Source organism: Acidovorax sp. FHTAMBA (genome assembly GCF_038958875.1).
Classification (GTDB): Bacteria; Pseudomonadota; Gammaproteobacteria; order Burkholderiales; family Burkholderiaceae_C; genus Acidovorax.
The window spans coordinates 4132570-4188352 of the sequence record NZ_CP152407.1; the positions used below are offsets into that span (position 1 = coordinate 4132570).

At 64.5% G+C, this 55783-nt stretch carries 56 protein-coding genes (2 of these 56 running past the window's edge); 32 read left to right on the forward strand and 24 right to left on the reverse strand.

What is annotated here, in order from left to right; translation table 11 throughout:
- Positions 1–98, reverse strand: the beginning of a protein-coding gene (locus AAFF19_RS19260; protein ID WP_342720804.1) for a Wzy polymerase domain-containing protein. The gene continues 1489 nt to the left of window position 1, outside the view; only the first 98 of its 1587 coding nucleotides appear in the window; its start codon is at positions 96–98; its stop codon lies off the left edge, out of view.
- Between the two features lie 61 nt (positions 99–159).
- Here AAFF19_RS19260 and AAFF19_RS19265 point away from each other — a divergent pair, with 61 nt between their 5' ends.
- The 9 genes from AAFF19_RS19265 to AAFF19_RS19305 all read left to right on the forward strand — a co-directional run bounded on the left by AAFF19_RS19265 (position 160) and on the right by AAFF19_RS19305 (position 8640).
- Positions 160–2232, forward strand: coding sequence for an RNB domain-containing ribonuclease (locus AAFF19_RS19265; protein WP_342720805.1), 2073 nt, complete (start codon positions 160–162; stop codon positions 2230–2232).
- 12 nt (positions 2233–2244) lie between these two features.
- Entirely contained in the window at positions 2245–3105 is an 861-nt protein-coding gene (locus tag AAFF19_RS19270) for a TonB family protein (RefSeq protein WP_008904741.1), read from the forward strand.
- A 114-nt stretch (positions 3106–3219) separates the two neighbouring features.
- On the forward strand, positions 3220–4068 hold the full coding sequence (aroE, locus tag AAFF19_RS19275; RefSeq protein WP_342720806.1) for a shikimate dehydrogenase: 849 nt from the start codon (positions 3220–3222) through the stop codon (positions 4066–4068).
- Positions 4069–4085: 17 nt separating this feature from the next.
- Positions 4086–4220 (forward strand): hypothetical protein, encoded by a 135-nt coding sequence (locus AAFF19_RS19280; protein ID WP_342720807.1) that lies wholly within the window; start codon positions 4086–4088, stop codon positions 4218–4220.
- Positions 4217–4951, forward strand: coding sequence for a monofunctional biosynthetic peptidoglycan transglycosylase (gene mtgA / locus AAFF19_RS19285; RefSeq protein ID WP_342720808.1), 735 nt, complete (start codon positions 4217–4219; stop codon positions 4949–4951). The genes AAFF19_RS19280 and mtgA overlap by 4 nt, the downstream gene beginning before the upstream one ends.
- A gap of 550 nt (positions 4952–5501) precedes the next feature.
- Positions 5502–6275, forward strand: coding sequence for a lysophospholipid acyltransferase family protein (locus AAFF19_RS19290; protein WP_342720809.1), 774 nt, complete (start codon positions 5502–5504; stop codon positions 6273–6275).
- A gap of 61 nt (positions 6276–6336) precedes the next feature.
- A complete protein-coding gene (locus AAFF19_RS19295; RefSeq protein WP_342720810.1) occupies positions 6337–7329 on the forward strand; it encodes a phosphatidate cytidylyltransferase in 993 nt (330 codons plus the stop codon).
- A gap of 81 nt (positions 7330–7410) precedes the next feature.
- Positions 7411–7959: a crossover junction endodeoxyribonuclease RuvC gene (gene ruvC, locus AAFF19_RS19300; RefSeq protein WP_342720811.1), complete on the forward strand. Its 549-nt coding sequence runs from the start codon at positions 7411–7413 to the stop codon at positions 7957–7959.
- A 42-nt stretch (positions 7960–8001) separates the two neighbouring features.
- On the forward strand, positions 8002–8640 hold the full coding sequence (locus AAFF19_RS19305) for a DJ-1/PfpI family protein (protein ID WP_182120392.1): 639 nt from the start codon (positions 8002–8004) through the stop codon (positions 8638–8640).
- Positions 8641–8778: 138 nt separating this feature from the next.
- Here the strand turns inward: AAFF19_RS19305 and AAFF19_RS19310 are convergent, their stop codons facing one another.
- From AAFF19_RS19310 to AAFF19_RS19325, 4 genes are all read right to left on the reverse strand, one after another.
- The gene (locus tag AAFF19_RS19310) at positions 8779–9306 is read right to left on the reverse strand and encodes a hypothetical protein (protein ID WP_160165344.1); all 528 of its coding nucleotides are present in this window, start codon (positions 9304–9306) and stop codon (positions 8779–8781) included.
- The gene (locus AAFF19_RS19315; protein WP_008904732.1) at positions 9303–10094 is read right to left on the reverse strand and encodes a TIGR02594 family protein; all 792 of its coding nucleotides are present in this window, start codon (positions 10092–10094) and stop codon (positions 9303–9305) included. The genes AAFF19_RS19310 and AAFF19_RS19315 overlap by 4 nt, the downstream gene beginning before the upstream one ends.
- Before the next feature lie 52 nt (positions 10095–10146).
- On the reverse strand, positions 10147–10899 hold the full coding sequence (locus AAFF19_RS19320) for a M48 family metallopeptidase (RefSeq protein WP_342720812.1): 753 nt from the start codon (positions 10897–10899) through the stop codon (positions 10147–10149).
- 387 nt (positions 10900–11286) lie between these two features.
- On the reverse strand, positions 11287–11772 hold the full coding sequence (locus AAFF19_RS19325) for a CZB domain-containing protein (RefSeq protein ID WP_342720813.1): 486 nt from the start codon (positions 11770–11772) through the stop codon (positions 11287–11289).
- A gap of 200 nt (positions 11773–11972) precedes the next feature.
- Between AAFF19_RS19325 and AAFF19_RS19330 the strand changes: the two genes are divergently transcribed.
- Positions 11973–13007: an LLM class flavin-dependent oxidoreductase gene (locus tag AAFF19_RS19330; protein ID WP_342720814.1), complete on the forward strand. Its 1035-nt coding sequence runs from the start codon at positions 11973–11975 to the stop codon at positions 13005–13007.
- Positions 13008–13032: 25 nt separating this feature from the next.
- Here AAFF19_RS19330 and AAFF19_RS19335 read toward each other — a convergent pair whose 3' ends face one another.
- Complete coding sequence (locus AAFF19_RS19335; RefSeq protein WP_342720815.1) at positions 13033–13782, reverse strand: SDR family oxidoreductase; 750 nt, start codon at positions 13780–13782, stop codon at positions 13033–13035.
- Positions 13783–13976: 194 nt separating this feature from the next.
- On the opposite strand from AAFF19_RS19335, the gene gspF reads away from it, so the two are divergent.
- From gspF to AAFF19_RS19350, 3 genes are all read left to right on the forward strand, one after another.
- Entirely contained in the window at positions 13977–15209 is a 1233-nt protein-coding gene (gene gspF / locus AAFF19_RS19340) for a type II secretion system inner membrane protein GspF (protein WP_342720816.1), read from the forward strand.
- A 7-nt stretch (positions 15210–15216) separates the two neighbouring features.
- Complete coding sequence (locus AAFF19_RS19345; protein WP_342720817.1) at positions 15217–16146, forward strand: 5'-nucleotidase; 930 nt, start codon at positions 15217–15219, stop codon at positions 16144–16146.
- 119 nt (positions 16147–16265) lie between these two features.
- Positions 16266–16565 (forward strand): EF-hand domain-containing protein, encoded by a 300-nt coding sequence (locus tag AAFF19_RS19350; RefSeq protein WP_246331020.1) that lies wholly within the window; start codon positions 16266–16268, stop codon positions 16563–16565.
- An 89-nt stretch (positions 16566–16654) separates the two neighbouring features.
- Here the strand turns inward: AAFF19_RS19350 and AAFF19_RS19355 are convergent, their stop codons facing one another.
- The 3 genes from AAFF19_RS19355 to AAFF19_RS19365 form a co-directional block, all read right to left on the reverse strand.
- On the reverse strand, positions 16655–17086 hold the full coding sequence (locus AAFF19_RS19355; RefSeq protein ID WP_182120400.1) for a hypothetical protein: 432 nt from the start codon (positions 17084–17086) through the stop codon (positions 16655–16657).
- A gap of 292 nt (positions 17087–17378) precedes the next feature.
- Positions 17379–17876 carry a DUF1854 domain-containing protein gene (locus AAFF19_RS19360; RefSeq protein WP_342720818.1) on the reverse strand — a complete coding sequence of 166 codons (498 nt, stop codon included), beginning with the start codon at positions 17874–17876 and terminating at the stop codon, positions 17379–17381.
- Between the two features lie 23 nt (positions 17877–17899).
- Positions 17900–20206, reverse strand: coding sequence for an ABC transporter ATP-binding protein (locus AAFF19_RS19365; protein WP_342720819.1), 2307 nt, complete (start codon positions 20204–20206; stop codon positions 17900–17902).
- 217 nt (positions 20207–20423) lie between these two features.
- Between AAFF19_RS19365 and cphA (AAFF19_RS19370) the strand changes: the two genes are divergently transcribed.
- The 5 genes from cphA (AAFF19_RS19370) (at position 20424) to AAFF19_RS19390 (ending at position 26862) form a co-directional block, all read left to right on the forward strand.
- A complete protein-coding gene (cphA, locus tag AAFF19_RS19370; RefSeq protein ID WP_342720820.1) occupies positions 20424–22628 on the forward strand; it encodes a cyanophycin synthetase in 2205 nt (734 codons plus the stop codon).
- A gap of 75 nt (positions 22629–22703) precedes the next feature.
- Entirely contained in the window at positions 22704–25283 is a 2580-nt protein-coding gene (gene cphA, locus AAFF19_RS19375; protein WP_342720821.1) for a cyanophycin synthetase, read from the forward strand.
- Positions 25280–25762 carry a CreA family protein gene (locus AAFF19_RS19380; RefSeq protein WP_342720822.1) on the forward strand — a complete coding sequence of 161 codons (483 nt, stop codon included), beginning with the start codon at positions 25280–25282 and terminating at the stop codon, positions 25760–25762. Before cphA (AAFF19_RS19375) ends, AAFF19_RS19380 begins: the two co-directional genes overlap by 4 nt.
- Before the next feature lie 491 nt (positions 25763–26253).
- On the forward strand, positions 26254–26532 hold the full coding sequence (locus tag AAFF19_RS19385) for a DUF4148 domain-containing protein (RefSeq protein WP_008906680.1): 279 nt from the start codon (positions 26254–26256) through the stop codon (positions 26530–26532).
- 51 nt (positions 26533–26583) lie between these two features.
- Complete coding sequence (locus AAFF19_RS19390) at positions 26584–26862, forward strand: DUF4148 domain-containing protein (protein WP_008906680.1); 279 nt, start codon at positions 26584–26586, stop codon at positions 26860–26862.
- A gap of 259 nt (positions 26863–27121) precedes the next feature.
- Here AAFF19_RS19390 and AAFF19_RS19395 read toward each other — a convergent pair whose 3' ends face one another.
- On the reverse strand, positions 27122–27514 hold the full coding sequence (locus tag AAFF19_RS19395) for a hypothetical protein (RefSeq protein WP_342720823.1): 393 nt from the start codon (positions 27512–27514) through the stop codon (positions 27122–27124).
- 27 nt (positions 27515–27541) lie between these two features.
- Complete coding sequence (locus AAFF19_RS19400) at positions 27542–28924, reverse strand: FAD-dependent oxidoreductase (RefSeq protein ID WP_342720824.1); 1383 nt, start codon at positions 28922–28924, stop codon at positions 27542–27544.
- A gap of 56 nt (positions 28925–28980) precedes the next feature.
- Between AAFF19_RS19400 and AAFF19_RS19405 the strand changes: the two genes are divergently transcribed.
- Positions 28981–29544 (forward strand): TetR/AcrR family transcriptional regulator, encoded by a 564-nt coding sequence (locus tag AAFF19_RS19405; protein WP_008906683.1) that lies wholly within the window; start codon positions 28981–28983, stop codon positions 29542–29544.
- A gap of 114 nt (positions 29545–29658) precedes the next feature.
- On the opposite strand, the gene AAFF19_RS19410 is transcribed toward AAFF19_RS19405, so the two are convergent.
- Positions 29659–30306 carry a DsbA family oxidoreductase gene (locus AAFF19_RS19410; protein ID WP_342720825.1) on the reverse strand — a complete coding sequence of 216 codons (648 nt, stop codon included), beginning with the start codon at positions 30304–30306 and terminating at the stop codon, positions 29659–29661.
- 292 nt (positions 30307–30598) lie between these two features.
- Between AAFF19_RS19410 and AAFF19_RS19415 the strand changes: the two genes are divergently transcribed.
- Entirely contained in the window at positions 30599–30874 is a 276-nt protein-coding gene (locus AAFF19_RS19415) for a DUF4148 domain-containing protein (protein ID WP_008906685.1), read from the forward strand.
- Between the two features lie 81 nt (positions 30875–30955).
- On the forward strand, positions 30956–31231 hold the full coding sequence (locus tag AAFF19_RS19420; protein WP_008906686.1) for a DUF4148 domain-containing protein: 276 nt from the start codon (positions 30956–30958) through the stop codon (positions 31229–31231).
- A gap of 80 nt (positions 31232–31311) precedes the next feature.
- On the opposite strand, the gene AAFF19_RS19425 is transcribed toward AAFF19_RS19420, so the two are convergent.
- Positions 31312–32817, reverse strand: coding sequence for an AMP-binding protein (locus AAFF19_RS19425; RefSeq protein WP_342720826.1), 1506 nt, complete (start codon positions 32815–32817; stop codon positions 31312–31314).
- Positions 32818–33052: 235 nt separating this feature from the next.
- On the opposite strand from AAFF19_RS19425, the gene AAFF19_RS19430 reads away from it, so the two are divergent.
- Positions 33053–34021, forward strand: coding sequence for a DUF533 domain-containing protein (locus AAFF19_RS19430; RefSeq protein ID WP_342720827.1), 969 nt, complete (start codon positions 33053–33055; stop codon positions 34019–34021).
- Positions 34022–34083: 62 nt separating this feature from the next.
- On the opposite strand, the gene AAFF19_RS19435 is transcribed toward AAFF19_RS19430, so the two are convergent.
- Complete coding sequence (locus AAFF19_RS19435; RefSeq protein ID WP_342720828.1) at positions 34084–35055, reverse strand: IS481 family transposase; 972 nt, start codon at positions 35053–35055, stop codon at positions 34084–34086.
- Positions 35056–35385: 330 nt separating this feature from the next.
- Between AAFF19_RS19435 and AAFF19_RS19440 the strand changes: the two genes are divergently transcribed.
- Complete coding sequence (locus AAFF19_RS19440; RefSeq protein ID WP_139019287.1) at positions 35386–35814, forward strand: hypothetical protein; 429 nt, start codon at positions 35386–35388, stop codon at positions 35812–35814.
- A gap of 292 nt (positions 35815–36106) precedes the next feature.
- Here the strand turns inward: AAFF19_RS19440 and AAFF19_RS19445 are convergent, their stop codons facing one another.
- From AAFF19_RS19445 to AAFF19_RS19460, 4 genes are all read right to left on the reverse strand, one after another.
- Entirely contained in the window at positions 36107–37069 is a 963-nt protein-coding gene (locus AAFF19_RS19445; protein WP_055393426.1) for an IS5 family transposase, read from the reverse strand.
- Between the two features lie 90 nt (positions 37070–37159).
- On the reverse strand, positions 37160–37585 hold the full coding sequence (locus AAFF19_RS19450) for a cytochrome c (protein ID WP_008903553.1): 426 nt from the start codon (positions 37583–37585) through the stop codon (positions 37160–37162).
- Positions 37586–37683: 98 nt separating this feature from the next.
- Positions 37684–37947: a heavy-metal-associated domain-containing protein gene (locus tag AAFF19_RS19455; protein ID WP_008903554.1), complete on the reverse strand. Its 264-nt coding sequence runs from the start codon at positions 37945–37947 to the stop codon at positions 37684–37686.
- On the reverse strand, positions 37944–39002 hold the full coding sequence (locus tag AAFF19_RS19460) for an IS481 family transposase (protein WP_342720829.1): 1059 nt from the start codon (positions 39000–39002) through the stop codon (positions 37944–37946). Before AAFF19_RS19460 ends, AAFF19_RS19455 begins: the two co-directional genes overlap by 4 nt.
- A 257-nt stretch (positions 39003–39259) precedes the next feature.
- Between AAFF19_RS19460 and AAFF19_RS19465 the strand changes: the two genes are divergently transcribed.
- Positions 39260–40483: an SPOR domain-containing protein gene (locus AAFF19_RS19465; RefSeq protein ID WP_342720831.1), complete on the forward strand. Its 1224-nt coding sequence runs from the start codon at positions 39260–39262 to the stop codon at positions 40481–40483.
- A 127-nt stretch (positions 40484–40610) separates the two neighbouring features.
- Positions 40611–41366, forward strand: coding sequence for an SGNH/GDSL hydrolase family protein (locus AAFF19_RS19470; protein ID WP_182120414.1), 756 nt, complete (start codon positions 40611–40613; stop codon positions 41364–41366).
- 25 nt (positions 41367–41391) lie between these two features.
- Here the strand turns inward: AAFF19_RS19470 and AAFF19_RS19475 are convergent, their stop codons facing one another.
- Both AAFF19_RS19475 and AAFF19_RS19480 read right to left on the reverse strand, forming a co-directional pair.
- Entirely contained in the window at positions 41392–42171 is a 780-nt protein-coding gene (locus tag AAFF19_RS19475; protein ID WP_246331016.1) for an alpha/beta hydrolase, read from the reverse strand.
- Positions 42172–42184: 13 nt separating this feature from the next.
- On the reverse strand, positions 42185–43189 hold the full coding sequence (locus tag AAFF19_RS19480; RefSeq protein ID WP_182120415.1) for a M14 family zinc carboxypeptidase: 1005 nt from the start codon (positions 43187–43189) through the stop codon (positions 42185–42187).
- A 178-nt stretch (positions 43190–43367) separates the two neighbouring features.
- On the opposite strand from AAFF19_RS19480, the gene AAFF19_RS19485 reads away from it, so the two are divergent.
- From AAFF19_RS19485 to AAFF19_RS19495, 3 genes are all read left to right on the forward strand, one after another.
- Entirely contained in the window at positions 43368–43499 is a 132-nt protein-coding gene (locus tag AAFF19_RS19485) for a hypothetical protein (protein ID WP_008904526.1), read from the forward strand.
- Between the two features lie 169 nt (positions 43500–43668).
- Complete coding sequence (locus AAFF19_RS19490; protein ID WP_342720832.1) at positions 43669–44316, forward strand: hemolysin III family protein; 648 nt, start codon at positions 43669–43671, stop codon at positions 44314–44316.
- 220 nt (positions 44317–44536) lie between these two features.
- Complete coding sequence (locus tag AAFF19_RS19495; RefSeq protein ID WP_342720833.1) at positions 44537–45010, forward strand: HU family DNA-binding protein; 474 nt, start codon at positions 44537–44539, stop codon at positions 45008–45010.
- Positions 45011–45123: 113 nt separating this feature from the next.
- Here AAFF19_RS19495 and AAFF19_RS19500 read toward each other — a convergent pair whose 3' ends face one another.
- Together AAFF19_RS19500 and AAFF19_RS19505 are read right to left on the reverse strand one after the other, a co-directional pair.
- Positions 45124–45939 carry an alpha/beta hydrolase gene (locus AAFF19_RS19500; RefSeq protein ID WP_342720834.1) on the reverse strand — a complete coding sequence of 272 codons (816 nt, stop codon included), beginning with the start codon at positions 45937–45939 and terminating at the stop codon, positions 45124–45126.
- Positions 45936–47486, reverse strand: coding sequence for a benzoate-CoA ligase family protein (locus tag AAFF19_RS19505; protein ID WP_342720835.1), 1551 nt, complete (start codon positions 47484–47486; stop codon positions 45936–45938). The genes AAFF19_RS19500 and AAFF19_RS19505 overlap by 4 nt, the downstream gene beginning before the upstream one ends.
- Positions 47487–47708: 222 nt before the next feature.
- Between AAFF19_RS19505 and AAFF19_RS19510 the strand changes: the two genes are divergently transcribed.
- The 4 genes from AAFF19_RS19510 (at position 47709) to boxA (ending at position 53351) form a co-directional block, all read left to right on the forward strand.
- Positions 47709–48647 (forward strand): helix-turn-helix transcriptional regulator, encoded by a 939-nt coding sequence (locus AAFF19_RS19510; protein WP_342720836.1) that lies wholly within the window; start codon positions 47709–47711, stop codon positions 48645–48647.
- Positions 48648–48794: 147 nt separating this feature from the next.
- The gene (gene boxC / locus AAFF19_RS19515) at positions 48795–50468 is read left to right on the forward strand and encodes a 2,3-epoxybenzoyl-CoA dihydrolase (RefSeq protein WP_342720837.1); all 1674 of its coding nucleotides are present in this window, start codon (positions 48795–48797) and stop codon (positions 50466–50468) included.
- 131 nt (positions 50469–50599) lie between these two features.
- On the forward strand, positions 50600–52027 hold the full coding sequence (gene boxB / locus AAFF19_RS19520; RefSeq protein WP_342720838.1) for a benzoyl-CoA 2,3-epoxidase subunit BoxB: 1428 nt from the start codon (positions 50600–50602) through the stop codon (positions 52025–52027).
- A 52-nt stretch (positions 52028–52079) separates the two neighbouring features.
- Positions 52080–53351: a benzoyl-CoA 2,3-epoxidase subunit BoxA gene (gene boxA / locus AAFF19_RS19525; protein ID WP_342720839.1), complete on the forward strand. Its 1272-nt coding sequence runs from the start codon at positions 52080–52082 to the stop codon at positions 53349–53351.
- Between the two features lie 332 nt (positions 53352–53683).
- Here boxA and AAFF19_RS19530 read toward each other — a convergent pair whose 3' ends face one another.
- Both AAFF19_RS19530 and AAFF19_RS19535 read right to left on the reverse strand, forming a co-directional pair.
- Positions 53684–54079: a hypothetical protein gene (locus tag AAFF19_RS19530; protein ID WP_342720840.1), complete on the reverse strand. Its 396-nt coding sequence runs from the start codon at positions 54077–54079 to the stop codon at positions 53684–53686.
- A gap of 101 nt (positions 54080–54180) precedes the next feature.
- A protein-coding gene (locus tag AAFF19_RS19535; RefSeq protein ID WP_342720841.1) for an efflux RND transporter permease subunit crosses the window boundary here: on the reverse strand, positions 54181–55783 show its 3' portion. Its footprint extends 1544 nt past the window's final position; 1603 of the gene's 3147 nt are visible here — the last part of the coding sequence; its start codon lies off the right edge, out of view; the stop codon is at positions 54181–54183.

Here is a 55783-nt window from a genome sequence, read left to right on the forward strand (position 1 = left end):
GAGTCGGTGACGGCGAAAAGAAACGGCGATGCCACTGCGAGCAAGGCCAGCGGGACCGCAATGGCATCAAGAAACATGTCGAAAGACCGGGCCGTCATGCAAAGTCCTGGATCATAGGGGCCGCCAAAGCCGCGCGGCACCCATGGGAGAATGCCGCCCATGCATGCACTGTTTGAAGAAGCCGGCAAATTCATGGCCGGCCGTATCCTGTCCGAAGCCGACACCTCTGCCCAGGTGGAGCTCGACTCGGGCAAGCGGGTCAAGGTCAAGGCCGCCAACATCCTCCTGAAATTTGACAAACCCGCGCCTTCCGAGCTGATCGCCCAGGCCCAGGCCGTGGCCGAAACCATCGAGCTCGACCTGGCCTGGGAATTCGCGCCCGAAGACGAGTTCGGCTTTGCCGACCTGGCGCGCGACTATTTCTCCGACAACGCCACGCTGGCGCAGCAGGCCGGCGCGCTGTTTCGCCTGTACGACGCGCCGCACTACTTCCGCCGCGCGGGCAAGGGCCGGTTCAAAAAGGCCCCGGCCGAGATCCTGCAGCAGGCGCTGGCCGCCATCGAGAAGAAAAAGGCCATCCTGGCGCAGATCGAGGAGTGGGCCGCGCAGCTGGGCCGTGGCGAGTGCCCGCAGCCCATCCGCGACCAGCTCTACAAGATCCTGTTCAAGCCCGACAAGAACGCGCCCGAATACAAGGCCGTGGTCGAGGCCAGCCGTGCCACGCACACCGCGCCGCTCGACCTGCTGCAAAAAGCGGGCGCCATCGACTCGGCCTACCAGTTCCACTGGAAGCGTTTTCTGTTCGAGAACTTCCCCAAGGGCACGGGCTTTCCGGCCATCACCGCGCCCCAGCCGCCCGAGGACCTGCCGCTGGCCCCGGTGCAGGCGTATTCCATCGACGACTCGCAAACCACCGAGATCGACGATGCCCTGTCCGTGCAGGGCCTGGGCACCGGCACCGTCACCGTGGGCATCCACATCGCGGCGCCGGGCCTGGCCATCGTGCCCGGCTCGCCGCTGGACCAGCTGGGCCGCAACCGACTGTCCACCGTGTACATGCCCGGCTACAAGATCACCATGCTGCCCGACGAGGTGGTGCAGATCTACACGCTGGACGAAGGCCGCGCCAACCCCGCCGTGTCGCTGTATGTGACGGTGAACGAAGCCACGCTGGAGATCACCGGCACCGAGACACGGCTCGAACGCGTGCCCGTGGAAGTGAACTTCCGCCACGACCAGCTCGACCACATCGTCACCGAAGAATGGCTGGCCGACCCGGCAATTCAGCATGAAAACACGCCCCATCGCTTGCTGGATAAGCGCGATCAGCTATCATTTTTATACCGCCTGGCCCAAAACCTCAAGGCGCAGCGCGAAGTGGTTCGCGGCAAGCCCGAAAACTTCAACCGTCCGGACTACAACTTCCGCCTGGTGGGTAATAACCGCGGCGAGCCCGATGGCTCCGAGCAGGTGCAGATCAGCACCCGCCAGCGCGGCGCACCGCTCGACCTGATCGTGGCCGAGGCCGCCATCGTGGCCAACAGCACCTGGGGCCTGATGCTGGCCGAGCATGGCGTGCCCGGCATCTACCGCAGCCAGGCCAGCATGGCGCCGGGCGTGAAAGTGCGCATGGGCACCAAGGCGCTGCCGCATGCAGGCATCGGCGTCAAAGCCTATTCGTGGGCCACGTCGCCCCTGCGCCGCTATACCGATCTGGTCAACCAGTGGCAGATCATCGCCGTGGTGCGCCATGGCAAGACGGCCGCGCTGGCCGCGCCGTTCAAGCCCAAGGATGCCGACCTGTTCTCCATCATCAGCAGCTTTGACGCTGCCTACAGCGCCTACAACGGCTACCAGGCGGGCATGGAGCGCTTCTGGACGCTGAAGTACGTGGAGCAGAACGGCATCACCGAGCTGAACGCCACCGTGTTCAAGGAAGGCCCGGGCGGCAGCTTTCTGGTGCGGGCGGACGACATTCCGCTGGTCTTCCCCGTGCTGGGCGCGCAGAACCTGCCGCGCGGCGCGCGCCTCAAGGTCAAGCTGGGCGAGGTGGACGAGATCACGCTGGACCTGCACGGCACCGTGATCGAACGCCTGGACGACCCCGCCGACCCAAGCGACGATGGCCCGGTGCCGGACGAAGACGATGCCGAGGACAACGACAACGTGGCCGGGCCGATCGCCATCGCGGTGGACGTGAACGAGCCCGAACCCACCCCCACGCCCCCCTGATAATCCGCTGCTGTGAAACTCCCTGCCTTCCTCCGCACCTTCAGCACGCTGCAGCTGGCGCTGGGCATCTCGGTGGCCGTGCATGCCGCACTCATCACCGTGCGTTTTGTTGACCCGGTGAGCTTCAACCGCGTGTTCCAGGACACGCCGCTCGAAGTCATCCTGGTCAACGCCAAGTCCAACGAACGCCCGGACAAGGCCCAGGCGATTGCCCAGGCCAACCTGGCCGGTGGTGGCGATGCAGAAAAAGGCCGCGCGACCAGCCCCCTGCCCTATTCGGCCCTGACAGCCATCGGCGACGACTTTGAAGAAGCGCAGCGCAAGATGGACGCCATGCAGGAGCAGCAGGCCCAGCTGCTGGCCCAGCTGCGCAAACAGCTGGCCACCATGCCCGAGCCCGACCCGCGCCAGGCCGCGCAGAGCGCCGACCAGGCCAGCGAGCAGGAAAAGCGCCGCCAGCTCGTCAAGCTGCTGGCCGAGATCGAAAAGCGCATCAACGAAGAAAACTCGCGCCCCAAGAAGCGCTACATCAGCCCCGCCACGCGCGAAGAGGCCTATGCCGTCTATTACGACGCGCTGCGCCGCAAGGTGGAAGACAAGGGCACCGAAAACTTCCCCGAACAGGGCGGGCGCAAGCTGTATGGCGAGCTGACCATGATCGTCACCGTCAACCACGACGGCCGCGTGCTGGAGACCGAGGTGGTGCAAGGCTCGGGCAACCCCACGCTGGACCGCCGCGCCGAAGCCATCGCCCGCGCGGCAGGCCCGTTTGGCACGTTCAACGCCGACATGCGCCAGAAAGCCGACCAGATTGCCATGGTGGCGCGCTTCAAGTTCACGCGCGACCAGACACTTGAAACAAGTGTGAGGTAACCCCCTGGGTCGCCTGCGGCGCCTTCCCCCAAGGGGAACGCCCCCCAGCGGCCTGGCAAAGCCAGTGCCGCGGGGGCACTGGTCAGCCCCCTTTATGCAGCCCTTGTTGTTCCCATGACCTCTTCGCCTCTTTCCACCGACCTGTACTGCGTGATGGGTAACCCCGTGGCCCACAGCCGCTCGCCCGCCATCCACACCCGCTTTGCCGAGCTGACGGGCGAGCCGGTGCGCTACGAACGCCGCCTGGTGCCGCTGGACGGCTTTGCGCAGGCCGTGCGCGACTTTGTGGCCCAGGGCGGGCGCGGCTGCAACATCACCGTGCCCTTCAAGACCGAGGTGCCCGGCCTGGCCACCGAATGCAGCGAGCGCGTGCAGCTCGCGGGCGCCGCCAACACCCTCACATTCCGCGCCGACGGCAGCATCCATGCCGACAACACCGACGGCCTGGGCCTGGTGGCCGACATCACGCGCAACGCCGGGGTGTCGCTGGCCGGGCGCGACGTGCTGCTGGTGGGCGCCGGTGGCGCCGCAGCGGGCGTGCTGGGCCCGCTGCTGCTGGCGGGGGCCCGCCACATCACCATCGCCAACCGCACGCTGGCCAAGGCTGAAGCCCTGGTGCAATCGCACAGCGCACTTGCATCGCTACAAAAATCAGAGCTACTCGCGCATACCCCACAAGCGCTGGATGCCAATTTTGATGTAATCATCAACGCCACGGCCAGCAGCCTGGCCGGTGCCTCGGTGCCCGTGCCCGCCAGCGTGCTGCGCCCCGGCTGCCTGGCCTACGACATGATGTACGGCCCCGCCGCCCAGGGTTTTCTGGACTGGGCCCGCCAGCACGGCGCCGTGCCGCGCGACGGCCTGGGCATGCTGGTGGAGCAGGCCGCCGAAGCCTTTTTGCTGTGGCGCGGCGTGCGGCCCCCTTCGGCCCAGGTGCTGGCCGAGATGCAGCGGGCCGCGTGAGCAAGGCGCGGGTTGCCATGATTGCCCTCGAACCGTTCACGCTGAGCTTGTCGAAGCGCCGCGCAACGCTTCGCCAAGCTCGGCCCGAACGGTTTTGCAACGGCATGCCCATTCATTCACAACACCCCACACAGGGAAAAACGCCGCAATGAAAGCCGTACTGCGCTGGCTGGGCCTGGTCGTGTTCGCCCTGGTGGCGCTGCAGCTGTTCTTTGTCGTCCGCATTGCGGCCATGGTGGTCATCGACCCGGAATCCACCAGCTTTCAGCGCTCTGAAGCCTGGGCGCAGATCGCCAGCACCGGCCAGGTGCGCTGGCGCCAGGAATGGATGCCCTATGCCAGCATCTCCGACCACCTCAAGCGCGCCGTCATTGCGTCGGAAGACGACAGCTTTGTGAACCACGATGGCGTGGACTGGAACGCGATTGAAAAAGCCTGGGAACGCAACGCCAAGGCCGAAGCCCAGGCCAGCAAGGCCCAGGCCCGTGCCCCCGACCGCCCCGTGCGCGCCCCCAGGATCCGCGGCGGCTCCACCATCACGCAGCAGCTGGCCAAGAACCTGCTGCTCTCGGGCGAACGCACGCTGCTGCGCAAGGGGCAGGAGTTTGTGCTGACGCTGCTGCTGGAGCAGCTGCTGTCCAAGCAGCGCATCCTGGAGATCTATCTGAACAGCGTGGAATGGGGCGACGGCGTGTTTGGCGCCGAGGCCGCTGCGCAGCACTACTTCCGCAAGAGCGCCTCGCGCCTCACGGCATCAGAGGCCGCACGGCTGGCGGTGATGCTGCCCGCGCCCAAGCGGTTTGAGAAGACGCCGGGGTCGGCGTATCTGGCGGGGAGGACGCGGACGATTCTGGGGCGGATGGGGAGTGCGGAGTTGCCGTAATTGGATGTGCTCCCGACCACGACTAATTCACTTTCGTCGGAAGTATTGAACCTAGGATTTAGCGAGGAGCGGACGTGGATCTTCCAAGAGGAAACGACATGAGCCGGAGCACAGAGGGGCTGCCACAACCTGAGAGGCCATCATCTGCATTTGAGCGGATAGGTGCGAAAGCGGTCTTACTTTTGCTCGCCGTTATGTCGGGTAGTGCAGGAGTCATGGCGTTGCAAACGGGAGAACTTGCAGAGGGCGGATTGCGTAGTGCCCCCTTGAAGGTTAGCGTTCTGCACGGTATAGCTGCATACACAGGAGGTGCTTTTCTCCTCTCAATCGGTACAACACTGCTCGTTTGCGCATTGTCAGGATTCAGGTTTCGGCGAACGCTCTACGCCTTGCTCGCCGTCAACTTGGTGGCATGCTCTGCGGCAATCGTCGGACGTATTTACGCTCCTTAACCAAGGCGGTTATTTTTCAGCTTTAGGCCCAAGCCTATGACGGAAGACGGTGGCAATCTCCCCAAGCTGCCCCTCCCCCGCCCCGTATCATCCCCGCCATGCTTGCCAAGTTGATGAGTCTTCTCCTGCTGGGGATCGTGCGGTTTCTCACCGGCTCCCAGGCCCGCTGGTACGGCTGCCCCCCCAAGGCCGAACAGCGCATTTATTTCGCCAACCACCAGAGCCATGCCGACATGGTGCTGATCTGGGCAGCGCTGCCCGAGGAGCTGCGCAGCATCACGCGCCCCATCGCCGCCAAGGATTACTGGACCAAGACGCCGTTTCGCCAGTGGATCACCACGGCCGTGTTCAACGCGGTGTATGTGGACCGCCAGGCCACGCCCGCGCGGCCCCCGGCACCGGTAGTGGCAGAGCCCGTGGGGGTGCTGGAGGCATTGGCCAGTGCTGCCGCCGATGCGGACACCGCCATGGCGGGAGGGCCGGACCCTTCGCCCGAAGCCCCGCCCCTTGCGCCCACGCCCGAAGCCCTGCGCGCCGCCCTGCCCGCATCCGACCCGCTGGCCCCGCTGGTGCGGGCGCTGGAGAGCGGCGACTCGATCGTGATCTTTCCGGAAGGCACGCGCGGCCATGGCGATGAGCCGCAGCCGTTCAAGTCGGGCCTGTACAAGCTGGCGCAGATGTTTCCGCAGGTGGTGCTGGTGCCGGCATGGATCAACAACGTGCAGCGCGTGATGCCCAAGGGCGAAGTGGTGCCGGTGCCCATCCTGTGCTCGGTGACGTTTGGAGCGCCCATCGCGCTGGAGCCGGGCGAGGAGCGCCGCCCTTTTCTCGACCGCGCGCGCCGGGCAGTGATCGCGCTGCGGGAGGTCTGACCATGATGGCACCCAGCACCTTGCTGCCCACTACTGCCGCCGCCCGGGGGGCGAGACGGACATGAACGACTTTCTTCGCAATCTCAGCGCCACGCAGCAGATCGGCGCCCTGTTCCTGGTGGTGTTTGGCATCCTGTCGGCCGTCACCATTTGGGCCTTTGTGCGCAACCTGCGCGAGCATGCCAGCGACGACCCCGAGTCCGAAGCCCGCGCGCTGGAGGCCCGGCGCTTCTGGGGCTTGCTCAAGACGTCGTGGGCCATGGCCACAGTGTTCTGGGTGGGCTGGGTGCTGGGCGACACGGTGGCCACCGTGCTGTTTGCCATCGTGGGCTTTTTTGCACTGCGCGAGTTCATCACGCTCTCGCCCACGCGGCGTGGCGATCACCGCAGCCTGGTGCTGGCGTTTTTTGTGGTGCTGCCGCTGCAGTTCTGGATCGTGGGGACCCGGCACTTCGACCTGTTCACGGTGTTCATCCCGGTTTACGTGTTCCTCGCGCTGCCGGTGGTGAGCGCGCTGGCCAACGACCCGCAGCGCTTTCTGGAGCGCAACGCCAAGCTGCAGTGGGGCATCATGGTCTGCGTGTACGGCATGAGCCATGTGCCCGCGCTGCTGCTGCTGGACTTTCCGGGCTACCGTGACAAGGGCGCTTTTCTGGTGTTCTTTCTGGTGTTTGTGGTGCAGACCTGCATGCTGGTGCAGCACCTGCTGGGGCGGCGTTTTCCGCACAAGCCCGTGGCGCCGCAAGTGAGCCAGAGCTTTCAGTGGACAAGCTGGCTGGCCGGCGTGGCCGCCGGGGGCCTGGCGGGCGGGTTGCTGTCGTTCATCACCCCGTTCAAGCCCGGCCAGGCGCTGGGCATGGCCTTGCTGGCCTGCATGGCGGGCAGCCTGGGCCACCTGGTGATGAAGGCCCTGAAACGCGACCGCGGCGTGACCAGCTGGGGCATGCAGGGCATGTCGGTCACCGGCGCGGGTGGCCTGCTCGACCGGGTGGACGCGCTGTGTTTTGCGGCGCCCGTGTTCTTCCACTCGGTGCGCTGGTACTTCGGCCTGTGAGTGATCGGATGAATATTTTCAAGACAAATTGGCCTCCAGCGCTTTACCATCAAGCGCCAGCAGCTACAAAAACATGAGCAAATGCGCATCTTAGGCATCGACCCCGGCCTGCAGACCACCGGTTTTGGTGTGGTGGACATGGACGGCCACAAGCTCAGCTACGTGGCCAGCGGCACCATCCGCACCACCACGCTGGCACTGGGCGATTTGCCGGGCCGGCTGAAAATTTTGTTCGACGGCATCACCGAGGTGGCGGCACGCTACGAGCCCGACGTGGCCTCGGTGGAAATCGTGTTCGTCAACGTCAACCCCCAGTCCACCCTGCTGCTGGGCCAGGCGCGCGGCGCCTGCATCACGGCCCTGGTGGCCAGCAACCTGCCCGTGGCCGAATACACCGCGCTGCAGATGAAAAAAGCCGTAGTCGGCCACGGCCGCGCCGCCAAGAGCCAGGTGCAGGAGATGGTGCGGCGGCTGTTGCAGCTACCCGGCCTGCCCGGCACCGACGCCGCCGACGGCCTGGGCCTGGCCATCACCCACGCCCACGCCGGTGCGGCCATGGGGCGGCTGGGCGAGGCTGCCACGCTGAGCCGGCGGCAGCATGCGATGTACAAGGGTGGGCGGAGTTATTGAAAAGTCGGCCTTTTGAGCCGCCACAACACGAGGAGCCCGGGCATGAATTTCGGCATCGTTCTGTTCCCAGACGTCGAGGAACTCGATTTCGTCGACCCCTGGGAAATGCTCACGATGTGGAGCCGCTACGCCGATGGGCCCCAGAACTGCCTGACAGTAGCGCAGACCACAGCGCCCGTCACCTGCGCCAAAGGGCTTTCGGTCAATCCCCACCACTCTTTCGACAACTGCCCACCGCTGGACTACCCGCTCATCCCCGGCGGCCAAGGCACACGCCGCGAGGTGGACAACCCTGCGATGCGCGATTTCGTGGCACGGCAGGCGCAAAACTGCCAGGCCGTGTTGTCCGTCTGCACGGGCGCTTTTGTGCTGCACGCGGCTGGGCTGCTTGGCGGCAAGCGCGCCACCACGCACTGGGGATCACTGGACCGCCTTCGGGCGCTGGGCGATGTGGAGGTCGTGGAGCAACGCTGGGTGCAGGACGGTGCGGTATGGACCTCTGCGGGCGTTTCCGCGGGCATCGACCTCATGCTCACGTTCATCGCCCATGTGGGCGGTGACGAGGCAGCCGGCAAGGTGCAGTTTGGGGCAGAGTACTACCCGGATGGCAAGGTTTACAGCGACTTCCGCGGGCATCCGCAGGCGCCTGGGTACATTCGGTGCGAGCAGCAAAGCCTCTGAAGTACCAGACTAGGCATAGCTGCCAGACGCTTGCTGGCCCACGGCTCAACTTGCTGCAGCAATTCGAAAAAACCACCCTCCTTGATCCCGATCTATCTTGGATGCAAGCAACTCCATGCTCTTCACTACATTGGGAAGTCAGTTGCACTGAGCAAAGCTTCGAGGTGCGCCTTGGGCCATCTCACGCCCCACTTGCCGCGCCAACACCAACAGCTTTTGATCAGCCGGAAAACTTGCTCCTGTACCAGGCCAGTAAAACCCGCGTGGCCCAGAACACAGCGTCAGTATCTGAGGCTTGGAATCAATAACCGCAGCCTCTCCGCGCTCTCCCACCATCTCGTATCGAATTTGGCGGACCGACTTACCACGAAACGTTTCCAATACCCGCGCGTGATAAATCGTACGTTCCTCAACGTATTCGGCCGACTCCGCTGAGGAACGCCCCCCTGCCTGCAGCGGAACGATGTCTACACGTGTATGAACTACGAGCGCCGAATAGGGAGTCTGCCCGATGGCGTTAACCAAAGCCACTGTGACGTAAGAGTCAGTTTCTTCTTTTGTAGCCGCTGGCCCCTGCGAAGATGCTGCGATGCTCGTGCCAGAAATGCAAACGGACAACCCAAAGAAAATTGCGACACAGGCGTCCAACCTCTTGCTGTGCTTCACGACTCCCTCCCCGCATTTTCCGCTGTCCCTTTGTACACAGGTAGCGAAGTGCCCGCCACTGCACCAGGAGGAAAAACAAAAGCGTCCCAAACGGTTGCCGCGTATTTTTTTATATTGACCTCATCATTCTGGTTGCCGCCAAGAACGAAGTAGTCCTTTCCATCCCGGCTTTGTCCCACCGCAAAAGCGACATGCCCGCCTCCCGAGCGGCTTTTGACGCAAATGGCACCATAAACAGGGGCCTTGAGTTTGCTTCCATACTGCGCCCACTCCAAAGCCCGATAGGACTCTTTGGGCGTCGGCAAACCGTGTTGCAACATAACCCATGCGACAAACGACCCGCACCAAGCGTCCAGTTTTCCAGAGTCATCTTTGGCCCAATGTTTGGATGCCTTGTGGTATTCCATGATGCGCGGGTTGGCTTTCGCGCCCACCACCTCCTTCTGACCAATCTCACGCTCTGCCGTGGCAATCCAAGGCGCACCAAGATCAGCGCTAGTCGGAGCAGGATTTGTCAGCGCCAATTGCGTATGCACGGAGTTCTCCGCATCCGCCCGGCACATCAATTCCGTCATGGTCTTGCTGCGCGGCGCGATGATCCCGTCAGGACGGGCGATCCCGATGCTTCGCTGAAACGCCTGGATTTTGAAGATGGTCCGAACCCCTGGCGAGCCGTCGGCGACCAGCTGCTGGGCTCCCGGAATGTCGATCTGATTGAGAAGCCGCTGAACGATCATGGTGTCGTTCAGGGCGTTTCGGCCCCCTTGGCCAACGGTGTCGGTTATCACTTCCTGCTCCCTACTACGTTTTTGGTTTCCTGCTCTGGCCGCCGTGGTGTGATCACGCCAGCTGCGTCTTCATCCGCTCCGCCCGCTCCTTAGGCGATGGATGCGTGGACAAAAAGCTGGTCGATTCGCTGCCCGACATCGCCGCCAGCTTCTCCAGCGCGCTGACGCAGGCGCCCTGTTGGTAGCGCTTGGCCTTCATGAAGCCCATCGCGTAGTCATCCGCTTCGCGTTCGTTGCTTTGCGAGTGCTGGGCCCGCACCACTTTTTCGAACAGCTCACCCAGTTGCGAGTTGGCAATGGCGCCAGCGCGGCTGTTGCTGGCCGACACGGCGTTGCGCAGGGCGCTGGTGCGCAGGGCGGCCTGGATGCGGGCCTTGCTGTGGCCCTTTTTGACGTGGCCGATCTCGTGGCCGATGACGTAGCGCACTTCGTCGTCGGTGAACTGGTCCATCAGTCCCGAATACACGCGGATGGTGCCGTTGGCCATGGCGAAGGCGTTGATGTCGGGCGTGAGGTAGACCTTGAAGTTCATCTTCAGGCCGTCGTAGCTGCCCAGGCCGGCGGTGAGCTTGGACAGGCGCGCTGCGTAGGGGCTGCCCGCCGGGGCGATGCGGTTTTGGCGGTCGCTTTCGGCGGCCATCTGGTCGAAGGCTGACTTCACCTCTTCGTCGGTCAGCGACTCGGACTTGGCCAAGTCCTTGCCGGCATCCAGCATCTTGCCCAGATCAAACTGGGCCCATACCGGGGATACGGCGCTCACGCCGGAAGCCAGGGTGACAAGCGTGAGCAATTTGCGGCGGTCCATGGGGTTCCCTCCCTCTTTCTTTCTGTCAGTGGTTGATTTCTGCGGTTTTTGTTTTTTTGAGCAACCATCTGCAAGCATTGGTGCCCAAGTGCGCCGAAATATAGCTACGCAGCCCCCAGTTTCTGGGGGTCAGGCGTGTCTGCAGATGTAAGAGCTGTGTACCGATGCTGGGCCGGTGCCGTTGCACCCTGTCCGCCCGCCGGGCAACGCGGCGGCTGAGGCTGCCATGAAAGGCAACGATCAGGAATTCAGGATAAAAAGTGGCTTCAGCGCTTATCCATTAAGCGCTAATAGCTATCGATACAGGAGCAAATGAAGTGCAACGATCCCCTGCCAGGCGCCGTGAAATCGCCCTGGGCCTGCCGGGCCCACAGACCGGCCTCGTCGTCAGCGCCCCAGCCCGCGCTTGAGCTCCTTGAGCAGCAGCAGCACCTGGTTGGAGGCGTGGCGGCAGCTGCTGTTGAGCAGCTGCACGGCCTTTTGCTGCTCGCCCGCCTGGAACAGTGTGACCACTTCGGCCGCCTGCTGGTGAAAGTACTTGTGCCGCGCCACCAGCATGCCAAAGGCGGGGTAGTGGCCCAGTCGCACGCGGCCGGTGCCATACAGCCAGCGGCCGAGATCGCAGCGGTCGTCCCTGCAGACACGCTCGGGCCGCATGACTTCCTGGGAGCGGTGGTTGACCATGTCCTGCAGCTGCAGCCGCCAGCCTTCGTGGCTGGCAATGGCCGCATCAATATCGATCTCGGTCATGAGCGTGGCGGCGTATTCGGCGTCCAGCACCAGCTCGCTGCCGTTGTCCTCCATGGCCCAGGTGGTGTCCTGGCTGTCGGGGTCCTGCTCCTTGATCCTGAACAAACGACTGAAAAAACCCATGCGAGATCCCTTTTGCAGCGCACTGCTCACGGTGCCGCACAGGCACCCACGGAAAAGTTCTGAAACATTTTGTGGGGCACTGCGGGTTTTGGCTATCAAAAAATCGCCATCGGTCGAAAACCGCGGCGGGCGACCCTGCTGGCGCTGCCAGCTCTTGGGCAACCGCTGCACAAACCCGTGGCTGGCCGGACAATGCGCGAATGACTTCTACCGCCCACCGCCCCGCCCTCTCCATGCTTGACCTGGTTGCCGTCCGGGAGGGCGGCACCGTGGCCGATGCGCTGCAGATTGCCCTGCGCACTGCGCAACACGCTGAAAAGTTGGGTTTTGCCCGCTACTGGCTGGCCGAGCACCACAACATGGCGGGCATTGCCAGCTCGGCCACTGCCGTGCTGGTGGGCCACATTGCGGGCGGCACCGAGCGCATCCGGGTCGGCTCGGGTGGCGTGATGCTACCCAACCATGCGCCGCTGGTGGTGGCCGAAGCCTTTGGCACGCTGGCCGAGCTGTACCCCGGCCGCATCGACCTGGGCCTGGGCCGCGCGCCCGGCACCGACCAGGCCACCATGCGCGCGCTGCGGCGCAGCCGGGTGGAGACCGCCGATGACTTTCCGCAGGATGTGGCCGAGTTGCAGCGCCTGCTGGCACCGGCAGAGCCTGGCCAACGCCTGATCGCTATGCCCGGCGCGGGCACCAATGTGCCCATCTGGCTGCTGGGCTCCAGCCTGTTTTCGGCCCAGCTGGCGGCCGAGCGCGGTCTGCCGTATGCCTTTGCATCGCACTTTGCGCCCCGGCTGCTGCACCAGGCGCTGGACCTGTACCGCAACCTGTACCGCCCATCGGCCGCCTGGCCCAAGCCCTATGTCGCGATTGGTGTGCCGCTGATCGCCGCGCCCACCGACGAGGAAGCCGACTACCTGGCCAGCAGCACCTACCAGCGGGTGCTGGACATCCTGACTGGTGACCGCCGCCGTCTGCTGCCGCCTGTCGAGAACTACACCGCGCGCTTGCAACCGCAAGAGCGCGCGGCCATTTGCGACTTTCTGGCCGCTGCCTTGATCGGCGGGCCCGAGACGGTGCGCGCCGGCCTGGCGCAGCTCACCGAGGCCACCGGTGCCGACGAGCTGATGCTGGTCTGCGACGTCTACGACCCGGCCTTGCGCCTGCGCTCGCTGGACATTGCCGCCCAGGCACACGCTGCGCTGGCGACCAGCGCCGAGGCCGCCACCGCCTGAGCGGCGCCGGGCGGCCCGCCAGCGTTCAGCGCGCCAGGTAGCCGCCGTCCACCGGGTAATAGGCCCCGGTTACAAATGATGCCTTGTCGGATGCCAGCCAGCTCACCAGCTCGGCCACCTCGTCGGGCTGGCCCAGGCGGCCGATGGGGTGTGCACCCACCAGCATCGCGTTGATGCCGGCGTCCTGCTCCAGCCCGCTGATCATGGGCGTGTGGATGAAAGCCGGCCCCACGGAATTGATGCGCACGCCCTGCGCGCTGTATTCCAGTGCCGCCGCCTTGGTGAGCCCCACCACCCCGTGTTTGGCAGCGGTGTAGGCGGGCGACATGGCAAACCCCACCGAACCCAGGATGGACGCCATGTTGATGATGGAGCCGCCGCCGCTCTTGAGCATGGCGGCGATCTGGTACTTCATGCCGTAGAACACGCCCGACAGGTTGATGTTGATCACCTGCGCCCAGCCATCGAGCGGGTAGTCGGCCGTGGGCGCCTGCGGGCCGCCGATGCCGGCGTTGTTGCAGGCCACGTCCAGGCGGCCGTAATGTGCCTCGGTGCGGTTGACCAGCGCCTCGCAGTCCTCGGGCTTGCCCACATCGGCCGCCACAAAGATCGCGTCGCCCCCGGCAGCGCGCACCAGGGCCGCCGTCTCCTCGCCCTCCGCCACGTTCACATCCGACACCACCACCTTGGCGCCCTCGCGTGCCCACACCAGCGCAATGGCGCGTCCAATCCCCGACGACGCACCCGTTACCAATGCCACCTTGTTCTTCAGCATGAAAGACTCCTTGTTCCGACCGCCTGCAACCCGATGCCACAGATCAGTTTTGATTCTGCGCATTCGGCGCCCGGGCATCTTGACCTGTGTCATGTCTGGGGCTTGGCAATGTCGCGGCCGGGGGCTGCGCGCAGCGGCTACCATCGCAGGCTGGCTGGCCGGTGTCGGCCATGGCCCCTTACTCCCTCGCCTGCATGCCCGCTTTTTCCTTTGAAGCCCTGGACGCCCAGGGCCAGACCCGCAAGGGCCTCATGGAGGCCGATACCGCCAAGGCGGCGCGCAGCCTGCTGCGGGCCCAGGCGCTGGTGCCGCTGGCCGTGGAGCTGGTGCAGACCGGCCAGTCCCTGGATGGCAGCCCGGCCGGCCTGGGCCAGCGCCTGTTCACGCGACCGGTGTTCAGCGCCACGGCGTTGGCGATCTGGACGCGCCAGATCGCCGGGCTGGTGGCGTCGGGCCTGCCGCTGGAGCGCGCGCTGACGGCCTTGTCTGAAGAAGCCGACGACGAGCGCCAGCGCCACCTGGTGGCCGCGCTGCGCGCCGAGGTCAACGCCGGCGCCACCTTTGCGCGTGCCCTGTCACAGCACCCGCGCGAGTTTTCCGACATTTACTGCGCCGTGATTGGCGCGGGCGAGCACAGCGGCAACCTGGGCCTGGTCCTTGAGCGACTGGCCGATGACCTGGAAGAGCGCCAGGCGCTCAAGGCCAAGCTGGTGGGCGCCGCGCTGTACCCCGCCATCGTCAGCCTGATTGCCGTGGTCATCGTGCTGTTTCTTGTGGGCTATGTGGTGCCGCAGGTGGCCAGCGTGTTTGCGGGCACCAAGCGGGCGCTACCCTTCCTCACGGTGGCCATGCTGGCCATCAGCGCTTTTGTGCGCAGCTACGGCTGGGTGATGCTGATAGCTACTGTTTTGATAGCTTTTGGCGCCCGCTGGGCCTTGTCTTTTGAGCATTTACGTGAAAGGTTTGATGCGGCGTGGCTGCGCCTGCCCGTGGTCGGCAAGCTGGCCCGGGGCTATAACGCGGCGCGGTTTGCGGGCACCTTGGCCATGCTGGCAGGCGCGGGCGTTCCCATCCTGAAGGCCTTGCAGGCCGCCGCCGAAACCCTGAACAACCGCGCACTGCGCGCCGATGCACTCGAAGCCCTGGTGCTGGTGCGCGAGGGCGCCCCGCTGGCCTCGGCGCTGGCGCAGAAAAAGCGGTTTCCCGGCCTGCTGTCGATGTTTGCGCGGCTGGGCGAGCAAACCGGGCAATTGCCGGTGATGCTGCAGCGGGCGGCCCGCCAGCTGTCGGCCGAGGTGCAGCGCCGCGCCATGCAGCTGGCCACCATCCTGGAGCCCCTGCTCATCGTCGCAATGGGTTTGATCGTGATGCTCATCGTGCTGGCGGTGCTGCTGCCCATCATCCAGCTCAACCAGTTTGTGAAGTGACGCCGCCATGCCTGTAACCCTGAACGACAAGCTGGTGGTGGCGATCTCCTCACGCGCCCTGTTCAATTTCGAGGAGGAAAACCGCGTCTTCGAGCACGACAACGACCGCGCCTATGTTGAGCTGCAGCGCCAGCGGCTGGATGTGCCTGCCGCGCCAGGCGTGGCGTTCTCGCTGGTGCGCAAACTGCTCGCGTTCAACACCTCGGAGCACCAGCGAGTGGAGGTGGTGCTGCTCTCGCGCAACGACCCGGTGAGCGGCATGCGGGTGTTCCGCTCGTGCAACGCGCACGGCCTGCCCAACATCCAGCGCGGCGTTTTCACGCAGGGGCGCGATCCGTTTCGCTACCTGCGGCCCCTGGGCGCACACCTGTTCCTGTCGGCCAACGAGGCCGACGTGCGCGAGGCGCTGCACCTGGGATACCCGGCTGCACGGGTGGTTACCGAATCGGTGCGCGCGGGCGACGCCAACCCCCATGAAGTGCGCATAGCGTTTGACGGAGACGCCGTGCTGTTCTCCGACGAGGCAGAGCGGGTGTACCAGGCCGAGGGCCTGGCCGCCTTCCAGCAGCACGAGACCGACAAGGCCGCATTGCCGCTGCCCGACGGCCCCTTCAAACCCCTGCTGGCCGCACTGCACCGGCTGCAATCGGCCGGGGAAGCCGGCAGCACCACGGGGATGCGCATCCGCACCGCCCTGGTCACGGCACGCAGCGCCCCCGCGCACGAGCGCGCCATCCGTACGCTGATGGACTGGAACATTGCGGTGGATGAGGCCATGTTCCTGGGCGGGTTGCCCAAGGGCGAGTTCCTGCGCGAATTCGAACCCGACTTCTTCTTTGACGACCAGACAGGCCATGTCACCTCTGCCGCACGCCATGTGCCTGCCGGGCATGTGAACAGCGGCATCTCCAACGCCATCGCCCCGGCCGGGAACTGACTGCCCGGGCGAGGAGTCCCTCAGGGGTCTGGGAGCACCCATCCCCATCCAAGGAACCCGCTTTGCGCCACACCCTTTCCCTGCTTTGCGCCGCCACACTCTGGGCCTGCACCACGTCGCTGGCCCTGTCGGCCGAACCTGCGGCGGCGCCCACCAAAGGCGAAGCCAAGGCCCTGCGCGAGTTCAAGATGCTGGATTTCAATGGCGACGGAAAACTCAGCCGCAGGGAGGTGCAACTGTTCCCGCGGCTGGCCGAGGCCTTTGACGACGCGGACACAGACGCAGACGGCGGTGTCAGCTATGAGGAAGTGCGGGCGTTTGCCGCCAGATACCGGGCGGAACGGGCGCAAAAGCGGGCAGCGCAAGCCCAGGCGCCAGCAACGCCCCCGGCAGCTGGGGCCCCGGCATCCCGGCCTTGAAGCGGGAAGGGCTCAAAATGGAAGCCATTTTGGCCTCTAGCGCTTTACCAGAAAGCGCCAATAGCTATAAATTTAGTAGCAAAAAACCGTTACAGCCCGCCGGTGCGCTTGATCTTCGGGTCTGAGTAGGTCAAGGGCTCGTTCTTGACCTGTTGCGCCATGCGCTCCTGCAGGGTCGTCTTGTTGATCTCCTGCGCCACATCGATCGCACTGGCGCTGGCACGCCACATCGACTGGATGTACTCGATCAGCTGCTTGTAGATCGGCTCCTTCGGCGGCTCGGGCGGCTCTTCGACTGTGTCTTTTTTCTTCACCTCGGTCCAGTCCCGGTTTTCGACGTCGGGGGCGGAGGGCTTGTCGGGCTGGCGCACGATGGCGCCCTCGCCCAGTCGGTCCATGGACTCGACCGGGTTGGAAGCATTGATGGGCCGCACCGGCGGCGCGCCAGAGGCGCCCGTGGAATACAAATCAGCGCCCTGAGGACGCCAGACAGGCGATCGGTCGACAGGTGGCATTTGCATGGCAATGGCCCCAATGGTTAATGAATGAATTTCTGAGATTTCGGGGGCTTTTACGCCCTCTTCGTAATTCATTACGGCAAAAAGAAGGGGAAATTTAGGTCTTTTTCACCGATTGGCCCAAATTTAGGGTTTTCCCTGATTTTTACCCCCCCTTTGCGGGCCGGGTACGGCCGCACGCGCGCAGCCGCCGCAGGGGGCTTTCGCGTCGGAGAAGGGCAGGCTCAGCGGGCAACGGGCGCAAAACGGCCGGCACCACGCTGTGCCTTGCCGGTGCGACGCGCGGCGCCCAGGTTCAGAGAAAACGTTCGAGCAGCCTGCGCGAATGGCGGTCCAGCGCGGTCGTGTCCCTCACACGGAACTGCACGCCGTCGCCGCCAGCAATCAGCAAGTGGGTGCGCCCGCCCAGTCGGCGGATATCTTCCTCGGCCTTGAGGACCAGGCTTGCGGGGCCCCGGTCCGTCTCGATCTGCCAGGTGCTGGGGGTCGAGAAGCTCGACACCGCGACGATTTTCTCGATAGTGGGCACAAACTCTCGCATTTCCAGCTCTTCTTCGATGAGCTGGCGGGCAGGGGCTGGCAGCTCGGCGAGCCGGTCGATCCACAGCAGTTCGTGGCCGTCAGAGCCGATCAGCGAGAGCCCTTCGGCAGGCGCCGCGATGGGGAAGGCCCGCACGGGCGTGACGCCTTCGTGGGCCGTGCCGTCGGCCAGGGTCAGAACCAGCCGACCGTGTGGATTGCGCGCCAAGGTGAACGCGGACGACAGCGATTGCGGGAAGGCAGCGGTGTTCATGGCGGGTTCCTGCAGTGCAGTCATCACGGGTTGCCCGCAGGGTGGGCGGGGTGCAGCAGGCTGCTGTCGATGATGACGCCCGCCGCCTGCGCATCTTCTTCGGCGCGGCGCGCCTGGGCTTCGTACAGCCGCCAGTAGGCGCCCTGCTTTTCCATGAGTTCGTCGTGCGGGCCCACTTCCACCACCTCGCCCCGGTCCATCACCACCAGGCGGTCGGCCTTGCGCAGGGTGGACAGGCGGTGGGCAATGGCAATCGTCGTGCGGCCTTGCACCAGGTTGTCCAGGGCTTTCTGGATTTCCTTCTCGGTCTCGGTGTCCACGGCCGAGGTGGCCTCGTCCAGGATCAGGATGCGCGGATCGATCAGCAGTGCGCGCGCAATGGAGATGCGCTGGCGCTCGCCGCCCGAGAGGCCCTGACCGCGCTCGCCCACCAGCGAGTCGTAGCCATGCGGCAGGCGCAGGATGAATTCGTGCGCGTGCGCGGCGCGCGCGGCGGCCACGATCTCCTCGCGCGTCGCCTCGGGCTTGCCGTAGGCGATGTTCTCGGCAATGGTGCCGAAGAAGAGGAAGGGCTCTTGCAGCACCAGGCCGATATGGCGGCGGTAGTCGGCCACCGCAAAGCGGCGGATGTCGATGCCATCGACCTGGATGGATCCATCGCTCACGTCATAAAACCGGCTGATCAGGTTGACCAGCGTGCTCTTGCCCGAGCCGCTGTGGCCCACCAGACCGATCATCTCGCCGGGGCGAATCTCCAGATCCAGCCCCTTGATGACTGCGCGGCTACCGTAGCGAAAACCCACGCCCTGCATGGTGATCGCGCCCTGCACCTTGTCCACCTTCACGGGTTGGGCCGGGTCGGGCACGTTGCTCACATGGTCCAGGATGTCGAAGATGCGCTTGGCACCGGCTGCAGCTTTCTGCGTGACCGAGACGATGCGGCTCATCGAGTCCAGCCGGCCGTAGAAGCGCCCGATGTAGGCGATGAAGGCCGTGAGCACACCCACGGTGATCTGGTTGCGCGAGACCAGCCAGATGCCAAAGCCCCACACCACCAGCAGCCCGATCTCGGTGAGCAGCGACACCGTGGGCGTGAACAGGCTCCAGGTCTTGTTGAGCTTGTCGTTGACTTCCAGGTTGTGCTGGTTGGCGTCGCGAAAGCGCTGCGCCTCGCGCTTTTCCTGGGCAAAGGCCTTGACCACGCGGATACCGGGGATGGTGTCGGCCAGCACATTGGTCACCTCCGACCAGACGCGGTCGATCTTCTCGAACCCGGTGCGCAGACGGTCGCGCACGGTGTGGATCATCCAGCCGATGAAAGGCAGCGGCACCAGCGTGACGAGCGCGAGCCATGGGTTGATGGAAAACAGGATGGCCGCCGTCATCATGATCATGAGCACGTCGGTCACAAAATCCAGGGCGTGGAGCGACAGGAAGACGTTGATACGGTCCGTCTCGGAGCCGATGCGCGCCATCAGGTCCCCCGTGCGCTTGCCGCCGAAGTAGTCGAGCGACAGACGCAGCAGGTGCTCGTAGGTGGTGGTGCGCAGGTCAGCGCCGATGCGCTCGGACACCAGCGCCAGGATATAAGTGCGCGCCCAGGAGAGCCCCCAGGCGGCCAGGGCAGATGCGAGCAGACCGCTCAGGTACAGCAGCACCAGGCCGGGCTCGATCTGCTGGCCGTTCTGGAACGGGATCAGGATGTCATCCATCAGCGGGATGGTGAGGTACGGCGGCACCAGCGTGGCGGCCGTGGAGGCCAGCGTCAGCGCAAAACCGGCGGCCAGCTGCTTGCGGTAGGGCCGGGCAAACCGCCACAGGCGCAGCAGCACCCAAGTGGAGGTCTGCGGGGGCTGGGCGCGCGCGCAGGCGGGGCATTCGTCGGTGTCCGGCGGCAGCGGGGTGTGGCAGACGGGGCAGGCCGGTTCATCGGCCGCGTCTTGGTCATCGGCATCACCGCGTGCGCTTTGTTGCTCAAACCGCTGCACCAGGCGCAGCGCCTGCGCGTGGTGTGCCAGGGTAAAGCGCCACAAGGCCAGTCGTGCCGCAGGGCTGTGCAGTTCCAGCGACCCCACGCCCCCATGGTCATGCAGCCGCAGCGCCAGGCCGTCACCCAGAGGCCAGCCCTGCCATGCCGTGGTTCCAGCGTCGCGGGCCAGCAAGCGATCGGACGTCACCACCACCCAGCCGGCGGCAAACCGCAGCCCGGTGCTCAGGTCAACCTGCAGCACAGCCAGCACGTTCTCTTGGGGTGCGAGCATGGCCCGCAGATCAGCCCCCACGGGGCCAGAAAAGACACCCGAGGCGTCCACAGAATGGTGATGTTGCATTTTTGGTTGGTTTTTCCGCCCCCGGCAGCCTGCGGTGACCGCCGGTGCGAAAGCAGGAATTCTCCCTGAAACGGGGCGCCCCGTTGCAAAGGCGCCCATCTGTAACGCCCTCACCCGCCATTTCGCTGACACTGCAGGGGCGCCGCGACAGGCGCAAAATCAGTGTCCACAAAAACAACCCCTCCCCGCACTGCCGGATACCTACCCGCTGCAACCCATGGCGAAACTCAACCACATTCAACTGCTTCGCATCAACTACCTGCGCGGTCCCAATATCTGGACCTACCGGCCCGTCCTGGAGGTCTGGCTGGACTTGGGCGAGCTGGAGGAATATCCGTCCCATACGCTTCCCGGTTTTAACGAACGCCTCACCGCGTGGCTGCCCGCGCTGGTGGAGCACCACTGCGGCGTGGGCGAGCGCGGCGGGTTCCTGCAGCGCCTGCAGGAGGGCACCTGGTGCGGCCACGTGCTGGAGCACATCGTGATCGAGCTGCTCAACCTGGCGGGCATGCCTACGGGTTTTGGCCAGACGCGCTCTACATCCCAGCGCGGCGTGTACCGCATGGTGTTCCGCGCCCGCGACGAAAGCGTGGCGCGGGTGGCGCTGGCGCAGGGCCATGCGCTGATCATGGCGGCCATCAACGACGAGCCTTTCGATGTGCAGGCCGCCGTGGCCCGCGTGCGCACCGAGGTGGACGACCAGTACCTCGGCCCCAGCACGGCCTGCATCGTCACCGCCGCCACCGACCGGGGCATCCCGCACATCCGCCTGAACGACGGCAACCTGGTGCAGCTGGGCTACGGAGCCCGCCAGCGCCGCATCTGGACGGCCGAGACCGAGTACACCAGCGCCATCGCCGAAGGCATTGCCAGCGACAAGGACCTGACCAAGAGCCTGCTCAAGTCCTGCGGCGTGCCCATTCCCGAAGGCCAGGTGGTCCACAGCCCGGAGGAAGCCTGGGAAGCCGCGCAGGACATCGGTCTGCCCGTGGTCGTCAAGCCCTCTGACGGCAACCACGGCCGGGGCGTGACGCTGGACCTGCGCAAGCGCGACGACATCGAAGCGGCCTACCACGTGGCCTATCCGGAAGGCAGCGACGTGATGGTCGAGCGCTTCATCCCGGGCGACGAGCACCGCCTGCTGGTGGTGGACGGCAAGGTCGTGGCCGCCGCGCGCGGCGAACTCGTCACCATCACCGGCAACGGCCGCGCCACCGTCCGGGAGCTCATCGACACCCAGCTCAACTCCGACCCGCGCCGGGGCTACGAAGAAGAGTACCCGCTGGAAATCATCGACCTGGCGACCGACACCAAGGTGCAGCTCGAACTCAAGCGCCAGGAGCTGGACGCCGACTCGGTACCCGCTGCGGGCCGCCAGGTGGTGGTGCAGCGCAACGGCAACGTGGCCGTGGATTGCACCGACGACGTGCATCCCGAGGTGGCGTACATCGCCCAGCTCGCCGCCAGGGTGGTGGGGCTGGACATTGCGGGCATCGACATGGTGGCGCGCGATATCTCCAAGCCGCTGCACACGCAGGGCGGCGCCATTGTCGAGGTCAACGCAGGCCCCGGCCTGCTCATGCACCTGAAACCCGCCGTGGGCGCGCCCCGCCCCGTGGGCCAGGCGATTGCAGAGCACCTGTTCCCCTCGGAAGACGGTGACGGACAGGCCGGCCGCATCCCGCTGGTGGGCGTGGCTGGAACGCGCGGCACCTCGACCGTGGCGCGCGTGGTGGCCTGGCTGCTGCACCTGAGCGGGCACCACACCGGCCTGGCCTGCAGCGAAGGGCTGTTCCTGGACCGCCGCTGCGTAGAGGCCAGCGACTGCGCCCACTGGGAAGCCGCACACCGCCTGCTGATGAACAAGATGGTGCAGGCCGCCGTGATCGAGAGCAGTGCGCGCACCATCCTGCGTGATGGCCTGGCCTACGACCGCTGCCAGGTGGGTGTGGTGACCGACATGGACGGTGTGGAATCACTGGCCGAGTTCGATGTGCACGAACAGGACCAGATGACCAAGGTGATGCGCACCCAGGTGGACGTGGTGCTGGCCGAGGGCGCCGCTGTGCTCCATGCCGCCATCCCGCAGGTGGCCGACCTGGCCCCGCTGTCCGATGGCGACGTGGTGCTGTATGCGCAGGACGGCACGCTGCCCGTCATTGCAGACCACCGCGCCAAGGACAACGGCCGCGCCGTCTTCGTGAAGAACGGCCGCGTGGTGCTGGCCACAGGCAGCGCCGAGCATGTGCTGGGATCGCTGGCGGACCTGACCTTTGGCCGCAACGCCATGGTGCCCGACACCGATGCCCTGCTGGCGGCCATTGGCGCCTGCTGGGCGCTGGACATTGCGCCCGACCTGATCGGCGCGGGCATCAAGACCTTTGAGCCCGACCTGCCCGCACCGGCAGGCCTGCCCCTGTGATCCACCGCGCACCACCCCATACGCCTTCGACTGGAACGCGGCCCGCGAGCCCCGACGATTACTGAAAGAAATCCCATGGATGTAACCCGCACCCGGGCCCTGCGCGGCCCCAACCTCTGGAGCCGCCACATGGCCATCGAAGCCGTGGTGGCCTGCCAGGAATCCGAGCGCGCCATGGCGCAGATCGACGGCTTCGAAGCCCGCCTGCGCGCGCTGTTCCCTGCCATTGGCACCCTGCACCCCGAAAGCGGCGCTGCCGATATCTCGCTGGCGCATGTGCTCCAGTCCGCAGCCCTGGCCCTGCAGGCGCAGGCCGGGTGCCCCGTGACCTTTGCACGCACCACCGCCACCCCCGACGCGGGCGTGTACCAGGTGGTGGTGGAGTACAGCGAAGAAGCCGTGGGGCGCAAGGCGTTTGACTATGCGCAGCAGCTCATCGAGGCCGCGCTGGGCCACGGCAGCTTTGACGCCGATGCCGTGATCGCCGAACTGCGCGAGCTGGACGAAGACGAGCGCCTGGGGCCCAGCACGGGTGCCATTGTCGAGGCCGCTGTGGCACGCGGCATTCCCTACCGCCGTCTCACGCGCGGCAGTCTGGTGCAGTTTGGCTGGGGATCCCGCCAGCGCCGGATCCAGGCGGCCGAGGTCGATTCGACCAGCGCCGTGGCCGAATCCATCGGCCAGGACAAGGACCTGACCAAGCGCCTGCTGCATGCGGCGGGCGTGCCCGTGCCGCTGGGCAAACCGGTGGACACCGTGGACGAAGCCTGGGAAGTGGCCTTGAAGGTTGGCCTGCCCGTGGTGGTCAAGCCGCAGGATGGCAACCAGGGCAAGGGCGTAACGGTCAACATCACCGACCGCGCACAGCTGGAAGAAGCCTTCCGCACCGCGGCCGAATACGGCACCGTGATGGTCGAACGCTTTCTGCCGGGCCACGACTTCCGCCTGCTGGTGGTGGGCGACCAACTGGTGGCCGCCGCGCGCCGCGAACCGCCCCAGGTACTGGGCGACGGCCAACACACGGTGCGCGAGCTGGTCGATCTGGTCAACCTCGACCCGCGCCGTGGCGAAGGCCATGCCACGTCGCTCACCAAGATCCGCCTCGACGACATCGCCGTGGCACGGCTGGCCCTGCAGGGCCTCACGCCCGATGCTGTGCCCGCCAAGGGCCAGCGCGTCATTCTGCGCAACAACGCCAACCTCTCCACCGGCGGCACCGCCACCGACGTGACCGACGACGTGCACCCCGAGGTGGCGGCACGCGCCGTGGCCGCGGCCCAGATGGTGGGCCTGCACATCTGCGGCGTGGACATGGTGGCCGAGACCGTGCTGCGCCCGCTCGAAGAACAGGGCGGCGGCTTTGTCGAAGTGAATGCCGCCCCTGGCCTGCGCATGCACCTGGCACCCAGCTACGGCAAGCCCCGCAACGTGGGCCAGGCCATGGTGGACAAGCTGTTTGCCCATGGCGATGATGGCCGCATCCCCACCGTGGCCGTGACCGGCACTAACGGCAAGACCACCACCGCGCGCCTCATCGCCCATCTGTTCACTGCGCACGGCCTGCGCGTGGGCATGACCAACACCGACGGCGTGTACGTCAACGGGCGCCAGATCGACAGCGGCGACTGCAGCGGTCCCAAGAGCGCCCGCAACGTGCTGCTGCACCCCGAGGTCGACGCCGCCGTGTTCGAGACCGCGCGCGGCGGCATCCTGCGGGAGGGCCTGGGCTTTGACCGCTGCTCGGTGGCCGTGGTCACCAACATCGGTGCGGGCGACCACCTGGGCCTGAACTACATCACCACGGTGGAAGACCTGGCCGTGCTCAAGCGCGTGATCGTGCAGAACGTGGCGCCTACCGGCTACGCTGTTCTCAACGCGGCCGACCCCATCGTGGCCGCCATGGCGCCCGCCTGCCCCGGCAAGATCATCTACTTCGCCGCCGACCGCCACCACCCCGTGATGGCCACGCACCGCGCGCAGGGCCACCGCACCGTGTATGTGGATGGCGATGCCATCGTGGCCTCTGAAGGCTCCTGGCGCGAGACCATCCACCTGCGCGACGTGCCCATCACACGCAACGGCAAGATTGGCTTCCAGGTCGAGAACGTCATGGCCGCCGTGGCCGCCGCCTGGGGCGTGGACATGCCCTGGCAGACCATCCGCCGCGGCCTGTCGGGGTTTGTGAACGACAGCGACAACGCTCCCGGCCGCTTCAACATCATGGACTACCGCGGCGCCACCGTGATCGCCGACTACGGCCACAACCCCGACGCAATGCGCGCCCTGGTGCAGGCCGTGGACGCCCTTCCGGCCAAGCGCCGCAGCGTGGTCATCAGCGGTGCGGGCGACCGGCGCGATGAAGACATCCGCGAGCAGACCGTCATCCTGGGCGCCGCGTTTGACGACGTGATCCTGTACCAGGACGCGGCCCAGCGCGGCCGCGCCGATGGCGAAGTGATGGGCCTGCTGCGCGAAGGCCTGGCCGATGCGCCGCGCACCACGCATGTGGAAGAGATCCGTGGCGAATTCATCGCCATCGACACCGCGCTCTCGCGCCTTGCGCCTGGCGACCTGTGCCTGGTGCTGGTGGACCAGGTGGAAGAAGCCCTGGCACACCTGGCCCAGCGCTGCACCGAAGCCGGAGCCACCGCATGAAGGCGGCGCTGGGTTTCGCCGCCACGGTGCTACTGGTATTGGCCGGCACCGCGCAGGCTGCGGGCGAGAAGATCGGCACCGTGGACACCGCGTTCCAGTGGATCGGCCGCGACCACGACATCATCGTGGAAGCGTACGACGACCCCGCCGTGCAGGGCGTGACCTGCTACGTGTCCCGCGCGCGCGTGGGGGGCATCAAGGGCACGCTGGGCCTGGCCGAAGACCGCGCCGAAGCCTCCATCGCCTGCCGCCAGGTGGGAGCCATCAGCATCCCCGCTCCCCTCAAGCAACAGGAAGAAGTGTTCAGCGAACGCATGTCCATCCTGTTCAAGCGCCTGCGCATCGTGCGCATGGTGGACGTGCCGCGCAACACGCTGGTGTACCTCACCTACTCCGAAAAGCTTATCGATGGCTCCCCCCAGAACAGCGTGACCGCCGTGCCGGTGGACCGCGCCACACCCATCCCGTTGCGCAAGTGATGCGGTGACGCAGTACCCGCCGGGTACGGACACAGCAACAAAGGGGCATCAGCCCCTTTTTTGCGTCTTATGGGCCTCCAGCACTTATGCAGAAAGCGCTGACAGCTATCGAATTAGGAGCACCCATGAACACTGACACGACGTCGGCTGACAGGGTTACCACACTGCACGCGCCCAGGCGGCCGCGCCCCAAGCACCCGATACCGCGCGAACTGGGGCGAAACGGTCGGAATACCCCTTTGGGTAAAAACCCTATAAATCCTGGAACATTTCGACACAAAACCATACTCCCCGGGCGGTATTTGGGGCATTGGTGGAGCGATTGTTTCTATAGACGGAACAGTCAGTTTGAGATTAGGTAGTTTTTCTTTGAACGCACGCGGCGTAAAGTTCAGGTCATCGATGAAGCGCAGGTCACTGCACTTGGCATCGAACCCCGGGTCAGCACTGTGCGATCCCGGTTTTTGAAACAGTGTTTAAAGGAACTCACCATGACCGCAACCCGCATCCTCTCCATCGCCGCTGTCGCCGCTTTCGCTTCTTTCGGCGCCCAAGCCAATGACCTGTACGGCACCGACTTCCAGTCGCAAGCCAAGTCCACCCGCGACCGCGCTGAAGTCCGCGCCGAAGCCGTGCAAGCCCTGCCCAACTTCAAGAACTACCTGCCCGAGCAGCAAGTGGCTGCACCGTCGGCCAGCCGCGACACCGTGCGCGCCGAAGCCATCACCGCAGCACGCGCTGGCGCCATCGCCACCGGCAACCGCAGCTGATTCCCGGCATCCCGGCCGAACCCCGTCACTTACATCATGAAGGAATTCACCATGACCGCAACCCGCATCCTCTCCATCGCCGCTGTCGCCGCTTTCGCTTCTTTCGGCGCCCAAGCCAACGACCTGTACGGCACTGACTTCCAGTCGCAAGCCAAGTCCACCCGCGACCGCGCTGAAGTCCGCGCCGAAGCCGTGCAAGCCCTGCCCAACTTCAAGAACTACCTGCCCGAGCAACAAGTGGCTGCACCGTCGGCCAGCCGCGACACCGTGCGCGCCGAAGCCATCACCGCTGCCCGCGCTGGCGCCATCGCCACCGGCAACCGCAGCTGATTCCCGGCCAGGGATCTGCCCAAAAGCCCGCGAGGTGCAAGCCTCGCGGGCTTTTTTGTTGGCCAGAAAAATTTGGATAGAAAAGGCCTTCAGCGCTTACCCATAAAGCGCGAAATGCTATAAAAATAGCAGCGAACCAAGCAAGTGCTCTGTCGGACTACCAACCCCGCCAGTCAAACTGCAGTGGATTCAACATCCGACCGTGAATCCACGCCCGTACAAAAATGGTTGCTGCGCTGATCCGGCGTGCTCATGTGAATCATGCATATGCGCCGGCCCCCACCAGCAACGCAACAACCAACAAACCTGCCCAACCTGGATGGCGCCCCCGTGTACCGACCAGAACCAGTAGGGAGCTTGCAAGCATTGCACCGATGAGGCTGACCACCAGCAATCTGCTTTCAACGCTGCCTGCCGGCATCCGGATGAGATGCACGATCACGACGGCAACCAGGAATCCGAGCACGGTGACGAGATGCCATGTAGCCCAAAGAATGCGCACGTTGTGCTCCCTGAGGACTTCCCCGCCTTTTGTCGGAACCACTCCCTTCACGCGCATGCGCTGAAAAATGAGAACCTCTCCCAATACGGTGTGAATCACACCGATCAAGGCCATCAAAATGGCTCCTGCAAGGTAGAAATGATCGTTCATGGGAATCGATAGAAGGTGAATGAAAAACTAAAGGGTGGAGAAGTTCTGCCCAGTCGGGGGGAATTTGCGCACCACCCGCTTGATCCGGTCTGCGGCCCACAAACCGGTTTCCACCGCTCCGTCAGTCCAAGGCAAACCCATATAGTCACCACAGAGAACCACACGTCGTGTCTCAGGCAGACCTTGCCGGTACTGCGCAATGGCCTGCGCTCTGCCCACGGGTGAAAGCGGCTCCGCAAACTCCCAGCGTTGCACGCGGTGCGAAATGACATGATCGGTGGTGCCTGGCCAGCGGCTCTCAAGCCAGCCCAAGACCAGCCGAACCAGCGCATGATCGTCACTCCCCACTTGGGCACGTGCAGCCGCATCGGTCAACATCAGTGTCAAAACTTCGGGCGCAGCGGGAACCGGCAGTCGGGCAGACTCGACCACCATGGAGGCCACCACACCCTGCCCCATACCCGAGGGGTCCGGCGACAAAAGCAATCCATGCACCCCATGGAGATCGGTGGGCGTGGTCCAGGTAGCGTCCATTCCCAATGCGACGTGCACCGTGGCGGCATAGCCGGTGTCCAGCACCTGTTGCTCCATCGGGATCACCGATCGCAGCAGCTGCCTGGCCGTTGGCGCCGGCACCGCCAGCACCATCCACTCGGCTTCTACCACCTCGTCATCACAGCGGACTCGCCACCCGTGAGGCACCTGTTGCAGAGACTCAACGTCCACCCCCGTTTGAACGTCCAGTCCGGCCGCTATCGCATGGGGCAAAGCCCCCCATCCGCCCCTTACCGCCAGCGCTTTCGAACCCTGAAAAGACATGACAGCAGTGACCAACGCACGCGAACAGCCCTGAAGCGGGTGAAAATAAAACCCGTGAATCAAGGGTGCCAACAGGTGATCTGTGGCACGGGGGCCGAACATGCGAGGGCACCAATGCTGAGCGTCTTCGACATCCACATCAGCGAATGCCGCATAACTCGATGTGTCGCGAAAGGCTGCGCCACCAGCCAAGGAGAGCGAGCCCCGAAGCAACGCAGGACACTCGCGCCAACGCAGCAATCCGCCGGTAAAAACGGTGCTCAACCGGCTTTGATGAAACCTGCACAGACGCCCTTCGCGCTCCAGGGCCGCCCACGGCGAAGTTTTTTCGATGTGACTGGACAGGCCCGACGCAGCAATCAGCGCAGGTATGTGCCTGTAGCCTGAGGACGGGAACTGGGCTCCGGTTTCAATCGTCCGGCCATGAAAGGGCGCGCTGAAAACTCTTCCACCAACCCTGCTTGCGCTCTCCAATACCTGCACCGGGAACCCGTCGTCGGTCAGCGCACGGGCTGCGGCCAAGCCAGCCAGGCCGGCGCCTATTACCACCACGCGCGGGCGTGCCGGTGTGTGTTCGGTTGCTTGAAACATGGCCGCAATTTAGAGTGCAGCCACGCACCATACACAGCCCGTATGTTGGAAAACTTATGAAAAAACTCAGTCAGGAAACGTGGATCGAAGCAGGGTTCCAGGCGCTCGACAGAAATGGCTATCAGCAACTGTCCATAGAGAAAACCGCAAGGCGTCTCAATGTGACAAGGGGCTCTTTCTATCACCACTTCGACAGCAGATCGAGCTTCGTCGATGCGCTGCTCAACCGGTGGAAGGCGGAGTACACAGACAGCGTGATCAATTTCGCAGAAGCGGGCGCAAACGCTCATGTGCGCCTGGAAAGATATCTCGAAATTGCTTCAGGAATGCAGCCGGGGCGCGAGGTTGCGATCCGGGCCTGGGCGGCAAGAGAAAGCAGGGTGCGCGAAGTTCTCCAAGAGGTGGATGCAATCCGGTCACGATTTGCCTACGAGCTCGGGCGGGATCTGCTACTGCAGCGAGACGAAGGCGAAATACAACGATTCGCACGCCTTGCCTGCCTGGCGTTCATAGGTTTTCAACAGACAGGTCCCCACGGAAGCCAGCATTTCATCCAGCTCGTGCGTGACATTCTTGACCTCGCCGGAGCAAGCGCCTGCAAAGACGGACGCGACAATTAAGAGAATAGACGTCACGCGTTCGCGTCGACACTCGGACAGCAACACATCAGCTCCCGTCACCACGTCTGTGTGCGCTGCGGTAGGCAGCAAACCGAACGATCGCCCATAGGGCCTTTAGCCTGTGGCAACTATTTGACGCAGCGCCTGCTCGAACACTTCCACCGGCTGACCGCCCTGGATGAGGTGGCGTTCGTTGATGATGATGGCCGGCACCGAGTGAATGCCGTTTTGCAGATAGAACTGCTCGCGCTCACGCACCTCGCTGGCATAGCGGTCTGACGCCAGCAGCGCACGCGCCTCGTCGGCATCCAGCCCCACGCCCTCCGCCACGCGCACCAGCACCGCGTGGTCGCTCGGGTCCTGCCCGTCGGTGAAATATGCCTTGAACAGCGCGTGCTTGAGCTGCGCCTGCACGCCCTTCTCTTCGGCCCAGTGCAGCAGCCGGTGCGCATCAAAGGTGTTGTAGATGCGGCTGCGTTTGTCCATGCTGAAGGTAAACCCCAGCGCCGCGCCACGCGCCGCGATGGCCTCGCGGTTCTGCTGGCTCTGCTCGGGCGTGGCGCCGTATTTTTCCTGCAGGTGCTCGCCAATGTCCTGACCTTCTGGCGCCATCTGCGGGTTGAGCTCAAACGGCTGGAAGTGCAGGTCCAACGCCACCTCGTCCTTGAGCCTGTCTGCCGCCTGCTCCAGCGCCTTGAGGCCAATGATGCACCAGGGGCACGAGACATCGGAGACGAAATCAATCTTCAGGATTTTGGGCATGGGACAGGACCAGGAGGTGATGGGATTGCTTCATCCTAGGCGATGGGTAGTAACCCTTGCTGGATTGATATTTTTAAATCAAAAAATAGCCACTATTTGTTTGAAAAATTGTCGTCAAAGAGAGATTGTTTCAAATTACGGAACAGTCAGTTTGATACCAGGTAGTTTTTCTTTGTACCCGCGAAGCGTAAAGTTCACCCATCGATGCAACGCAGAGCACTGCTCCCTACATCGACACCCGGATCAGCACCGTGCCGGCCGGGCCCTGAAACAGTTACTTGAAGGATTCCCCATGACCATCGCCCGCATTCTCTCCGTTGCCTCCATCGCCGCTCTGGCTTCCTTTGCCGCCCAGGCAGACACCTACGGCGCCAACTTTCAGTCGGAGTTCGAGTCCAGCCGCACGCGTGCTGAAGTCCACGCGGAAGCCGTGAAGGCTGTGCCCCACTTCAAGAACTTTGTCGCCGCGCAGGACAGCGCCCCTTCCGCCACCAGCCGCGCCGCGGTACGCGCTGAGGCAGTGACTGCCGCACGCGCTCGCACCATCGCCGTTGGCAACCGCGGCTGATCACCCCGCAGGGTGCCTGCGGTGCCCTGCGCAGACTTTACTTATTCGATTCATCGATCCCACGATTTCAAGGAATACACCATGACCGCCGCCCGCATTCTCTCCATCGCCGCCATTACCGCTTTGACTTCCTTTGCAGCGCAGGCCGACACCTACGGCGCCAATTTCCAGTCGGAGTTCGAGTCCAGCCGCACCCGTGCTGAAGTTCACGCCGAAGCCGTGAAGGCCGTGCCGCACTTCAAGAATTTCTCCACACGCCAGGAAAGTGTCTCGGCGGACGTCAGCCGCGAAAGTGTGCGCGCCGAAGCCGTGACGGCAGCCCGTGCAGGCAAGATTGCCACCGGCAACCGCAGCTGATACCGAGCCTCGCGTTTTCCCCGCCCGCATGGCGCAAGCCCTGCGGGCATTTTTTCGGGCGGGGCGTACGCCAGGGCAGCTCAGCCGAGCATCGCCCGCAATGCTGTCTTGGGGACCTTGCCGTAGCTGTTCTTGGGCAGCGACGATACAAAGCGGTACTGGCGCGGCCGCTTGAAGCGCGCAATGTGGGCAAGGCACAGCACGTCCAGTTCTTGGGCATCAACGCCTTCGGCCACCACAAAGGCCACCGGCACCTCACCCCATTGGGCGTCCTGCTGGCCCACCACGGCCACTTCGCGCACCTGGGGATGCAGCAGCAGTACTTCTTCCACCTCGCGTGGGTAGATGTTGGAGCCGCCGGAGATGATCACATCTTTGGACCGGTCCTTGAGCGTGAGAAAACCATCCGCATCCAGCGCGCCCATGTCGCCGGTGCAGAGCCAGCCGTCGCGCAGTGTCTGCGCCGTGGCCGTGGGGTTGTTCCAGTAGCCTGGCATCACGGTGTCGCCGCGCACCACCACCTCGCCGGTCTCGCCGATGGGCACGGGCCGACCCGTGGCATCGACCACGCACACCTCCACCAGCGACTGCGCCACGCCCACCGACACCATGCGTTCGACCCACCGCGGGTGATGACGGTCGGCCAGTTGCGCGCGCTGCAGGGCCGTGATGGTCATGGGGCTTTCGCCCTGGCCGTAGATCTGCACAAAGCGGTTGCCCATCACGGCCAGGGCGTTGCGCAGGTCGTCGGCGTACATGGGGCCGCCGCCATAGACGATGGTCTTGAAGCCCGAGACATCGGCGCCCGTGGCACGCACATGGTCCACCAGGCGGTGCACCATGGTGGGCGCGGCAAACAGCGTGAGCTGGCCCACCGCTGCCGCCAGCTGTACCAGCTCGGCCGGCTCGAACCCACCTGACAGCGGCACCACATGCCGCCCACCGCGCAGTACCTGGGCGTAGTTGTACAGGCCCGCGCCGTGCGACATGGGCGCGGCGTAGACCATGGCGTCGCCGGGCAGGATGTCGTCCACATCGGTGAAGTAGCAGGCCGTCATGGCCAGCAGGTTGCGGTGGGTCTGCATCACCCCCTTGGGGCGGCCGGTGGTGCCCGAGGTGTAGAACAGCGAGGCCACGTCGTGCGGCGCGCGGTCGCACACTTCGATGGGCGCATGGGCGACTGCAGTGCGGTAGGCGTCGGAGCCAAAAACCAGCACCGCGTCCTGCAGCGCACCGGCCTCGCGCACGGCGGGTGCCAGCGCTTCCGAGGTCAGCACCACACGCACACCGGAGTCGGCCAGCACGTAGGCCAGCTCCTTGGCGTGCAGCTTGTAGTTGACGGGCACCGATACGGCCCCCGCCCACAGGATGGCGTGCAACGCCTCCAGGTACTCGGGCGCATTGGCGGCGTAGATGGCCACACGGTCGCCGGGAGCCACCGCGCAGCAGCTGCGCAGATGGGCCGCCAGGCTGGCGGTGCGTGCAGCCAGTGTGCGGTAGGTCCACACCACCGTGTCACCGTGCAGTACGGCGGGCTGACCCGCGTGCAGCAGTGCACTGCGGCGCAAGAGGTGGGCAATGTTCATGGCGCCCACTGTAGGCCAGATGCGCTCCTTCCGGCCCGTGGCCCAAATCAGCGGCGAAAAATTGCCGCCCGCACGCAGCGCCCGGGCCCCTGCAGGCACAAGCCCCTACAAGCTGTGGCATTGAAACCGGCTTGCCTAGACTGCATCTGTATCCAAACACCGTCCAGGGCTGGCGCTCCCAGCGCCTGGGCTCCTTGCTTTCATTCACTCCATTGACCCTTTTCAGGCACACCCCATGACGCTGGACCAGCAAAAATCCATTCTCACCATCGCCCTCCTGGCCGCGTTTGCAGACGGCGCCAAAGATGACGCCGAACGCGAGGAAATCCGCCGCATTGCCCAGTCGCTCGCGGGCGACGCCGGCATGGCGGACCTCCCGCGCATCTATCAGGATGTGCTGCTCAAGCGCACCAGCGTGCAGGCGGCTGCACAGGCACTGAGCGAGCCCATGCACCGCCAGCTGGCCTACGAAATGGCGGTGTGCGTGTGCGACGTGGATGGCCGCCAGACCGCTGCCGAGCGCGAGTTTCTGGCCAGCCTCAAGGCCGCCCTGCAGCTGGGTGCACCGCAAACCGCAGCGTTTGATCAGGAGGCCGATGCGCTGGTGGAGGTGGCGGAAACGGCCGTGCCCATGACCCTGCCGGCAGCGGCCACAGCCCCCGCAGCAGCAACGTCGGCAGCCACCCCTTCGCAGGCGGAACTGGACAAATCCATCCTCAACTACGCCCTGCTCAACGGAGCACTGGAGCTCCTGCCGCAGTCCTGGGCGTCCATGGCCGTCATCCCCATGCAGGTGAAGATGGTGTACGGCATCGGCAAAGCCCACGGCGTGGAGCTGGACCAGGGCCACATCAAGGAGTTCATCGCCGCTGCGGGCGTGGGCATGACGTCGCAGTACCTGGAGCAGTTTGGCCGCAAGCTGCTGGGGGGCCTGCTGGGCAAGGCGGCCGGACGCGCCATCGGCGGCCTGGGCAGCGCGGCGACGGGCATGGCGTTTTCGTTTGCCACCACCTACGCGCTGGGGCAGGTGGCCAAGCGCTACTATGCCGGCGGCCGCGTGATGAGCACAGCGATGCTGCGCGACACCTTCCAGAACCTGCTGGGCCCTGCCAAACAGATGCAGTCACAGTACCTGCCGCAGATCCAGCAAAAGGCCGCCACGCTGGATGCGGCCAAGATCATGGCGATGGTGCGCGGCGGCTGATGCGTCGGAGCTTATCTATCACGCTATATTGATAATAGCTATCAGCGCTTATCCATCAAGCGCTAGATGTCGCATCCCGGACGATCATATGGTCGCTTATTAAACAGATGCGGGTGCGACTGATACCACTGTTTCATGGCCTGCATGGGCGTACTGCTCTTGAGCGCTGATTGCGGCAACTGGTGGTTGTACAGGGCCACATAGCGCAACAAGGTCTGCTCCATGTCCTCGCGGCTGTTGAACCTGTGGGTCTTCAGGACGTCTGCAATACGCCCATTGAACCGCTCCACCATACCGTTGGTTCTCGGTGTTCTGGGCTTGGTCAGCCGGTGCTCTATGCCCAGCTCCTGGCACAGTTGATCGAACTCATGGTTGCCGCTGGGTTCGCGTTCCCGGCTGGCAAACAGGCGGTCTGTGAACTCCTTGCCGTTGTCGGTCAGCAGCTTGGTGATCCTGAGTGGACAGGCCTTGTGCAATGCCTTCAGGAAGGCTTGCGCACTGGCGGCCGTCTTGTTGGTCTTGAGCTGCACAAACACCCAGCGCGTAGCCCGATCAATGGCCACGAACAGATAGCGCCTGCTGCTCTCGTCCTGCATCTGGGGCAGGTACTTCACATCCATGTGCACATAGCCAGGCTCGTAGCTCTTGAAGGCCTTGTGTGCTACCGCAGGCTCCTGGGGTTTGAGGGCGTTGAGGTTGCCCGCGCCATGGCGGCGCAGACAGCGGTCCAAGCCAGAGCGTGAGACATGGGGGCAAATGAACTCGCGCGTGACCGCCAGCAGGTCATCCAGGGGCAGCAGCAGGGTACGCCTGAGGTGGAGCACCACGGTCTCTTGCGCAGGCGTGAGCACGGTCTGCAGGTGATGGGCCGTATGCGAGCGGTCTGCAAAAACATCGCGCTTCTTCCATTTGTAAACCGTCTGCTCAGTGATCCCGAAGCGCAGGGCCAGGACGTTGGCTGGCTCGTTGCTGGCTGCGATCTCGGCACGCACGGCGGGCGTGGTGCGGGCGTTCTTGTGCAGGGCAATCAACATGGCTTTACTCCCTGGGTAGATTGCAAGGACTCTATCAACTCTTGCAGGACCGCTCTGGCCATGAAGAGAGGATAGCGTTTAGAGTCTATGCAATCGTCCGGGATGCGACAGATAGCGTTTAGAGTCTATGCAATCGTCCGGGATGCGACATCTAGTGGTGCTCACGCGTTATCTCCTGATCTGTCTGTATTCATGATACGAAGCTTCAAAGCTGACAAGAATGTAATGAGTGGGTCAGTAATTTGTCGGTATCCAAGGAGTAGATTCCACCCCGTGTTCAAAGCACTACCAGGGATGAAGTTCCTACTTTTCAGCTTACCGGAGTCGAATATGAAACTCAAATCCATTGCACTGTCTGCCATTGCCTCGGTTGTAATGGCCGCGCCGGCGCTTTCGCAGGCAGCCACTCCTGCACCTTTCGGCCACGATGATTCGAGCCAGGTCGGCTCAATCAAGCTGGCTCAACAATCCCAAAGGACAACGACTGGCAGCCAAATGCACAACAATATGCTCCATGGGGACGAGCAGAAAACGCAAGCTGAGCGCGGTGCGTCAGGCCCAACGCAAAACAGCCCACGGGCCCCAGCCGATCCCCAAGTTCACGACAAGATGCTTCACGGAGATGAGCAGCGTCCACGGTTAGCGCCGGCCGGAGAGCCGACTTATCATCAAAGCAAGACACGCCAACAAGTCATCAATGAGATGCTGAATCAAACACCTTACGAACGAGCGCGCATGAAGGAACTCTTCCAGAATTAAAATCAGGCGGATCAAAAATCCCGGAGGCATTCAACTCCGGGATTTTTTCAATGAATCTTTCGTGTTTGTCAAAATACCCGTTCAATAAAACGGCATGCGATTTTCATTTGATGATTCGAGTCTATCAATTGTTTAAGGATGTCCTGAACAACTCGGACTCGTAAGTGCTACAGGGTCGATGTTTTTCAGATGATGCAATTGCGGCCGTTTTCTCGCATCTTTGCGCCATTTTTCACGCCCTTTCGGGTCATTCGCGCTGCTTTTGCGGCCCCTTGCCTGTTTGCAGGCGCACTCATCCCTGCGCCGCCAGCAATTGGTGGCGCACCATCCACAGGTTCGATAGCGCAAACAGTGTCTTGAGCTGCAGCGTGTTCTTCTTGAGCCCACGGTAGCGCACCTTGGTATAGCCAAACTGCCGTTTGATCACCCTGAAGGGGTGCTCCACCTTGGCACGGATGCTGGCCTTGATCTTCTCCACCTGGTCGATCAGTGCGTCAATGGGGTTGTTTTCCTTGTCCAGCTCTTTGCGCTTGCCCGGGCGCATCGCCACATGCCAAGTGACATCTTTCCTGGCATCCGGGCGCTTGTGCGCGCCTTGGTAGCCAGCATCACCAAAGACGTCTTTCTCCTCACCATGGATCAAGCTGTTGCCTTCCACCACATCAGACACGTTGCCCGAGGTACCGATGACGGTGTGCACCAGACCCGAGTCTGCGTCCACGCCAATGTGGGCCTTCATGCCAAAGTGCCACTCGTTGCCCTTTTGGCTTGAGTGCATCTCTGGATCGCGCTTTTTGTCCTTGTTCTTGGTCGAGCTCGGTGCCGCGATCAAGGTGGCGTCCACGGCAGTGCCCGCCTTGAGCAGCAGGCCCTGGGCTGCCAGAAGTTCATTGACGGTGGCCAGAATCTGATCGGCCAGTTTGTGCCTTTCCAGCCGGTGGCGAAAGCGCAAGATGGTGCTCTCGTCAGGCATTCGCCCATGGGCATCAAGCCCTGCAAACTCCCGGTAGATCGGGGTGTCAAAGAAGGCTTCTTCCATCGCCAGATCCGACAAGGTGAACCACTGCTGCATGCAGTGGATGCGCAGCATGGTCTCCAGTGCAAAGGGGGGGCGACCGTTCTTGCCTTCGGGGTAATACGGGGCGATGAGATCGACCAATGCAGCCCAGGGAACCACCCGCTCCATCTGGGCCAGCAGTTCCTGCTTGCGGGTTCTTTTGATGCTCAAGTCCAGACCCAGGCTGCTTTGTTTCATGGCCGATAAGCATGCCACGGCCGGCTGACAACTACCAAACATCGGGGGAGGTTTTGCAGGATTTCCTTAAAAAAGACGGTCGACTGTCGTTCACATGCCAGACTTACGAGCTGCTTCGTTGATTTCATCGTGACGCGTTCTGACGTCTGGCGGCCACTGGGCCTTGATCCAAGAGAGCACCGCAACAATTTCGTGGTCACTAAGCACCCTGTCATAAATAGGCATCGCAGTCTTGTAGTCAGGCTGCTCGATGAGCTTGGCAAGGCCGAATTTGGTGATCGCAAACAACTGAGAATCCGGGTGATGCCACGTATGGCCGCTCGGATCGTGGGGAGGAGCTGGCAACAGGCCATCCGTACCCCGTTCACGCCAATCTGACTGCCCTTCGCCCCGCACCCCATGGCATGCCGCGCACTGCTGGGCGTAGATGCGTGCACCAAAGCTCACAACCTGCGGATCATCGGGACGCAATGTGTAGGGTTGCAGCTTGGCCGAGGGCCTGTTCACAAGCACCATGAATGTGCCTGCAGCCAGCAGTCCCGCGGACAACAGCACGCCTAAACCGACACCCAGCCTACTTGGTTTTACGGTTTCCTCTGGGCTGCCACTTCCGCTCACTGCTTGCAACAGCAACCACCGCCGCGCCCAGGCTCGAGCCGCGAGCTACCCGAGGACGTTCGAGTGGCAGGATAGCCAGCTTGGGCCAGGGTTTGGATCAGGTGATCGGCACTTGGCGCGCTTGTCTGCACGCGGGCAGTGCCGTCCTTCAGGCTCACTTCGACTGCGCTGACGCCAGCTACGCCATTCAGCGCTTCAGTGACATGTGCCACGCACATCGAACAAGTCATTCCGGAAACAGCTAAGTCAATCGTGGTCATCGTCTTCCTTCAATAGCATCGGTGGATTGAGAACCGGAAGCGCTGTGGCGCAGCCGGGGAACAAATCTAGGTACGCGGCGTGCATAGTTGTCGCATCCCGGACGATCATATGGTCGCTTGTTAAACAGATGCGGGTGCGACTGATACCACTGTTTCATGGCCTGCATGGGCGTACTGCTCTTGAGCGCTGATTGCGGCAATTGGTGGTTGTACAGGGCCACATAGCGCAACAAGGTCTGCTCCATGTCCTCGCGGCTGTTGAACCTGTGGGTCTTCAGGACGTCTGCAATACGCCCATTGAACCGCTCCACCATACCGTTGGTTCTCGGTGTTCTGGGCTTGGTCAGCCGGTGCTCTATGCCCAGCTCCTGGCACAGTTGATCGAACTCATGGTTGCCGCTGGGTTCGCGTTCCCGGCTGGCAAACAGGCGGTCTGTGAACTCCTTGCCGTTGTCGGTCAGCAGCTTGGTGATCCTGAGTGGACAGGCCTTGTGCAATGCCTTCAGGAAGGCTTGCGCACTGGCGGCCGTCTTGTTGGTCTTGAGCTGCACAAACACCCAGCGCGTAGCCCGATCAATGGCCACGAACAGATAGCGCCTGCTGCTCTCGTCCTGCATCTGGGGCAGGTACTTCACATCCATGTGCACATAGCCAGGCTCGTAGCTCTTGAAGGCCTTGTGTGCTACCGCAGGCTCCTGGGGTTTGAGGGCGTTGAGGTTGCCCGCGCCATGGCGGCGCAGACAGCGGTCCAAGCCAGAGCGTGAGACATGGGGGCAAATGAACTCGCGCGTGACCGCCAGCAGGTCATCCAGGGGCAGCAGCAGGGTACGCCTGAGGTGGAGCACCACGGTCTCTTGCGCAGGCGTGAGCACGGTCTGCAGGTGATGGGCCGTGTGCGAGCGGTCTGCAAAAACATCGCGCTTCTTCCATTTGTAGACCGTCTGCTCAGTGATCCCGAAGCGCAGGGCCAGGACGTTGGCTGGCTCGTTGCTGGCTGCGATCTCGGCACGCACGGCGGGCGTGGTGCGGGCGTTCTTGTGCAGGGCAATCAACATGGCTTTACTCCCTGGGTAGATTGCAAGGACTCTATCAACTCTTGCAGGACCGCTCTGGCCATGAAGAGGGGATAGCGTTTAGAGTCTATGCAATCGTCCGGGATGCGACAGCTAGAGGCTGTTTTTATTCAAATTTCCAACCGGTAGGCGCTGAGGTCATGGGGCCCGCGTAAAGGGTCAGAACGCACGCAGCCCCCCCTGCGTTGCACCCGCGCAAACCATGTGGCGCCGCCCCCTGCGCGTGACAGAATCCGGTCATGCTCGCCCACTCGGATCCTGTCGCCTCCATCATTCCGGCCGCGTCGCTGGATTCCCCGTCCGACAGCGCCATGACGGCGCTGACACGGCTGGCACTGGGGCCGGTGAATACCGACTACTACCTGGCTGTCTTCGAGCGCTTTGACAGCACCGGGCGCACCACCACCACCTGGAACTGGGCTGCATGCCTGGCCACCATCAACTGGATGCTGTTTCGGCAGCTCTGGAACGCAGCGCTGGTCTACGTGGCGGCGGCCGAGGGCCTGGCCCTGGTCATGTTCGGCATTGGCCGCTCGTACCTGCAGTGGCCGCCCGGCGTGGAACTCGGAGTGCTCGGCGCTTTTGCAGTACTGGCCTTTGCAGTGCCGGGTCTGTATGGCAATGCCATCCTGTATGCCGACATCCGCAAGCGGGTTGCCCGGGCACTGGCTGCTGCGCGCACCCTGCCCGAGGCCTGCGTGCTGCTGGAGCAGCAGGCAAGCTCGCGCAAGCGGCTGCGGGCGCTGGTGCTGGGTAACGTGGTGGTGCTGACCGCTGCCGCGCTGGCGTACCTGGTCTGGGCCCCATCCGGCACCCCGCCGCTGGCGCTGGAGCCCGATGTCACTGTGGCGCAGGCCACGGCGGCAGCGGCTTCGGCACCTCCACCCGCCAACGAAGTGCCTTCGCTGGCCGAGCCCGCCACACCGGACCCCGGTTCAGCGACCCCGCCCACACCACCAGCGCTGCCCGATACGCAGGTCCAGCCGGCTGATGCCGCCCCTGCCGCAGTGCCTTCCCCGGCTGCAGCGTCTGTGGATTCCACCCCTGCGCCGTCCGCGCCGGTGGCTGCGGCCACACCCCAGCCCGCGCCCAAGGCATCGTCCCCCGCAGGCCCGGCGCGCCGCGTGGCCCCGGCCGCAAACCCGAAGGCCGCCGGGGCACCCGCGTCTGCGGCGGCCTCGGCCACTCCTGCCGAGTCACCCACCGCCACGCCGCTGGCGGCTGTGGGCACGGCGGCGGGCTACTACATCAATGTCGGGCTTTTTGCCGACGAGGCCAATGCCCGCAAGGCCCAGGCCAGGCTGCTCAACGAGGGGCTGCCCGCCTTTCGCCAGGAGCTCAACAGCGCCAAAGGCCGGCGCATCCGCGTGCGGGTGGGGCCTTACGACACCCGGGCGGCTGCTGATGATGCCGCCAGCGCGATCCGGGCCATGGCCCTGGAAGCCGTGGTGTTCAAGCAGTAGCACGGCTATCGACGGGCCCGCCATGGCGGTGCCCCCGTCCTACGCGGTGCTTTGCAGGCCACCGACGCCACGTGCCGTGCCCTGCAGGTAGGCTGGACGAGGTTCAGATCTTGCGCAGCCCACCAGCATGAAAAATCGCCCCCACAGCACCCGCCCCGCACCCTCCCGACGCCTGGTCGCCGTGGCAGCACTTGCCACCGGCGCCCTGCTGCTCACCGCCTGCGCACCCTGGCGCATCTGGACGGCCGCCGACCTGGCCCGCGAGGCCGAACCCTACACGGCGCAGCCGGCGCAACCCGTGCGGCGGATTCTGGTGGTGGGCGACAGCACCGCCGTAGGCACGGGGGCCGACGCCCCGCTGGACAGCCTGCCCGGGCGCATCGGCCAGGACCACCCGCAGTGGCACATCGACAACCTGGCCGCCAACGGCGCCCGCTACGCCGATGTGGCCGCCCAGCTGGAGCGGGCACCTGCGGGATATGACCTGGTGCTGGTGCTGGCGGGTGGCAACGACGTGATCCGCCTGACAGCGCTCGACTCCCTGCGATCACAGATCGACCAGGTGGTGGGCCTTGCACAGCAAAAGGGCCGGCAGGTGGTGCTGATGCCGTGCGGCAACGTGGGAAATGCGCCGTTTTTCGTGCCACCGGTTTCTTGGCTGATGTCGCACCGCTCCGAGGAACTGCACGCCCTTGTCAGCGACATTGCCGCCAGGCGCGAGGTGCGTTATGTGCGCCTGCTCAAGCCGCGCAGCGAAGACCCGTTTGTGGTGAACCACAAGGCCCTGAACGCGGCTGACGGGCTGCACCCCAGCAGCGCTGGCTACCAGGAGTGGTACCGCGAACTCGTGACACAGGGTGGGCTTGCAGGCCTGGGTGAATGAGCCGGAGCAGCCTGGTTGCGCCCCTTCACGCTGCCACGCCCTCTGCCCATGAACGCACCTGCCGGATGACCCACGGCGCATCATCCAGTGGCAGATCATGGCCGGCAAACGGGTGCAGGCGAAGCGGCACGCCCCAGGCCTGCGCTATGGCCTGCGAGCATTGGCTGGACACCAGCCTGTCGTTCTGGCTGGCCAGCAGCAAGATGTGCGATACCCCCGACACCGCGGGCAGCGGCGCCGCCACAGGCGCCCTGTACCGCGCCGCAGCCAGCAGCTGGCGCAAGGCATTGGGCGCGGATACGGGGCGCTGCCTGCGCACGGCCACCCAGTCCCGCACCACGGATGCATGCGCCGCCGCGCAGTTGCTGGTCATCCGCAGCACGGTCTGTTCGATGGCCTCGGGGCTGGCCCCCGGCAGCACGCAGCGCAACACCGGCAGATAGCTGGCGGGCCGCAGCCTTTGGTAGAACGGGCTGAAGGGCCGCAGGCTGGTGTTGATCAATACGCACCCGGCCAGCTCCCCGGGTGCCACCCGCGCCCACTCGGTCGCCACCATGGCGCCCAGCGACATGGCCAGCACCCGAAACGGCGGCCGCAAACCGTGCGCAGCGAGCTGCGCCCGGCAAGCCTCGACCATGCCCCGCACTGTTGCGGGCGACACCGCACGGTGCAGCAGACCATTGCCAGGAAGGTCGGGCGCCACCACGCGGGCGCCCGGCAGGGCGTTTTCAAATGCGCTGACAAAATCCCCCCAGTGCGCCGCCTCGCGAGTAAGGCCCCTGAGCAGGATCCATGGTGGGTGCATGGTGAACACCTCTTCAGTACCACGCCGCCAGGGCATCGGCACGGCGCTGCGCCCGCTGCTCCGGGGGCGGCACCCAAAGTTCGTGGCTGCAGGCTGCGCGGGCCAGAAAATCCAGCAGTGACAGATGGCGCCGAAGCACCCGCTGCTGGCGGTGGTTGATGAGCGGATTGAAAATGCCGTTGCGCGAGAACAGCTGGCGCGGGTTTTTCTTGACCCACAGCCATGAGCCCATCTCCAGGGTGAGTGGCAGGAACGTGTGCGCCGGCACCGTCTGGCAGGCCTGCAGATAGAGGTGGTCCCACAGGTCGCCGTGCGCAAGGTACTGCGCGCTCTGCGGTTCAAAGACATACTGGTGGTGGCTGTGGGCTTGCAGATAGATCTCTTGCAGCGCGTGCAGCTCCGCCAGGTGCGGTATGGGTTTGCGGGTGTGCGCATACGGGAACCACAGGCGGTCCTTCACCCCAAAGCCGGAGTGGCAGTCCAGCGCAATGCTGAACGGCCGTGGCAGCAGCTGCTCTTGCACCACCTCACACAGCGCCTGGCTTTCCTCCTCCATCGGCTCGCCCTGGCGCCCGCGGTACCAGGGCAGCCTGTCGCTCAGCCGCTGCCCGCCGATGCCCGGCGGCACCGGGTCCACGGCGTCTACCGGCGCGTTGCGCATCAGGTCCACCCCGCGCGGGTTGGCGCGCGTGGCGGCCCACATTCCGCCCGGGTTCACGATGGGCATGAACACCAGCCGCACCTGTTCGAGCTGCTGGTGCAGGGTGGTGTCCCACTGCAACCGCATCACCACGTTCTGCAGGTAGGCGATGACCACCTCGGCCCCGATGCGCTCCAGGCCATGGACTCCGCCAAAAAAGCCCACGGCAGGCGCATCGGGCGCGGGGTTTCCGACCCCGATCGCGTACACGGGAAAGCGCTGCCCCGATGCCAGCGACACGGTACGAACCACCTGCACATCCAGACGGGCGCCGCCCTGCTCGATGATTTTCTCCAGGGCCAGGAGCTCGGCAAGCATGGTGGGGTGTCGGGTGAAGGCGAGTGAGGGGCCAGGGCGTAGCGCCTCGCGAGGATAGTCCGCGAACAGATGTCCCGCCAGCCTCTTGGCGCAAGTGTGTGGATTCCGCGAACGACGCGAAACCGTCACACAACGGCGCTACCTTGCGGGCAGTCACACCCTTTGAAAGAGGCGCACCATGCTCTGGAAATTGCTCGGGTTGCAGCGGCTGCTGGATGAGCTGTTCGATGAACGGAGCTGGTTGAGCTTTGACCTGCCCCACCCCCATGACTGGACCTGCGACGATGCCCCGCCCGCCGCGCAGGATTGAGCTCGTCCGCCGGCTCATCGCGCTCTACACGCTGGCGTGCGCCGCAGCCGCGGGCCTGGTGGAGCTGGTGGCGCTGCAGCGCTCGCGCCACCAGCTGCGGCGTGGACGGCAACAGCACACTGCTCACCACTGAGCTTGCCCCCCTCGCACCCATTCGGGATGGCTGGACATGCACGACCACGCACCCGACACGCGCGAAGAAATCGCCAACAGCTGCAGCCACGGCATCGCACTATTGGCGGCCTGCCTGGCCACACCCAAGTTGCTGGAATCCGCTCTGCGCGCGGGGGAGCGGGCCTACGCCGGTGCATTGGCCTTTACCGTGACGATGCTGCTGCTCTATGGCGCATCCACCGCCTACCATGCGATGCCGCCGGGCGAGACCAAGCAACGGCTGCTGAAGCTGGACCAGTCAGCCATCTACCTTTTCATTGCAGGCAGCTACACGCCCTTTGCACTCAGCCAGCCGCCATCGGCACGAACCATGTGGATCCTGGCGCTCGTGTGGGCCGCAGCCGCTGTCGGATTTGTGACAAAGGCCTTGGCGCGCACCACATCCGCACTGTGGTCCACAGGTCTGTACGTCGCCATGGGCTGGCTGGTGCTGATCGCCGCTCTGCCATTGATCGCGCCCATGCCCGCTCTGGGCACCGCGTGGCTGCTGATTGGCGGTGCCGCGTATACGGTCGGCGTGGTTTTCTATGCACTGGACTCTGCGGTCCCCTACGCGCATGCGGTGTGGCATGGGTGTGTGGCCGCAGGCACTGCATGCCATGTGTTCGCCGTGTTGAGCGTGATGGCTGCAACGGCAGCGTGATGCTTCGCAGCCGCCTTGCGGTTCGGCGAGCCGGGCTGCCCTTTATGTCCACGCCCCACCTTCTCCTTCCACGCTGCAGAGCATGCATTGGCCTGCGGGTCAGCTGCGCGTAGGACTCGGGCTATAGGCTGTTCGCGGCATCGCCCCTAAAATCGGGCGCCCCTCCCGAAAACCCGGGCGGGCACCCAGCAACTCTGAACATCGAAGAATCAAACACATCATGGCAACTGCAAAGAAAACCCCTGCACCCGCAAACAAGGTCGTCAAGGCCGCCGCACCCGCTGCCAAGAAGGCTGCACCTGCCGCAAAGAAAGTCGCCGCTCCAGCCAAAAAGGCCGCTGCCACCGCAGCCAAGCCCGTGGCGGCTGCAACCGCTCTGAAGCCGATCAAGACTGCCTTCAACAAGACCACCCTGGTGGCCCACCTGGCCGAGCAATCGGGCGTGGAACCCAAAGCCGCCAAGGCCGTGCTCGCTGCTCTGGAAGCCGCCATCCTGGGTTCGGTGCACAAGAAGGGTTCCGGCGAATTCACGCTGCCGGGCGTGCTGAAGATTGGCCTGCAGCAAGTGGCGGCCAAGAAGAAGCGCTTTGGCAAGGACCCCTTTACTGGTGAAGAGCGCTGGTTCCCCGCCAAGCCCGCCTCGGTGAAGATCAAGACGCGCGCGCTGAAGAAGCTGAAAGACGCCACGACCTGATAGCGCCGTACCGCGCAGCTGCGCAGACCGTGATCCACGGCATGCCGCGCAGCCCGACCGAGCCGGAGCCCCTGGGCGTCCGGCTCTTTTTTTGCCTTCTCAACGGGTGGGGTTCAACGCCCGCTTTGCCCGCCGTGAGCGTGCCGATGCATGAAGGCAACCGACTGAGCAATGACGACGTCCGCGCAATCCCGGTGGGGAGAGTGCCCGCAATGCGGCAGCTGCAGCACACGCGCTCCAGAGACCACTGCAGCAATGCCATGCACCTGGGCGAGCGTTCCGTACTCGTCATCCAGCCCCTGCACCGCCAGCACAGGCGCACGCACGTGGGCAAGCTCTGCCTCGATGCTCCAGGTCCTGAATGCCGGATCGAGCCAGATCCGGCTCCAGCCGCCAAAGGCAGAATCCGGGTCGTCGTGGTAGCGGCTCAGCTTCTTGCGCAGATCGGTGTGCTCATAGGCGTCCCGCGCTATCACGATGCTCCGAATGGTCATGTCTTCCACGAAGATGTGAGGGGCCAGCACCACCAGGCCGCCCACCTTGTGGGGGAACATGGATGCATACAGCAGGGCGATGGACGCGCCGTCGCTGTGGCCGAAGAGCCAGGGCGATTCTTCAATGTCCAGCGCATCAAGGAATGCCGGCAGCACCTCCCGCGCCTGCCTGTGCATGAAGTCCACGCCCCAGGTTTCGTCAGGTGCCCGGGGGGTGGATCGCCCGTACCCGGGCCGCGAGAACACCAGCCCCCGCAGGCCGCCGGCATCGCAAAGCCGTTGCGGAAAATCTCTCCACATCGCTACCGACCCCAAGCCCTCGTGCAGGAACACCACCAGCGGCGCGGTGTCGCGCTCCGGGGCGATCCACTGGTACTCGACGTGCACCGGCCGGCCCTGCCAAGCGATGGCGGCGAATTCGCTGCGCCCGCTCACGCGCTGGCCTCCCGCTCGCGCAGGCGGAAACGCTGTATTTTTCCGGTGGCCGTCTTCGGGAGCTCTGGCAGGAACTCGATGAAACGCGGGTACTTGTAGGGTGCGATTTTTTCCTTCACGAAGGCCTTGAGCTCGTCGGGTGTGGCGGTCTTGCCGTCCTTGAGCACCACAAACGCTTTGGTCCGGGTCAGGCCGTCTGCATCCTTCTTGCCGATGACGGCGGCCTCCAGCACGGCGCTGTGCTGCATCAGTGTGGCCTCCACCTCAAACGGCGAGACATACATGCCGCTGACCTTGAGCATGTCGTCGCTGCGGCCCGCGTAGGTGTAGTAGCCCTGTGCGTCGCGCACGTACTTGTCGCCACTTTTGGTCCACTCGCCCTGGAACGTCTCGCGCGTTTTCTCGCGGTTGTTCCAGTACATCAGTGCGGCACTCGGCCCCCGGATGTAGAGGTCGCCCACCTCTCCGTCGGGCGCGGGTTGGCCCTCCTCGCCCCGCAATTCCACCTCATAGCCGGGTACGGGCTTGCCCGTGGTGCCATAGCGGATGTCGCCAGGGCGGTTGGACAGGAAGATGTGCAGCATCTCCGTGGAGCCGATGCCATCGATGATGTCGCAGCCAAAGTGCGCCTTGAAGCGCTGCGCGATCTCCGCAGGCAGGGCCTCCCCCGCCGACGAGCACATGCGCAAGGCCACCGCCTCGCGCGCGGGCAGCCTGGGCGATGCCAGCATGCCCGCAAAACCGGTGGGGGCGCCAAAGAACACCGTGGGCTGGTGCTCCACCCAGCGCTTGAAGGTGGCATCGGGCGTGGGCCGCTCGGCCATCAGCACCACCGTGGCCCCCACGGACAGCGGGAAGGTGAGCGCATTGCCCAGGCCGTAGGCAAAGTACAGTTTGGCCGCCGAAAAGCAGACATCCTTGCCGGTCACGCCGAGCACCGGCTTGCCATACAGCTCGGCCGTCCACCACAGGTTGGCGTGGGTGTGCACCGTGCCCTTGGGCTTGCCCGTCGAACCCGACGAGTAGAGCCAAAAGCCGGGGTCGTCCGCGCCCGTGGGGGCAGGCGCCGCCAGCGGGGTCGCGCTGTTCAGTGCGGCCTCCAGATCGCGGGCGCCCGCATGCAGCCTGCCCACGGGCAGCGACACCAGCAGTGTGCCCACTTCATGCGGGCCGCGCGCCATGGCTTCGGTCAGTAGGGGCAGCAGGGCCCCCGACACCAAGGCTGCCTGCGCCCGGCTGTGCGCCAGCATGTAGGCATAGTCGTCTGCGGTCAGCAGTGTGTTGACCGCTACCGGCACCAACCCTGCGTACAGGCAGCCCAGAAAGCACACCGGCCAGTCGCTGGTGTCATGCATGAGCAGCAGCACACGCTCTTCGCGCCGCACTCCCGCACCGGCCAGCACGCCAGCCAACCGCCGGGCGCGCTCCTCCAGGTCGCCGTAGCTCAGGCGGCCACGATCGTCGATGTAGGCGGTCCGCCCGGCATGCGTCCGGTTCAGTTCAAAGAGATGTTCGGCAAAATTGAACCGCTCCGGCAGGCTGGGCATGGGATGTCTCCGAGGTGGCGGCCTGATAAGGCGCTGGCACGAGTTATTGATGTGTATCCTTGCGGATCCCAACGAGGTGCAGTATTTTGCTCACGCATGAACAATAGGTAATGCTTGATCGGGCGTCAAGCACTATAGTGCATAAGACATGCCACCATGAATGGTCTGACTCGCCATGGCCCCGATGCGCCAGCAGCCAGAAACGCTGCCAGAAAGACAGGCATGAACGAACCAACAGACACAGACATCGCACTCTCCACGCCTGCAGACACCCTGCAAGACGCAGCCGAAGAGGCCAAGAACCCCCTGCTCGTGGCGCTGGGCGAGCGGGTGCGTACCCTGCGGGCCCAGCGCGGGTTGACGCGAAAGGCGGTCGCGGTGGCGGCCGACGTTTCCGAGCGGCACCTGGCCAACCTCGAATACGGCACCGGCAACGCGTCCATCCTGGTGCTGCAGCAGGTGGCCGGTGCCTTGCACTGCTCTCTGGCCGAGCTGCTGGGCGACTTCACCACCCGGTCGCCCGAATGGCTGCTGATCCGGGAGCTGCTCGAACACCGCAGCGAGCCCGAGCTGCGCCGTGTGCGGCTGGCGCTGCACCAATTACTGAGCGGCGGTGGCAGCGACACGGCACGCCACCGGCGCATTGCGCTCATTGGCCTGCGGGGTGCGGGCAAATCCACGCTGGGCCCTCTGCTGGCGCGCGATCTTGATGTGCCCTTCGTTGAGCTCAGCCGCGAGATTGAAACCCTGGCAGGCTGCAGCGTGCGGGAGATCCACGACCTCTATGGCACCACGGCCTACCGCCGCTACGAGCGCCGCGCCCTCGAAGAAACCGTACAGATCCACAGTGAGGTGGTGATCGCCACGCCCGGAGGTATCGTCTCCGACCCTGCCACCTTCAACGAGCTGCTGGCGCACTGCACTACCGTGTGGCTGCGTGCTGCACCCGAGGAACACATGGGCCGCGTTCTGGCGCAAGGCGACATGCGCCCCATGGCCGCCAGCAAGGAGGCCATGGACGACCTGCGCCGCATCCTGGAAGGCCGCGCGGCCTTCTACTCCAAAGCCGACCTCACCGTGGATACCTCAGGCCAGGCCCTGGAGGAGAGCCTGCGCGAACTGCTCACCGGCGTACGCGCGCTGATGGCCCAACCCCGCTGACCCCGCGCGACGCGCGCCTACAACCCATCGCATTGCCACCCGCTGAGGGTCGGCTCGCATTGACTCGACCCGAATCATGCATGATGATGCATATCAACGAGTCATAGCTTGCATTATTTTGCCGCTCGGTTCCTGATGGAGATGCCCATGAACGCCGCCCTACCCCCCACAGCCGTGCGGGTGGACTACCGCACCGATCCCACCCAATACCGCCACTGGGCCCTGACCGTCGATGGCCCGGTAGCCCGCCTCTCGCTCGACATTGCCGAAGACGGCGGCATACGCCCCGGCTACAAGCTCAAGCTCAACAGCTACGACCTGGGGGTGGATATCGAGCTGCACGACGCACTCAACCGCATCCGGTTCGAGCACCCGCAGGTGCGGTCGGTCATCGTCACCAGTGCAAAGGACCGCATCTTCTGCTCGGGGGCCAACATCTTCATGCTGGGCGTCTCCAGCCACGCGTGGAAAGTGAACTTCTGCAAGTTCACCAACGAGACGCGCAACGGCATCGAGGACTCTTCCAGGCACTCGGGCCTGAAGTTCGTGGCCGCGGTGAACGGTGCCTGCGCGGGCGGGGGCTATGAGCTCGCCCTGGCCTGCGACGAGATCGTGCTGGTGGACGACCGCTCGTCCGCCGTGTCCTTGCCCGAAGTGCCCTTGCTGGGCGTGCTGCCGGGCACGGGCGGGCTGACCCGCGTGACCGACAAGCGCCATGTACGCCACGACCTGGCCGACATCTTCTGCACCAGCGTGGAAGGTGTGCGCGGCCAGCGCGCGGTGGACTGGCGCCTGGTGGACCGCATTGCCAAGCCTGCGCAGTTTGCCGCGGCTGTGCAGGAGACCGCCACCCGCCTTGCGGAAGGCAGCCCACGCCCCGCCAACGCCCATGGGATCGCGCTGACCCGGGTGGAGCGCACAGAGTCCGCCAACAGCCTGCACTACGACCACGTGATCGTGAACATCGACCGCACCCGCCGCACCGCCACCCTCACGCTGAAGGCGCCCGCCCACCCGCAGCCCTCGGACATGGCGGGTATCGAATCCGCTGGCGCCGCCTGGTGGCCACTGGCCCTTGCGCGCCAGCTGGACGATGCCATCCTGCACCTGCGCACCAACGAACCCGACATTGGCACCTGGCTGCTCAAGGCCGAAGGCGACGCCCAGGCCGTGCTGGCCAGCGATGCCACGCTGCTGATGCACCAGGACCACTGGCTGGTGCGCGAGACCGTCGGCGCGCTGCGCCGCACGTTCGCACGGCTCGACGTGTCCTCCCGCACCCTGTTTTGCCTGGTAGAGCCTGGCTCAGCCTTTGCGGGATCGCTGGCCGAGCTGGCGTTTGCTGCCGACCGCACCTACATGCTGGCCCTGCCTGATGATGCAGAGCGCGCACCCCGGCTCACGCTCAACGCGTTCAACTTTGGGCTGCTGCCGATGGTCAACGACCAGAGCCGCCTGCAGCGCCGCTTCTATGAGGAAGCCGCCCCACTGGAGGCCGCACGCGCCGCCGCCGGCACCCCGCTGGATGCCGACGCCGCGCTGGCGCTGGGGCTGGTGACGGCGGCCCCGGACGACATTGACTGGGACGACGAGATCCGCATCGCCATTGAGGAACGGGCCGCGATGTCGCCCGACGCGCTCACCGGGCTGGAAGCCAACCTGCGCTTTGCCAGCCGCGAGAACATGGCCACGCGCATCTTCGGTCGCCTGACAGCCTGGCAGAACTGGATCTTCAACCGCCCCAACGCCGTGGGCGACAAGGGCGCGCTGAAGGTTTACGGCACCGGTGAAAAAGCCGGTTTCGACATGAACCGCGTCTGACCCCTCAGCCCACCGCCCCACCCACCTCCGAACCCACCCCCACCGTTCAGGCGGAGCCTGTCGAAGCCCGGCGCAAAGCCCTCGACAAGCTCAGGCCGAACGGATAAGAACTTCCACCAGAAGGAATGGCCATGAGCACCATCAACTACAGCGAGAAAATCCCCAACAACGTCAACCTGGGCGAGGACCGCACGCTGCAGCGCGCTCTCGAAGGCTGGCAGCCCAACTTCATCCAATGGTGGGACGACGTAGGCCCCGAGGGCTCCACCAACCACGAGGTGTACCTGCGCACGGCGGTCAGCGTGGACCCGCAAGGCTGGGCGCAGTTCGGCCACGTGAAGATGCGCGACTACCGCTGGGGCATCTTCCTGAACCCGGGCGACGCCAGCCGCCAGATCCACTTTGGCGACCACAAGGGCGAGAAGGCGTGGCAGGACGTGCCCGGCGAGCACCGCGCCAACCTGCGCCGCATCATCGTGACACAGGGCGACACCGAGCCCGCGTCGGTCGAGCAGCAGCGCCACCTGGGGCTGACTGCGCCCAGCATGTACGACCTGCGCAACCTGTTCCAGATCAACGTGGAAGAAGGCCGCCACCTGTGGGCGATGGTCTACCTGCTGCACAAGCACTTCGGCCGCGACGGCCGCGAAGAGGCCGAGGCACTGCTTCAGCGCCAGTCGGGCGACGTGGACAACCCGCGCATCCTGGGCGCCTTCAACGAGAAGACGCCCGACTGGCTGGCCTTCTTCATGTTCACCTACTTCACCGACCGCGACGGCAAGTTCCAGCTCTCGGCGCTGGCGGAGAGCGCGTTCGACCCGCTGGCGCGCACCACCAAGTTCATGTTGACCGAAGAAGCGCACCACATGTTTGTGGGCGAATCCGGCGTGTCGCGCGTGCTGTCGCGCACCGCGCAGGTGATGAACGAGCTCAGGACCGATGACCCGGCCCAGGTGCGCGCAGCAGGCGCCATCGACCTCCCCACCATCCAGCGGTATCTGAACTTCCACTACAGCGTGACCATCGACCTCTTCGGCGCGGACCAGTCGAGCAACGCTGCCACGTTCTACAGCTCGGGCCTGAAAGGCCGGTACGAGGAAGGCAAACGCGATGACGACCACATCCTCAAGGGCCAGACGTACAAGGTGCTGGAGGTGGTGAACGGGCAGCTGCTGGAGAAGGAAGTGCCCATGCTCAACGCCCTGAACGAGGTGCTGCGCGACGACTTCATCAAGGATTCGATGGCCGGCGTAGGGCGCTGGAACAAGGTGCTGGAAAAAGCCGGCATTGCCACGCGCCTGGCCGTGCCACACAAGGCCTTCAACCGCCAGATCGGCGCACTGGCCGGCATCAAGATGTCGCCCGACGGGCGCGTGGTGAGCGAGGTGGAATGGGCCGCCCGCAAGGCCGAATGGCTGCCCACCCCCGAGGATTTCGCGTTTGTCGCGTCCCTGATGGGCCGCGTGGTGGAGCCCGGCAAATTCGCGGGCTGGATTGCCCCCCCCGTGATGGGCATCAACCGCCAGCCCGTCGATTTCGAATACGTGCGTTTTGGCTGATCACAGGCCCCGCTCCCCGCACGCACACGCCGGGGGCACTCTGGAGAACCCCATGGACATGGCCGTTGCAAACCCTGCGATCCGGCAACACCTGATCGACCCCGAGATCTGCATCCGCTGCAACACCTGCGAGGCCACGTGCCCTGTGGGCGCCATCACGCACGACGACAACAACTACGTTGTGCGGGCCGATGTGTGCAACGCCTGCATGGCCTGCATCGCGCCCTGCCCTACCGGCTCCATCGACAACTGGCGCACCGTGCCGCAGGCACACGCGTACACCATCGAAGAACAGCTGACCTGGGAAAAACTGCCACCGGAGCTCTCGCCCGACGAACTGGCCGCGGAAGGTGTGGCGGCAACCACCGAAGCGGCCGTGCAGCCACCCACCCCGGCAGCTTCCGCGGAGCCCGGCACGCAGGTTTTTCGATCGGCCCAGTACGGCGCCACCGTGCCTCCCTGGTCGGCCGCACACCCCTACACCAACCTGTTTCCTGCCAGGAGCCCCACCACCGCCACCGTGGTCGGCAACTTCAACTGCACCGAGGCGGGCTTTGAGAGCGAGACGCACCACATCGTGCTCGACTTCGGCAGCATGCCGTTCCCGGTGCTGGAAGGGCAGTCCATTGGCGTCATCCCGCCCGGCACCGATGCCACCGGCAAGGCGCACCATGCACGCCAGTACTCCATTGCCAGCCCGCGCAATGGCGAGCGGCCCGGCTACAACAACCTGGCGCTCACGGTAAAACGCGTGACCACCGACCACGACGGCAACTCCGTGCGCGGCGTCGCCTCCAACTACCTCTGCGACCTGAAGGTGGGCGACACAGTGCAGGTGGTGGGGCCCTTTGGCAGCGCGTTCCTGATGCCCAACCACCCGCGCTCGCACATCGTGATGATCTGCACCGGCACCGGCAGCGCCCCCATGCGCGCAATGACCGAGTGGCGCAGGCGCCTGCGCAGCAGCGGCAAGTTCGAGGGTGGCAAGCTGATGCTGTTTTTTGGCGCGCGCACCCAGCAGGAGCTGCCGTATTTTGGCCCGCTGCAAAACCTGCCCAAGGATTTCATCGACATAAACTTGGCGTTCTCACGCACTGCCGGGCAACCCCGGCGCTACGTGCAAGACCTGATGCGCGAGCGCGCCGCCGACCTGGCCGCGCTGCTGCGCGATGGCAACAGCCACTTCTACGTGTGTGGCCTGAAAAGCATGGAAGAAGGCGTGGTGATGGCACTGCGCGACATTGCCAGCGAGTCCGGCCTGGACTGGAACACCGTGGGCACTGCGCTCCAGCGTGAAGGACGCCTGCATCTGGAGACCTACTGAGGCCGCCCGCCCACTATCGCCCGCAAGACACACGCGACGACGAAGGTGCGCACATGTCTCGCGTGAGCCGCAAGCAGACCGAGATACTGCGTGCCACCCTGCAGTCCGTGGTGGATATCTGCACCCTGGCCACTTCGGCAGCGGTCGTCAGGGGCAAGGCACCCACAACAGCGACCCCTGCGTGCAGCAGCGCGGCCGTCGTGAAGCCGCCAGCCCCGCACCCACGCTGCTGGACCTCGGGTGTTGACGCCAAGGCTGCGACCAGCAGGCCAGCAAGCATCCAAGCCACCTCGCAGCGCAGGAATGGGCAGGGATTCGCGCGTCATGCTGCCTTACCTGACAGCGAATCGTACCGTGATGCTTTTCTTACTGTTGGTGGTCAGCACCGCAATTGCCTTCGCCCCTTTGGACAGGGACACACCTTTAGCCTCCAGTCTGTTAGCACCCGCCGGTTTCAAGGGCGCCTCGGATTTTTCTGCGCCGTTGAGCACCGTCAGCTTGCCTTCAAATCGCGAGGCATCCGCGTCTTTTCCATGGTCCTGAATGTAGATCTGGACACCTTCGGCAGTGGCAACCAGCTCAAATGACAAATCAGCGGCGGTTTGTACGATACCGCCATGCACGGGGGCCGCTGCACCATGGGCCATTGCCGTTGGAACGACGAGTGCAGACAGGGCCAGCATCAAGGCGCCAGTAGTCAATTGGGAGAGTTTGGTTTTGATGGTCATTGGGTTTCCTTTGGATGAGATATCGTTTGAAAACAGCGCGCTTTAAAAGGCGGCGCCCAAATGCCTCGGGAACAGTTGAAACCAGGTTGATCGGGGTGTGGTCAGTAAACCTCCTGCGGCGTAGCGCCCTCGTTGTGCGCCTGGGCATCGACCTCGATCAGGCGCCGCATCGCCCGCTCTCCAAACATCCAGAACATCACGGGCGTGAGCAAGGTATCCAGTAAAGTCGAACTGACGAGTCCACCAAAAATCACGACCGCCACCGGGTGCAGGATCTCCTTGCCAGGCGCATCTGCCGCCAGCAACAGCGGGGTCAGGGCAAAGGCCGCTACCAGCGCCGTCATCAAGACCGGTGTCAACCGTTCCAGCGAGCCGCGCACGATCATGGGTTGGCCAAAGACCTCGCCCTCGAACTTACACAGGTTGATGTAGTGGCTGACTTTCAAAATCCCGTTGCGCGTGGCAATGCCGGCCAGGGTGATGAAGCCCACCATGGAGGCCACCGAGAGGCTTACCCCCGCCAGCCACATCGCTGCCACGCTGCCGATCAGCGCGAGCGGAATGTTGGCCATGATGATCCCGGCCAGCACAGCCGACTTGTAGCGCCCGTACAGAACAAGAAAGATCATCGCCAAAGACACCAGTGACAGGCCGACGATCAGTTGCATGGCTTGCTCCTGGGCCTGAAACTGGCCTTCCAGGCTCAGAAAGGTCCCAGGGGGCAGAGGTGTCCTGGCCATCACCGCGCGAATATCGCTGATGACGCGGCCCATGTCTGATCCATCCGTGTTGGCATAAACGACGATACGCCGACGGCCGTTTTCCCGGCCAATCTGGTTGGGGCCGTCGGTCTCCTCCACCGACGCAATCGATGAGACCGGTATCCGCCCCGCAGGCGTGTCGATCAGCGTGCGTGCCAGATCCTGCGGGCTGCGTTTGTCATCGGGCAGGCGCAGCACCAGTTCATAGCGGCGAATTCCATCCACGATCTGGGCACCATGGGCACCGTCCGTTAGGGCCTGCAGCACCCGCACCGCTTCGCCCGGAGACAGCCCGACCTGCGCCGCCTTGCGGTGGTCGAGCCGTACCGTGATCTGAGGGATGAGCACCTGCTTTTCCACGGTCAGATCCACGAGTCCTGGAACGCCCGAAAGTCCTTGGCGCGTCTGCTCGGCCAGGCCCCGCAAGGTGTCCGTGTCATCGCCGAAGATCTTGAGCGCAATCTGCGCCCGTACCCCTGACAAGAGGTGATCCAGGCGGTGGGAAATAGGCTGGCCAATGGCCACCTGGGCCGGAAGGACGACCAAACGGGCCCGGATATCCGCCATCACGGCCTCCCGGTCCCGGGCGGACCGCTTCAGGTCCACATCGATCTCGGCCGAGTGCACGCCTTCGGCATGTTCATCCAGCTCGGCGCGCCCAGTACGGCGCCCCACCTGGGTGACCTCGGGGACCTCTGCGATCAGCGTCTCGGCTAACGCTCCCATGCGATTGGCCTCAGCCAAGGCGGTGCCTGGGTTGAATACCATGCCCAACACCAGCGAACCCTCATTGAAGGCAGGCAGAAAGGCGCGTGGAAAAAACGGGACGCTTGCAGCTGCTGCAGCTACCGCCAGTGCAGCGACAGCCATCAGCACCTTGGCGCGAGAAAACGACCAGCTGAGCACTTGCGCATCCCGCCGCTTGAGCCAGGCGACCAGGGTG

Bases quoted from the DNA above. Each gene is read 5' to 3' on its own strand.
- cphA (WP_342720821.1), top strand. From the start codon at position 22,704: ATGGATGTAACCCGCACCCGGGCCCTGCGCGGCCCCAACCTCTGGAGC.
- AAFF19_RS19295 (WP_342720810.1), top strand. From the start codon at position 6,337: ATGAACGACTTTCTTCGCAATCTCAGCGCCACGCAGCAGATCGGCGCC.
- AAFF19_RS19325 (WP_342720813.1), bottom strand. From the start codon at position 11,772: ATGGGTTTTTTCAGTCGTTTGTTCAGGATCAAGGAGCAGGACCCCGAC.
- AAFF19_RS19355 (WP_182120400.1), bottom strand. From the start codon at position 17,086: ATGCAAATGCCACCTGTCGACCGATCGCCTGTCTGGCGTCCTCAGGGC.
- AAFF19_RS19450 (WP_008903553.1), bottom strand. From the start codon at position 37,585: ATGGTGCTTGTGAACAGGCCCTCGGCCAAGCTGCAACCCTACACATTG.
- ruvC (WP_342720811.1), top strand. From the start codon at position 7,411: ATGCGCATCTTAGGCATCGACCCCGGCCTGCAGACCACCGGTTTTGGT.
- AAFF19_RS19290 (WP_342720809.1), top strand. From the start codon at position 5,502: ATGCTTGCCAAGTTGATGAGTCTTCTCCTGCTGGGGATCGTGCGGTTT.
- AAFF19_RS19400 (WP_342720824.1), bottom strand. From the start codon at position 28,924: ATGTTTCAAGCAACCGAACACACACCGGCACGCCCGCGCGTGGTGGTA.
- AAFF19_RS19445 (WP_055393426.1), bottom strand. From the start codon at position 37,069: ATGAAACAAAGCAGCCTGGGTCTGGACTTGAGCATCAAAAGAACCCGC.
- AAFF19_RS19360 (WP_342720818.1), bottom strand. From the start codon at position 17,876: ATGAACACCGCTGCCTTCCCGCAATCGCTGTCGTCCGCGTTCACCTTG.
- AAFF19_RS19480 (WP_182120415.1), bottom strand. From the start codon at position 43,189: ATGCTTGCCGAGCTCCTGGCCCTGGAGAAAATCATCGAGCAGGGCGGC.
- AAFF19_RS19395 (WP_342720823.1), bottom strand. From the start codon at position 27,514: ATGAACGATCATTTCTACCTTGCAGGAGCCATTTTGATGGCCTTGATC.
- AAFF19_RS19405 (WP_008906683.1), top strand. From the start codon at position 28,981: ATGAAAAAACTCAGTCAGGAAACGTGGATCGAAGCAGGGTTCCAGGCG.
- AAFF19_RS19495 (WP_342720833.1), top strand. From the start codon at position 44,537: ATGGCAACTGCAAAGAAAACCCCTGCACCCGCAAACAAGGTCGTCAAG.
- AAFF19_RS19530 (WP_342720840.1), bottom strand. From the start codon at position 54,079: ATGACCATCAAAACCAAACTCTCCCAATTGACTACTGGCGCCTTGATG.
- AAFF19_RS19460 (WP_342720829.1), bottom strand. From the start codon at position 39,002: ATGTTGATTGCCCTGCACAAGAACGCCCGCACCACGCCCGCCGTGCGT.
- AAFF19_RS19475 (WP_246331016.1), bottom strand. From the start codon at position 42,171: ATGCACCCACCATGGATCCTGCTCAGGGGCCTTACTCGCGAGGCGGCG.
- AAFF19_RS19440 (WP_139019287.1), top strand. From the start codon at position 35,386: ATGAAACTCAAATCCATTGCACTGTCTGCCATTGCCTCGGTTGTAATG.
- AAFF19_RS19415 (WP_008906685.1), top strand. From the start codon at position 30,599: ATGACCATCGCCCGCATTCTCTCCGTTGCCTCCATCGCCGCTCTGGCT.
- AAFF19_RS19485 (WP_008904526.1), top strand. From the start codon at position 43,368: ATGCTCTGGAAATTGCTCGGGTTGCAGCGGCTGCTGGATGAGCTGTTC.
- aroE (WP_342720806.1), top strand. From the start codon at position 3,220: ATGACCTCTTCGCCTCTTTCCACCGACCTGTACTGCGTGATGGGTAAC.
- AAFF19_RS19465 (WP_342720831.1), top strand. From the start codon at position 39,260: ATGCTCGCCCACTCGGATCCTGTCGCCTCCATCATTCCGGCCGCGTCG.
- AAFF19_RS19365 (WP_342720819.1), bottom strand. From the start codon at position 20,206: ATGCAACATCACCATTCTGTGGACGCCTCGGGTGTCTTTTCTGGCCCC.
- AAFF19_RS19455 (WP_008903554.1), bottom strand. From the start codon at position 37,947: ATGACCACGATTGACTTAGCTGTTTCCGGAATGACTTGTTCGATGTGC.
- AAFF19_RS19305 (WP_182120392.1), top strand. From the start codon at position 8,002: ATGAATTTCGGCATCGTTCTGTTCCCAGACGTCGAGGAACTCGATTTC.
- AAFF19_RS19345 (WP_342720817.1), top strand. From the start codon at position 15,217: ATGCCTGTAACCCTGAACGACAAGCTGGTGGTGGCGATCTCCTCACGC.
- AAFF19_RS19490 (WP_342720832.1), top strand. From the start codon at position 43,669: ATGCACGACCACGCACCCGACACGCGCGAAGAAATCGCCAACAGCTGC.
- AAFF19_RS19430 (WP_342720827.1), top strand. From the start codon at position 33,053: ATGACGCTGGACCAGCAAAAATCCATTCTCACCATCGCCCTCCTGGCC.
- AAFF19_RS19470 (WP_182120414.1), top strand. From the start codon at position 40,611: ATGAAAAATCGCCCCCACAGCACCCGCCCCGCACCCTCCCGACGCCTG.
- boxA (WP_342720839.1), top strand. From the start codon at position 52,080: ATGGACATGGCCGTTGCAAACCCTGCGATCCGGCAACACCTGATCGAC.
- mtgA (WP_342720808.1), top strand. From the start codon at position 4,217: ATGAAAGCCGTACTGCGCTGGCTGGGCCTGGTCGTGTTCGCCCTGGTG.
- cphA (WP_342720820.1), top strand. From the start codon at position 20,424: ATGGCGAAACTCAACCACATTCAACTGCTTCGCATCAACTACCTGCGC.
- AAFF19_RS19410 (WP_342720825.1), bottom strand. From the start codon at position 30,306: ATGCCCAAAATCCTGAAGATTGATTTCGTCTCCGATGTCTCGTGCCCC.
- gspF (WP_342720816.1), top strand. From the start codon at position 13,977: ATGCCCGCTTTTTCCTTTGAAGCCCTGGACGCCCAGGGCCAGACCCGC.
- AAFF19_RS19510 (WP_342720836.1), top strand. From the start codon at position 47,709: ATGAACGAACCAACAGACACAGACATCGCACTCTCCACGCCTGCAGAC.
- AAFF19_RS19385 (WP_008906680.1), top strand. From the start codon at position 26,254: ATGACCGCAACCCGCATCCTCTCCATCGCCGCTGTCGCCGCTTTCGCT.
- AAFF19_RS19335 (WP_342720815.1), bottom strand. From the start codon at position 13,782: ATGCTGAAGAACAAGGTGGCATTGGTAACGGGTGCGTCGTCGGGGATT.
- boxC (WP_342720837.1), top strand. From the start codon at position 48,795: ATGAACGCCGCCCTACCCCCCACAGCCGTGCGGGTGGACTACCGCACC.
- AAFF19_RS19280 (WP_342720807.1), top strand. From the start codon at position 4,086: ATGATTGCCCTCGAACCGTTCACGCTGAGCTTGTCGAAGCGCCGCGCA.
- AAFF19_RS19330 (WP_342720814.1), top strand. From the start codon at position 11,973: ATGACTTCTACCGCCCACCGCCCCGCCCTCTCCATGCTTGACCTGGTT.
- AAFF19_RS19420 (WP_008906686.1), top strand. From the start codon at position 30,956: ATGACCGCCGCCCGCATTCTCTCCATCGCCGCCATTACCGCTTTGACT.
- AAFF19_RS19265 (WP_342720805.1), top strand. From the start codon at position 160: ATGCATGCACTGTTTGAAGAAGCCGGCAAATTCATGGCCGGCCGTATC.
- AAFF19_RS19380 (WP_342720822.1), top strand. From the start codon at position 25,280: ATGAAGGCGGCGCTGGGTTTCGCCGCCACGGTGCTACTGGTATTGGCC.
- AAFF19_RS19505 (WP_342720835.1), bottom strand. From the start codon at position 47,486: ATGCCCAGCCTGCCGGAGCGGTTCAATTTTGCCGAACATCTCTTTGAA.
- AAFF19_RS19390 (WP_008906680.1), top strand. From the start codon at position 26,584: ATGACCGCAACCCGCATCCTCTCCATCGCCGCTGTCGCCGCTTTCGCT.
- AAFF19_RS19425 (WP_342720826.1), bottom strand. From the start codon at position 32,817: ATGAACATTGCCCACCTCTTGCGCCGCAGTGCACTGCTGCACGCGGGT.
- AAFF19_RS19320 (WP_342720812.1), bottom strand. From the start codon at position 10,899: ATGGACCGCCGCAAATTGCTCACGCTTGTCACCCTGGCTTCCGGCGTG.
- AAFF19_RS19435 (WP_342720828.1), bottom strand. From the start codon at position 35,055: ATGTTGATTGCCCTGCACAAGAACGCCCGCACCACGCCCGCCGTGCGT.
- boxB (WP_342720838.1), top strand. From the start codon at position 50,600: ATGAGCACCATCAACTACAGCGAGAAAATCCCCAACAACGTCAACCTG.